This window comes from Neisseria sp. WLZKY-1, from assembly GCF_046546535.1.
Classification (GTDB): domain Bacteria; phylum Pseudomonadota; class Gammaproteobacteria; order Burkholderiales; family Neisseriaceae; genus Neisseria.
Map to the genome: position 1 here is coordinate 1 of NZ_JBKGTW010000003.1, position 55,903 is coordinate 55,903.

The following is a 55,903-nucleotide window of genomic DNA, read 5'->3' on the forward strand; positions in this document are numbered from 1 at the left end:
CCAGCGCCACCCTGCTATCCATGCTGCCCGAGTTGGGCACCGTACCACACAAACGCATCGCCATGCTGGCAGGTGTCGTTCCGCCGCCGAACCAAAGCGGCGATACGGACAAGAAAGCAGGCTGCATCGGCGGCAGAATGGCGGTGCGCAATATGCTGTATATGGCAGCACTAACGGCGAGTCGCTTTGAGCCGAAGATTAAAGCGTTTTACGAGAGGCTGCGCGCCAAAGGCAAACCATTCAAAGTCGCCATCAACGCGTGTATGCACAAACTTCTGCGTATTCTGAACGCAAGGATGCGGGATTATCTGGTCTCTTTGCAGACGAAATCAGAACAGCAAAGCGAACAACAACCCGCACCGCAGTGCGCGTAATCACCGAGTTTGGTTACCCTGCCCGACGGGGTGGGGGAACACAGTTGCTACCTGTGAATTGCACGGAACTTCAAAATCAACGTGTAGGGTGTGTGCGGTACGCACGCACGCGGTTGGTTGATTGACCGTTCGCCGTTTCAACTTTTAACTTCGTTGAAGCTAGCGCTTTCAGACGGCCTCCAATGTCGTCTGAAAGCGTCAACTTTAACAAAGTTAAACCCTTAAAAAACAAACCATTCCTTCTCCAACACTCAAACCACAAACAAAAATCCTATGGCGCGTTATCGCAGAAACTTCATTGCCGGCGGCACATTCTTTTTCACCGTCAAACTCGCCGACCCAAAATCACGCCTGCTTGTCGAACATATCGGCTTCGCGTGCGGCTTATATGGATGTGCAAAAACAATATCTCTTTGAAACCGTCGCCGTATGCGTGCTGCCGAACCATATTCACACCATTTGGACGCTGCCGCCCGATGATGCGGATTATTCCCTGCGCTGGCGGCTGATTAAAACCAAATTCTCCGCACATTTCCCTCGTGCCGAAAACCTGTCTGCCAGCAAACAGCGGCGGAACGAACGCGGTATTTGGCAACGGCGTTTTTACGAACACACCGTTCGCAACGAAGCCGATTTACAGCGTTGTGCCGACTATATCCATTACAATCCCGTCAAACACCGCTGCGCCGCAAGCGTGCACGACTGGCCGTTTTCCAGCTTCCACCGCTACGTCCGCCACGGCCTGCTCCCGCCCGACTGGGGCGGCACACCCGAAACCGCCGATATGGATTTTGGCGAATAACCGCGTGTTCAAAACCAACCCTTTCAGACGGCCTCAAACGTCGTCTGAAACCGCCTGCGTAGGGTGTGTGGCTCTGCCACGCACGCGGTCGCCAAACACTCCGTGTATGCCGGCTTTTTCAGCCCACCGTTCAATCCGCCAAACAAAACAGCCTGCGCAACAAAGCGAAGTTGCGAAGCTAAAAAACGATACGGAACACTGAACCCTCTAACCGCGTGCGCGCCTACGGCACACACCCTACAAAGCAGCCTGCCCCCACCTTCAGGCTGCCTTTCCATCCCCCCCCCCAAACAAAGGACACCCATGCCCGCCATCCTTACCGACCCCGCCCAACTCGCCACCGCCCAAGCGCGTTTCACCCAAGCCCTGCAAGCTGCCCTCAGCCAAAAAATCTCCTGCACCATCGCTGCCGTCAACGGCGGTTTTGACACCGAAGCCGCCTACTCGCCCGAGTTGGATTTGTGGTACGCGCAAACGCAAGACGGCAAAAAATGCTGGAACGGCTTCGGCTTGGGCGCACCCGTTGCCGGTAAAAAAGTCTCGCTTGCCGCCGAAATCAACTTCCCGTCCGACGGCATCAACCGCGCCTTATCCGGCGCATTCGCCGCAGACGAAAACGGCGACATTCTCGTTTTGCACCGCGGCAAAATCCGCGGCGGCAAAGCCCTGTTTTTCCAATACTACCAAGGCGAAACCCTCACCGCCGACGACGGCGGCAAACCCGACACCTTCGCCCTAATCGGCAGCCTGAACGATGCCGGTTTCCCCACTAAACTCGCCGCCTTCGTGTGCCAAATCCTAGACATCAAAGCCGCCGCCAAACGCGATGCGGGTTGAAACCCGGTCGCAGCTCACAATCAAACCGAATCATATGAACCGACATAAAACGGTTTGCTATAATTTTGCCGCCCGAACTCCTGAGGCCGTCTGAAAACCCTTTCAGACGGCCTCAGCAAAATGCAGTCCCTCCGTATCCGTTTCCAAACACCTTTTTCAGACGGCCTCCATAGGCCGCCTGAAAACCCACCCCAAAGGAGAAATCCCATGAAAGGCATCATCCTTGCCGGCGGCTCCGGCACCCGTCTTTACCCCATCACCCGCGGCGTTTCCAAACAGCTGCTGCCCGTGTACGACAAACCCATGATCTACTACCCCCTGTCCGTGCTCATGCTCGCCGGCATCCGCGACATCCTCGTCATCACCACCCCCGAAGACAACCCCGCCTTCCGCCGCCTGCTCGGCGACGGCAGCCGCTTCGGCATCCATATCGCATACGCCGAACAGCCCAGTCCCGACGGCCTCGCCCAAGCCTTTATCATCGGCGAAGAATTTATCGGCAGCGACAGCGTCTGCCTGGTACTCGGCGACAACATCTTCTACGGCCAGTCCTTCACCCAAACCCTGCGCCAAGCCGCCGCCAAAAGCCACGGCGCCACCGTCTTCGCCTACCAAGTGCGCGATCCCGAACGCTTCGGCGTCGTCGAATTCGACCAAAACTTCAAAGCCCTTTCCATCGAAGAAAAACCGAGCGAACCCAAATCCGACTGGGCGGTAACCGGCCTTTATTTCTACGACAACCGCGTGATCGACTTCGCCAAACAGGTCAAACCCTCCGCACGCGGCGAACTCGAAATCACCGCCGTCAACCAAATGTATCTCGAAGACGGCAGCCTTTCCGTGCAGCTGCTCGGCCGCGGCTTCGCCTGGCTCGACACCGGCACCCACGAAAGCCTGCACGAAGCCGCCGCCTTTGTGCAGACCGTGCAAAACCTGCAAAACCTGCAAGTCGCCTGCCTCGAAGAAATCGCCTGGCGGCAAGGCTGGCTGGATGCCGACCGGCTCGAAGAACTCGCCCGCCCCATGGCCAAAAACGAATACGGCCAATACCTGATGCGGCTGCTGGACGGCAGGCAATAAAACGCCTTTGAGGCCGTCTGAAAAGTTTGTTTACTGCATTGCAGTACGCTTTCAGACGGCCTTAAAAGTTAAATGTCGGGCATCAATACCCGGCCTTCCCCCCCCCAGACCAAGGAAAAGCCATGCAGAAATACAGCAAAATCAACCATGAATACAAATCTGTCCTCGTCCACTTCGAGGAAATGGACGACCTGCTGGATGCCAAAAAAGCCCGATAAACCGTAGAGGTTCTGTTGACATCCAACTTTCAGGCTGCCTCCTACCCCCAACCCGAAAGGACAAACCTATGAACATCCTGATTACCGGCGCCGACGGCCAAGTCGGCCGCGAACTGGTTTTGCAGCTTCAAAACCGCGCCACCGTCCTTGCCGCCAACCGCGCCGCACTCGACATCACCGATTCCGCCGCCGTTGAACGCACCGTTGCCGGTTTCCGTCCCGACGTCATTATCAACGCCGCTGCCTACACCGCCGTCGATAAAGCCGAAAGCGATGCCGACACCGCCTACGCCGTCAACCGCGACGCCGTGCGCCATCTCGCCCAAGCCGCCGCCGCACATAAGGCCGTCCTACTGCACATTTCCACCGATTATGTGTTCGACGGCACGGCCGAGGCACCCTACCGCGAAACCGATCCCGTCAACCCGCAAAGCGTGTACGGCAAAAGCAAGCTGGCAGGCGAACAGGCCGCCGCAGCCTGTCCGCGCCACATCATCCTGCGCACCGCCTGGGTGTTCGGCGCGCACGGCGGCAACTTCGTCAAAACCATGCTCCGCCTCGGCCGCGAGCGCGACAGCCTCGGCATCGTTGCCGACCAACACGGTGCGCCCACCCCCGCCGCCGACATCGCCGCCGCCCTGATTGCCATCGCCGAACGCAGCCAAGCTCCCGGTTTCGCCGACTGGGGCGTCTATCATTTTTCAGGCTGCCCCTACACCAGCTGGCACGGCTTTGCCGAGCAAATCTTTCAGGCTGCCGCCGCGCAAAACCTGATGCCGAAAATCCCCGAGATCAAAGCCATCGCCACCGCCGACTACCCCACCCCCGCCCGCCGCCCAGCTAACTCGCGGCTGGACTGCACCAAAATCCAAAACACCTTCGGCATCGAAGCGGCAAACTGGCAGGCCGCGCTGGCTGATTTGCAGCCTTACTGCCGATAAACCGCATACTGGCCAACCCTGCCGCCCGTTAAAACGTTTAGGCCGTCTGAAAATACAAAACAGGCATCCGAACCATTGTTCCGAATGCCTGTTTTGTATTTTCAGACGGCCTCAGTCGAGCAATCCGAGCCGCCGCGCCGAATCAAATCAGCGTTTTTCCTTCTTTTGGCAGTTGCCGCACACGCCGTACATATAAAGCGCGTGATCGACAATGCGGTAGCCGTGTTCTTCGGCCATTCTATCCTGCAACTCTTCGATTTCCTCGCTGTGGAACTCGGCCACGGAGCCACATTTGACACAGACGATGTGGTCGTGGTGGCCGCCGGTGTTGAGCTCGTACACCGCCTTGCCCGTTTCGAAATGGTGGCGCAGCAAAATGCCGGCCTGCTCGAATTGGGTCAGCACACGGTAAATCGTGGCAACGCCGATTTCAATGCCGTTTTCCAGCAAAACGCGGTACACGTCTTCCGCGCTCATATGGTCGTCGGGGTGTTTCTCGAACAAATCGAGGATTTTCAAGCGGGGGCCGGTGACTTTCAGGCCGTTGTCTCTGAGTTGGGCTACATTGCTGTCTATAGACTTTTCCATACCGTTCATACCTTAGTGACGTAATTGCCGCTATAATACGCACTTTTAACGGCTTTGCCCACTAGCAGAATGATAAAAATTTTCAAATGAGAATTTGTTGTATCATACTGCCCCTCCTACCTATTCGAAAAGGTTTAACCCGTGAACAAATTCACAGCTTTGCTTGCCGCAACGGCCCTACTCTCCCTTACCGCCTGCTCGTCCGAGCGGGTTTCCCATTTTCCCTCCTACAAACTGAAAGTCATCCAGGGCAACCAGCTCGACGCACGCGCCGTCGCCTCCCTGCGCCCCGGCATGAGCCGCGACCAAGTGCAGCTTCTGTTGGGCACGCCGCTCTTGCGCTCCGCCTTCCACCAAAACCGCTGGGACTACACCTACGAAATCAGCCGCAACGGCATCATCAACCAAGCCGAAACGCGCAACCTCACCGTCTGGTTTGAAAACGACCGCCTCGTCAAAGCCGAAGGCAACGCCGTCGACTACGCCCGCGAGCAGCTCCAAGCCGCCGCACAACAGCCGCAACAATAAGGAGCGAACGGCATGAATCCCCTGAAAATCGCCATCGCCGGCGCAGACGGCCGCATGGGGCGCGTCTTAATCGAAGCCGTGAGCAAACACCCCGACACCGTATTGAGCGGCGCACTCGAACATGCTGCCTCAAGCGCGCTCGGCCGCGACGCGGGCTACGCACTCGGCCTCAACACCGGTATCGCCATCACCGACGATGCCGAAGCCGTGATTGCCCGAAGCGACGTCCTCATCGACTTCACCCGCCCAGAGTCTACCCTCGCCCACCTGCAAAAATGCGCCGCCCACAACACCAACATCGTTATCGGCACCACCGGTTTTGACGACGCGGGCAAAGCCGCCATTCAGACGGCCTCCGAGAAAATCGGCATCGTCTTTGCCGCCAATTTCAGCGTGGGCGTGAATCTCACATTCCACATTCTCGACACCGTCGCCCGCGTATTAAACGAAGGCTACGACATCGAAATCATCGAAGCGCACCACCGCCACAAAGTCGATGCCCCCAGCGGCACCGCCCTGCGTATGGGCGAAGTGATTGCCCACGCGCTCGGCCGCGACCTGAAAGAATGCGCCGTTTACGGCCGCGAAGGCCACACCGGCGAGCGCGACGCGCAAACCATCGGCTTTGCCACCGTGCGCGGCGGCGATATTGTCGGCGACCACACCGCTCTCTTCGCCGCCGACGGCGAGCGCGTCGAAATCACCCACAAAGCCTCCAGCCGCATGACCTTCGCCTCCGGCGCAGTGCGCGCCGCCGTCTGGGCAAACGGCCAAACCGGCCTGTTTGACATGCAGGACGTATTGGGCTTGAAAAACCCGTCCCACTAAACAAATACCGCACAGAGGCCGTCTGAAACCCCGTTTTCAGACGGCCTCAAACACACCCAAAACCCTTTTCAGACGGCCTTTGCCATGACCCCCAAAATCCCCACCGACCGCAACACCGCCTGCGAATGGCGCAGCGAAAGCACGCAGAAACCGCCGAAAAACGCCGTTTTCCGGCGCGAAACCAACGCCGCCACCGTCCTGCAAAACGCCCGCGCCGACACTGCCACCATCTTCACCGGCGATTTCCACAACGCCAAACAAATCCTCGCCGCCCTGAAAAAACGCCTGCGCGGCGGCAGGCCGTCTGAAAAACGCAAACCAAAGGCCGGCGGGCAAACCGCCGACCCCGCCGCCGCCTTCCACCGCCACCGCCTGCGACAAGCGCAGCAAAGCCGCCTCACCAATATGCTCGCCGTCGAAATCGGCGCGGATTTCACCCTCGGCCTGCCCCGCGCCCCCGACATCCGCGCCGCCCTCGCAGACGTCTATGACAACGCCAACAACGCCCCCTTCCTGCTGCCCCTAAATCTCCTGCTCGGCTTTATCGGCGCGCACGAATGGCACAAAAAAGGCGTCGACATCCCCGCCCTCGGCGGCCGCATCCACGTTCCCTTCGGCGTTTTCTCCCCCCTGCGCGGCGAATATCTCGACCTCGTCATGCAGGCCGAACTCCCCCCGCACTTTCAGACGGCCTTCGACATCGGCACAGGCTCGGGCGTACTCGCCGCCCTGCTCGCCAAACGCGGCATCACCCGCATCACCGCCACCGACAACAACCCCCGCGCCCTCGCCTGCGCCGCCGCCAACACCGCCCGCCTCGGCCTCGCGCAGCAAATCGCCGTCGAAGCCGCCGACCTCTTCCCCGCCGGACGCGCCGACCTTATCGTCTGCAATCCGCCCTGGCTGCCCGCCAAACCCACCTCCGCCGTCGAAACCGCCCTCTACGACCCCGGCCACGCCATGCTGCGCGGCTTTCTCAGCGGCGCACAGCAGCACCTGAACGACGGCGGCGAAATCTGGCTTGTCATGTCCGACCTCGCCGAACACCTCGGCCTGCGCACGGCGGATTTCCTGCCCACCCTCTTTCAGACGGCCTCCCTCGCCCTTATCGAAACCCTGCACACCCTCCCCGTCCACGCCAAGGCAGCCGACCCGTCCGACCCGCTCGCCTTTGCCCGCAGCCGCGAAACCACCACCCTCTACCGCCTGCGCCCGCTGTAAAGCACCGCCGCAAAAAGGCCGTCTGAAAACGAATGTCTGCATCCTTAACCAATGTATGCTTTCGTTTTCAGACGGCATCTCTTCTTACATCATTCTTTTCCATCAAGAAAATCCGTCTCCTTCCGTCTGCCTGATGGCTGCCATCACCATTTTGGATTACACGCAATTACACAAATTAACTATACTGCTTTTCAGACGGCCTCCATGCAAACACGGCAGGCCGTCTGAAACAGACCAACGGAGAAGAAAAATATGAGTGAGACCATCGAAAAAAGCTATTCGCAATTACACAAACCCGCCTCCGACTTCGCCACCCGCGAAGCCTATCTCGACCACGAACTGGAAATCCTGCAACCGAAGCGCTGGCGCGCCAACCTGCCGCTGCGCGACTTCCGTTTCGAATGGGAAGACCTGATTCCCGCATTCGCCGGCACCATCGGCAAAGTGGTGATGGTGGGCGCGGTGGCCGCCGCCTTCGCCGGCCCCTTAGGGCTGCCCGAAGGCTTTATTTTGGAAAACGTGCGCTACGAGCTGCTCATCGCCTCGCTGTTCATCCTGCTCTTGTCGGGCTTTTTCCTGCCCACCGCCAACCTGCCCGGCACGCACGGCCCGCTGATTCCGCTGATTCCCGTCGTAGTCGCCGCAGGCGGACACCCGCTGGCCTTCGGCATCCTGATAGCCCTGTTCGGCTTCATCCTCGGCATCACCAAAGGCGGCAGCCTGATGGCGAAGCTGACGGGTAACGGCGTCTGCGGCGGCCTGCTGCTCTATCTGGGCTTTATCGGCACGACGGGGCAGGTGAAAAAACTGTTCGACTGGGCAGGCGGCTTCGGCATGCCGCACATCGCCTTCGTCGTGATACTGGGCACCATCGTGCTCTACGCCCTGCTCGAACACTGGCAGAAACGCTGGCTGGCCGTGCCGCTGGGCTGCCTTTTGGCAGGCGTCACCGCCTTCGTCCTCGGCGCACCTTTTTCGTTTAAAACCGCACCCGGCCTGCCGCCGATGAGCCCGTCCTACTGGTGGGGCGAAAACACGGGCTGGATGCTCGGCTGGCCGACGGCCGACAGTTTCCTCGTCGTTTTCCCCTTCGCCGTGCTCGCCGTCGCCATGTGGTCGCCCGATTTCCTCGGCCACCAGGTCTTCCAAAAACTGAGCTATCCCGAAAAAGCGGAAAAAGCGCACATGAACATCGACGACACCATGGTCAGCTGCGCCGTGCGCCAGGCCGCAGGCTCGTTCCTCGGCGGCGCGAACTTCACTTCATCGTGGGGCACATACATCGTTCCCGCCTCCATCGCCAAGCGCCCGATTCCAGCCGGCGCCATTCTCACCGCCCTCTTCTGCATCACGGCAGGCATTTGGGGCTACCCGATGGACTTGGCCGTGTGGCAGCCCGTATTGAGCGTGGCGCTTGTGGTCGGCGTGTATATTCCCCTGCTTGAAGCGGGCATGGAAATGACGCGCAAAGGCAAAACCACTCAGTCCGCCGCCATCGTCGTTTTCTCCTCGGCGCTGGTCAACCCCGTGTTCGGCTGGTCGCTCACCATGCTGCTCGACAACCTCGGCCTCATCGGCTGCAAAGAACGCAGCGCCGGACTGGGCTTCGTCGGCCGCGTTATCGTGCCCGCCGCAGGCTTCGTCATTCTCTGCGCCGCCATGGGTGCGGTCGGCATGCTGCCCGGCATTCCCGCCTTCCTGCCGCACTTCCGACAGCTGTAAACCCGCAAAGCAAAAGGCCGTCTGAAACTTTTCAGACGGCCTTCATACGGCACAAAAGCGCTTCTAACGCCGCCAATAATAAGCGCGCGGCGGCGGCGCGGGACGGTAGCGGCGCGGCGGCGGATAAGCGTCTTCATAATAACCGTAGCCGCCAACACTGCGGCTCTCGACAGTATCCGGCGGGCTGTTGCTGAAACGGATGGTGTTTTGACCGAACTTGATCGACTGCCCGCTGCCGCTGTCGTCGCGGAAATACGGACGCGGCGGCGGAGGCGGCGGATAAGGCATATAGCGCCCGCGCCCGTAAGGCTCGTGAATGATGATAACGGGCGGCTCGTCCTTCCCGCTACTGATCAGATAATCGACCGCACCCGCCCCCGAAGACACACACAGCACGGCGGCCAAAAACAACATTTTTTTCATCGCTTTTCTCCTGCATAAAACGGCAAACGAGTGCCGCATTATGCACCCGCCCCGCGTTAAATGCCGATATTCCCAAAGCACGGCAAGCCTGCTATCCTTACACACCCAAACAATTCTTAACCCTTAAACGGAGAACAAACCATGAGCAACATCCCCGCTGAACTGAAATACGTCGACAGCCACGAATGGCTACGCCGCGAAGACGACGGCACCATCACCGTCGGCATCACCTTCCACGCGCAGGAACTTCTGGGCGACATCGTTTTTGTCGAACTGCCCGAAACCGGTGCCAAACTGGCCGCGGGCGAGCAGGCAGGCGTCGTCGAATCCGTCAAAGCCGCCTCCGACGTCTACGCCCCGATTGCCGGCGAAGTGCTCGAAGTAAACGAAGCCCTTGCCTCCGCCCCCGAAACCGCCAACAGCGACCCCTACGGCGCGGGCTGGTTCTTCAAAATCCAACCCGACAACCCCGCCGACTACGACGCCCTGCTTAACGCGGAACAATACGCCCAACTGGCAGGCTGACCCGCCCTTTTCAGACGGCCTGCACCCTGTTGCAGGCCGTCTGAAAACATTTCCGCCCCCTACGGACAGGCCTTCCGAAGCCCGCGCGCCATACGGAAAAACAAACGCCGCCAAACCCGCCGTTTCCCAACATTTCGCTGGACTTTCCGCCGCATTTTGGTAAAAATGCGCGCCTATTGCCGCCTTGCCGGGCGCATTTTGCCGCCCCGCCCGCGCCACAAAACACCCCTCTGCAACCGCACTTTGCGGTGGCACAATATTTTCCAAGGAAACCCGAATGGACTTACGCAAACTCAAAAAGCTGATTGATCTGGTGGAAGAATCCGGCATCGCCGAAATCGAAGTCACCGAAGGAGAAGAAAAAGTACGCATCACCCGTTCCACCGTGGCGCAAACCGTTTACGCACCCGCCCCCGTCCAAGCAGCGCCCGCCGCACCGGCTCCCGCCGCAGCCCCAACCCCTGCCGCACCCGCAGCACCCGCCGCCCGCGACCTCTCCGCCGCGCAGAAATCGCCCATGGTCGGCACCTTCTACCGCGCCGCCAGCCCCACCAGCGCCCCCTTCGTCGAAGTCGGCCAAAGCGTCAAAGCGGGCGACACCTTGTGCATCATCGAAGCCATGAAGCTGATGAACGAAATCGAAGCCGAAAAATCCGGCACCGTCAAAGAAATCCTCGTCGAAAACGGCACACCCGTAGAATACGGCGAACCGCTCTTCATCATCGAATAAGCCGTTTTCAGACGGCCTCTGCATATACAGAGGCCGTCTGAAAACCTTTCTCCCCCGCACATCACCGCAAGGAAACACCATGCGCCTGCTTCTCGCCATCTTCCTGCCCTGGCTGCAATTTTTCACCATTGGCCGCCCCTTCGCCGGCATCATCTGCCTGCTCCTGCAAATCACCCTGATCGGCTGGATACCCGCCGCCCTGTGGTCGGTATACGCCCTGAGCCAGTACAAAACCGACCAAAAAATCCGCAACGCACTGGGCAATTGACACCGCAGAGGCCGTCTGAAAGCGAAGCTCCAGCGAAGTTAGAAACCGCCGCGCCGCCGCGCCAAACAGGAAACCCATCATGCTGAAAAAAGTCTTAATCGCCAACCGAGGCGAAATCGCCCTGCGCGTTTTGCGTGCCTGCCGCGAAATGGGCATCGCCACCGTCGCCGTCCATTCCGAAGCCGACAAAGACAGCCTGCACGTCAAGCTGGCCGACGAATCCGTCTGCATCGGCCCGGCGCCCTCGCCGCAGAGCTACCTGCACATCCCCGCCATCATCGCCGCCGCCGAAGTCACCGGCGCCGACGCCGTCCACCCCGGTTACGGCTTTCTCGCCGAAAACGCTAGCTTCGCCCAACAGGTCGAAGAATCCGGCTTCGTCTTCATCGGCCCACGCCCCGACACCATCCGTCTGATGGGCGACAAAGTATCCGCCAAACAGGCCATGCTCGAAGCAGGCGTGCCCTGCGTGCCCGGTTCCGACGGCGCTCTGCCCGACGATCCCGACGAAATCATCCGCATCGCCGACAAAGTCGGCTACCCCGTCATCATCAAAGCCTCCGGCGGCGGCGGCGGACGCGGCATGCGCGTGGTCGAGAAAAAAGAAGACCTCATTAAATCCGTGGAAATGACCAAAGCCGAAGCAGGCGCCGCCTTCGGCAACCCCATGGTCTACATGGAACGCTACCTGCAACGCCCGCGTCACGTCGAAATCCAAGTATTGGCCGACGAACACAGCAACGCCATCTATCTGGGCGAGCGCGACTGCTCCATGCAGCGCCGCCACCAGAAAGTCATCGAAGAAGCCCCCGCCCCCGGCATCACCGCCAAAGAGCGCGAAAAAATCGGCAAAGCCTGCGTCGAAGCCTGCAAACGCATCGGCTACCGCGGCGCGGGCACGTTTGAATTTCTTTACGAAGACGGCGAATTCTTCTTCATCGAAATGAACACCCGCGTCCAAGTCGAACACCCCGTTACCGAACTGATTTCCGGCGTGGACATTGTGCAGGAACAGCTGCGCGTCGCCGCAGGCGAAAAACTGCAATACAAGCAGAAAGACATCGTCCTCGACGGCCACGCCTTCGAGTGCCGCATCAACGCCGAAGACCCCTACAACTTCATCCCCAGCCCCGGTCTGATCGAAAGCTGCCACCTGCCCGGCGGCTTCGGCATCCGCGTCGACAGCCACATCTACCAGGGCTACCGCATCCCGCCCAACTACGACAGCCTGATCGGCAAAATCTGCGTCCACGGCAAAACCCGCGAACAGGCGATGGCGAAAATGCGCGTCGCCCTGGCCGAGCTGGCCGTCACCGGCATCAAAACCAACGCCCCGCTGCACCGCGACCTCTTCACCGACCCCGGCTTCTCCGAAGGCGGCGTCAGCATCCACTATCTGGAACACTGGCTGGAAGAGCGCAAAGAGCGTCTGGCGCAGGAAAAATAGGATAAGGCCGTCTGAAAAACCGTTTTCAGACGGCCTTTATTGTTTTCAAACGGCCGCAAACCCGCGTCCGCGCCGCGAAGGCCGTCTGAAACGCCCCACAAACGGAAACGCCGTAGATTTTCCATTTTGGTTCACTATACAATGCCCGCCGCGCCTGAGCGCAGGCCGTTTTAACAACCCCGCACTTCAAAGGAGATGCCATGTTTTCACGAAAACTTACCATCGAGAAATTCGACCCCGAACTCGCCGCCGCCATCGCCGCCGAAAACCAACGCCAGCAAGACCATGTCGAGCTGATTGCCTCGGAAAACTACGTCAGCCCCGCCGTAATGGAAGCGCAGGGCAGCCAGCTTACCAACAAATACGCCGAAGGCTATCCCGGCAAACGCTATTACGGCGGCTGCGAGCATGTGGACGTAGCCGAACAGCTGGCTATCGACCGCGTAAAAAAACTCTTCGGCGCAGCCTATGCCAACGTGCAGCCGCATTCCGGTTCGCAGGCCAACCAGGCCGTTTACACTTCCGTGCTCAAGCCGGGCGACACCATCTTGGGCATGAGCCTGGCGCACGGCGGCCACCTGACCCACGGCGCAAGCGTCAATATTTCCGGCAAACTGTATAACGTGGTTGCCTACGGTTTGAACGAAGACGAAATTTTGGATTACGACGAAGTCGAACGCCTCGCGCTCGAACACAAGCCGAAAATGATTGTAGCCGGCGCATCGGCCTACGCGCTGGAAATCGACTGGGCGCGTTTCCGCCAAATTGCCGACAAAGTGGGCGCGTATTTGTTCGTCGATATGGCGCACTACGCCGGCCTGATTGCGGCGGGCGAGTATCCCAGCCCCGTGCCGCACGCCGATTTTGTCACCACCACCACCCACAAAACCCTGCGCGGCCCGCGCGGCGGCGTGATTCTCTGCCGCGACACCACGCATGAAAAAGCCCTCAACTCGGCTATTTTCCCCAGCCTGCAAGGCGGCCCGCTGATGCACGTGATTGCCGCCAAAGCCGTGGCCTTTAAAGAAGCGCTGCAACCTGAGTTCAAAACCTACGCCAAGCAGGTGAAAGCCAACGCCCAGGCGATGGCCGAAGAGCTGGTCAAACGCGGCCTGCGCATCGTAACCGGCCGCACCGAAAGCCATTTGTTCCTCGTTGATCTGCGCCCGAAAAACATCACCGGCAAAGCCGCCGAAGAAGCCCTGGGCAAGGCGCATATCACAATTAACAAAAACGCCATCCCCAACGACCCGGAAAAACCGTTTGTCACCAGCGGCATCCGCGTCGGCACATCAGCAATTACCACGCGCGGCTTCGATGAAGCCGATGCCCGCAAACTCGCCAATCTGGTGGCCGACGTGCTGGACAATCCCAACGACGAAGCCAATCTCGCGCACGTGGCCGAACAGGTCAAAGCGCTGTGCGATAAAAATCCGGTGTACGGCGCGTAAACCGCCGCGCATCTGCGGATTGTTATTCGGCTAAGGAAACAACAATGAGTTACGACTTGATGGTATTCGACCCCGCCGCCGCCCCGCGCGAACGCGAGGAGTTTATGCAATGGTATGACGCGCAAACAGAATGGGCGGAAGATCACGAGTACGACGATCCCGCCGTTACCACGCCCGCCTTGCGCGCTTGGTTTTTGGAAATGATCGAAACCTTCCCCGCCATGAACGGCCCTTATGGCGGCGACGAAGACGATGACGACTATTTCGACAATCCCCACGTCAGCGACTACTGTATCGGAAAATCGGTGATTTATACCGCCTTTGCCTGGTCGGTGGCCGACGAAGCCTATGAAACCGTGTGTACATTGGCCGCCAAACACGGCGTGGGCTTTTTCGATGTCAGCAGCGACGATGCAGAAATCCGTTTTCCCAACTAAACCTACCGCAGCGGATAAGCGCGAAAGGCCGTCTGAAACCCTTTTTCAGACGGCCTCAAACCTTGTCCCGCATCCTACTGAAGACAACCCATGGCCAAACCGCAAGACGCCTTTTCCCGCCTGATAAACGCCCTGAAAGTGCTGCCCAACGTCGGCCCCAAATCCGCCCAGCGCATCGCCTACCACCTCTTGCAACACGACCGCACAGGCGCGGCGGAACTCGCCCGCACCCTCGACAACGCCCTGCTGCAAGTCCGCCACTGCGCCCGCTGCAACACATTTTGCGAAGGCGAAACCTGCGATATCTGCGCCGATCCCGAGCGCGACGGACGGCGGCTGATGATCGTCCACATGCCCGCCGACGTCTCCGGTATGGAAGCCGCCCGCTGCCACGACGGCCTCTATTTCGTGTTGATGGGACAGGTCAGCCCGGCGCAGGGTATGGATTTGAACCATATCGCCATCGACAAACTGGTGACGCGCCTGCAAGAAAGCGAGGTGGAGGAAATCATCATCGCCACCAACTTCACCGCCGAAGGCGACGCTACCGCCTATGTTCTGGCCGAGCTGCTGAAAAACCTGCCCTACAAAATCAGCCGCCTCTCGCGCGGCATGCCGCTGGGCGCGGAGCTGGAATACATCGACGCGGGCACGCTGGCGCAGGCCGTGTACGAGCGCAAACTGTTGAAAGAGTAAGCGACCCGCCCTGCTGCAGCACAAAGGCCGTCTGAAAACCCGCAACGGGTTTTTCAGACGGCCTTTCGGTTTGAACTAAACAAGCGCTTTACAGCACGGCCAGCGCGGCGTCGTAATCGGGTTCGTCGCCGATTTCGCCGACCAGTTGGACGTGCAGCACTTTGTCGGCTTCGTCGAGCACCACGACGGCGCGGGCGGTGAGGCCGCGCAACGGGCTGTCAGCAAGGACGACGCCGTAATCTTGCGCGAAGCTGCTGCGGAAGCTTGAGAGCGTCACGACTTTGTCCAAGCCTTCCGCACCGCAGAAGCGGGCTTGGGCAAAGGGCAAATCGGCGGAGATGCACAGTACGACGGCATTATCCAGCGAGGAAGCGCGTTGGTTGAACTGGCGCACCGATTGGGCGCACACGCCGGTGTCGACGCTGGGGAAAATGTTCAGCACTTTGCGCTTGCCGGCAAAATCGGCTGACGTTTTGTCGGACAAATCGGCAGCGGCCAGCGAGAATGCGGGCGCGGTTTGGCCGACGGCGGGCAGCGTGCCGTTGACTTGTACGGGGTTGCCGTGGAAGGTGACTTGGGACATGGTAAATCCTTTCTTTCGGTTGCGTACAAAACGGGCGGCAGCAGCCGCCCGCGTGAAGGATAGGACGTTTGACCCGCCCTGCCAAGAGGCCATCTGAAAAGTACGCGGCGCTTTCAGACGGCCTCTTGGCCTTAGCGGATGATGCCGCGCGTGGAGGCGGCAAAGAAGCCTTTGAATACGGCCAGCTCGGGCCGGGTTTCGGCGCGCGCGAGGATGTCAGCTTTGGCTTCTTCAAACGGGATGCCGCGGTGGTAGACGGTTTTATACGCATCTTTGACGGCGGCAATCTGTTCGGCGCTAAAACCGTTGCGGCGCATGCCTTCGCTGTTGATGCCTGCCGGTTCGGCGCGGTAGCCTGCGGCCATGAAGTAGGGCGGTACGTCTTTGTGCACGCCTGCGGCGAAAGCGGTCATGGCGTAGTCGCCGATGCGGCAGAACTGGAAAACCAGCGTATAACCGCCGAGAATGACGTAGTCGCCGATGGTAACGTGTCCGGCCAGGCTGGCGTTGTTGGCGAAGATGGTGTGGTTGCCGATGACGCAGTCGTGGGCGAGGTGGCAGTAGGCCATAATCCAGTTGTCGTCGCCGACGCGGGTTTCGCCGATGCCGGTAACCGTGCCGAGGTTGAAGGTGGTGAATTCGCGGATGGTGTTGCCGTTGCCGATAATCAGGCGGGTCGGCTCGCCGGCGTATTTTTTGTCCTGCGGGATTTCGCCGAGGCTGGCAAATTGGAAGATGCGGTTGTTTTCGCCGATGGTGGTGTGGCCGTTGATGACGGCGTGCGGGCCGATTTCGGTGTTCGCGCCGATTTGCACGTCGGGGCCGATGATGGTGTATGCGCCGACTTTGACGCTGGAATCGAGTTCTGCTTTGGGGTCGATGACGGCGGTGGGGTGGATGAGGGTCATGGTTTTCCTTTCGTGCCCGTTTGTTCGCTGGCGGCCTGTCCGACGGTTTTCAGACGGCTTCCTAGGGGCTGTTGGCAATCAGCCCCAGGCCGTCTGAAAACGCCGCATCAACCTTTTTCGACGACGCGCTGGGCGCACATGATGGTGGCCTCGCAGGCCAGTTCGCCGTTTACTTTGGCGGTGGCGTTGAATTTGCCGATGCCGCGGCGGTGGGCGAGCAGTTCGACTTCGAAGTCGAGGCGGTCGCCCGGGATGACCTGGCGTTTGAAACGCACATTGTCGAGTCCGGCAAACAGGGTGATTTCGTTTTCGCGGCGCTTGGTGCTGCCCTGGCTCAACACGGCCAGCACGCCGCAGGCCTGCGCCATGGCTTCGACGATCAGCACGCCCGGCATTACGGGCGATTCGGGGAAGTGGCCTTGGAAAAACTGCTCGTTGAAGGTGACGTTTTTAAACGCACTCAGGGTTTTGCCGGGCTCGGCGGCGGTAACGCGGTCGAGCAGCATGAAGGGGAAGCGGTGCGGTAGGATTTCCTGGATTTCGCGGGCTTCGATGGGGAATTTGATGTCCATTGCGTGATTGTCCTTGTGGTTGGGTCATGCCGTCTGAAAACGGTTTTTCACTTCCTTGAAACTTCGTTTTCAGACGGCCTTTTGTTATCTGCTTATCTGCCGTTTTTCAGTTCGGCCAGTTCTTTTTCAAGCTGCCTGATCCGTTTGTCTGTTTCGCTCAAACGGCGCACGTGCACGGCGTTGCGCGCCCATTCTTTATAAGAAGACATGGGGAAGATGCCCGCAACGTGGGTGCCGCTTTCGCTGATGCTGTGGGTGACGGACGTGCCGCCGCCGATGGTGGTTTTGTCGGCGATTTCGATGTGGCCGACCGTGCCGACGCCGCCGCCGATGATGCAGAAATCGCCGATGGTGACGCTGCCGGAAATACCGGTTTTGGCGGCGATAACGGTGTGGCTGCCGATGCGGCAGTTGTGGCCGATTTGCACTTGGTTGTCGATTTTGCTACCGCGTCCGACGGTGGTGTCGCTCATTGCACCGCGGTCGATATTGGTGTTGGAGCCGATTTCGACGTCGTCGCCGAGCGTTACCGCGCCGGTTTGCGGGATTTTAAACCACGAATCGCCTGCAAAGGCGAGGCCGAAGCCGTCTGCGCCAATGACTGCGCCGCTGTGGATTTCCACGCGCTTGCCTAACGTGCAGCCGTGGTAAACCACGGCGTTGGGGTGGATAACGGTTTCATCGCCGAGCGTACAGTCGTGTTCGACCACTGTACCTGCGAGAATGCGGCAGCCTTCGCCGAGTACTGTGTTTGCGCCGATGTAGGCGTGCGCGCCGATTTCGCAGCTTGCGGGTACTGTGGCGGTCGGCTCAATCACGGCGGTGGGGTGTACGCTGCCCTGTGCTTTGACGATCGGCGAAAACAGCCGTGCCACTTTGGCGAAATAGAGATAGGGGTCGGCGGCGACAATCAGGCTGCGGCCGGCAAATTCGTCGGCAGCTTTGGCCGATACGATGACCGCGCCCGCGCCGCTGGCGTGTACGTCGGCCTTGTATTTGGGGTTGGCGAGAAAGCTGATGTGCGCTGCGCCTGCTTCGGCGAGCGGGCGCACGGCGGACACGGCGATGTCGCTGCCGCGCACTTCGCCGCCGAGTTCGGCTGCGATTTGGGAAAGGGTATAGGTTTTTTCTGTCATGGCCTTATCGGAACAGGTTGCACGGCAGGCCGTCTGAAACGGGAAACCGCAAGCAATCGGATGCGTTTTCACTTCGTCGGGGTTTCGTTTTCAGACGGCCTTTTCGTGGAATTTACCAAAACGGCGCGGGGCGTTTGGGTGTGCAGAAATGCACGTCTTGCGCGCGGAAACAGGTGTAACGGGCGCGGCGGCCGTCCTGCTTCAAGGGGTTGAAGGCGCGGCTGCGGTAATACACTTCGAGGCTGCCGCCTTCGTATGCGCTCTGCCGGCGCTCGTTTTCCGCATCATAATCGGCGGTGAAGGTGTATTGCCTGCCGCCGATTTCGTAGCTGACGGAACGTGTGTCGGACAGGTTCGGACGCGGCGCGGATGTGACCGCTTGTGCGCGGCAGGGCTGCGCTTTACCGATTTTGCCCGCGGCGCCGACGGGGAAGCAGCGCGTGTCGGCCGTTTGCGGAATATCGGCCTGCGCGGCAAAGGAAAAAAGCAGGCCAATGCTGCCGATACTTTTTTCATCATATTTGAATCCGGTTCGGGCGCGGCGGGAAAACGTTTCAGACGGCCTCGATACGGCAGGCCGTCTGAAAAACCCGCGGCGCAGGTTGGACTGTTTAACGGTTCATCTCGTGGATGACTTTGTCGGTGATGTCGAATTTGGCGTCGATGAAGATAACGTTGTGCAGTATCAGGTCGTAACCTTCTTTTTTTGCCAAATCAATCATCACGCGGTCGGCGTTGCGCTGCAATGCGGCGAACTCTTCGTTGCGGCGCAGGTCGTAGTCTTCGGCCAGCTGCTGCTGCGCGGTGCGCAGGGCGCGGCTGCGGCGCTCGCTTTCGGCGTTTTTGCCGGAGGCGGCGTTTTTGCGCAGCCATTCTGCGGTTTCCTGCTGCATTTTTTCCAGCTGCTGCTGGCGCGGCGCAAATTCGGCTTCCAGTTTCTGCTGGATGTTTTGCGCCTGCTTCGACTCGCGGTAGACGCGCTCGACGTCGATGAAACCGAGTTTCTGCGCGCCGCCTGCCGCCGCGGGTGCGGCCAAAGCCGCCGCAGCGGCAAAGGCTGCTGCCCACATGCTGATCCGTGTTTTTCCACTGGTCATGCTGTTTCCTGTGCCAAGCTTAGAAGGTGGTACCCAGCTGGAATTGGAAGCGCTGGATTTCGTCGGTCGGTTTTTTCTTGATCGGATAGGCATAGCTGAACTTCATCGGGCCCAGCGGCGAGATCCACGTTACCGCCGCACCCGCGGAGTAGCGCAGCTCTTCCTTGAAGCTGGATTTGTGGCTGGTGCCCACGCCGTAAACGTTTTGCAGTTTCCTTCCTCCCAAGAGGTCGCTGCTCGAATCGGTATAGGTTTTGTTGTCCCACACGCTGCCGGCGTCGGCAAACAGGCTCAGGCGGACGCTGCGGCTGTCTTTGATGCCGGGGAAGGGGAACAGCAGCTCGGCCGTGCCCGAGAGCATTTTGTTGCCGCCGTAGCTGATTTTGTCGCCGTCTTCGTCGTAGACTTTCGGGCCGAGCGTACCGCTTTCGTAGCCGCGCACCGAACCCAAGCCGCCGCCGTAGAAGTTTTGGAAGAACGGCAGTTCTTTGGTTTTGCCGTAGCCGTCGGCCGCACCCAGCGATCCGCCCAGCATCAGGGTAAAGTTTTTGCTCAACGGGAAGAACCATTTTTGGTTGTGCGTCAGGCTGTAATACTGCAAATCGCCACCGGGCAGGCCGCCTTCCAAATTGGCGTCGATCATGTAACCGCGTGTCGGCCACAGGGCGCTGTCGGTTTTGTTGCGCCCCCAACCGACGCTGCCTTTAACTGTCCAGCCTTTGTATTTGCCGATGCCGCCGGTTTGGCTTTTGGCGTATTTTTCGATGAATTCGCGGTAGCGTTTGGGTGCGCCTTCGAAGGTCTGAACCTGCATATGCTCGGCGCCGAGGCCGAAATTGACGCGGTCGTATTCGGTGACTGGCACGCCCATGCGGATGCCCGCACCGACGGTGGAGGTTTTGTAGCGGCCGTTGCTGGTGGTGCCAGAAGAGGATTTGCGCGGATCGTAGGTTTTGCCGTACAAGTCATAACCTAGGCTCACGCCGTCGGGGGTGAAATAGGGGTCTGTAAACGACAGGGAGGCGTTGTTGGTGGTTTTGCTGCGCGAAACGCGGGCAGAAACGGATTTGCCTGTGCCGAACAGGTTGTCCTGCGCCACGCCGAAAGCCATCACAAGGCCGGTGTCCTGCACCCAGCCCGCGCTCAAATCGAGCGAACCGGTGGCGCGTTCGTTGACGCTCATGTCCACATCCACCTGGTCGGGCGTGCCTTCCACGGGTTTGGCTTCGAATTTCACATCGTCGAAGTAGCCCAAAAGCTCGACGCGTTCTTTCGAGCGTTGCAGTTTGGAAACGTCATACGGAGCGGCTTCCATCTGGCGCAGTTCGCGGCGCACGACTTCGTCACGGGTTTTGTTGTTACCCGAAATGTTGATTTTGTTCACATAAACTTTACGGTTCGGTTCGACCTGCAAGACGAAATCGACGACGCCCGTTTCGCGGTTCGGCTGCGGAATGACGTTGACTTCGCTGAACGCATAACCAGCCGTTCCCATCGACTGCTGGATTTTTTCCAGACTTTCCAGCATCTGCGCGCGCTCGTACCAACGGCCTTCCTTCATTTTCAGATGGCCGTACAGCTCTTCTTTCGGCACTTCGCGGGTGTCGCCTTCGATAGTCACTTTGCCCCAGCGGTAGCGCTGTCCTTCGGACACGGTGATTTTCATCGTTTGGTGTTTTTGGTCGGGCGACATCTGTACATCGGTATCGACAATGCGGAAATCGAAATAGCCGTTGTTTTGATAAAAATCGGTAACGCGCTCCATGTCCTGCGAGAATTTGTCGGAATTGAAGCGGTTGCTTTTGGTCAGCCAGGTAAACAGGCCGCCTTCGCTCAGGGACATCTGGCGGCGCAGGCGGCGGTCGGAATAGCGCTCGTTGCCTTCAAATTCGATGTCTTTGATGGTGGTGGTTTTGCCCTCGTCGATTTTCAGCTCCACCGCCACGCGGTTGCGCGCCAGACGGGTAACTGTGGGGGTGATTTCCACCGAATATTTGCCCTGTTTCTTATACTCATCCTTCAAACCGGCCACGGCTTCGTTCAGACGGCCTTGGTTGAACGGTTTGGACTGCCCCAAGCCGAAGGCGTCGAGGTTTTTCTTGATGGCGTCGTTTTGAATCAGTTTGCCGCCGCTGACTTCGAAACTGCCGATCACAGGGCGTTCGACCACGGTCAGCAGCAGCTGGTTGCCCATGCTTTCCACGCGCACGTCGTCAAACAGTCCGGTGGCATAGAGGCTGCTGATAATCTGCTCGCCCTGCCCGTCGCGGAAGGTGTCGCCCACTTTGACCGGTAGGTAGGTGAACACGGTGGACGGCTCGGCGTGCTGCAAGCCCTCCACGCGGATGTCCTGAATGGTAAAGTCGGCTAGGGCGAGCGGGGAAAGTCCCAGCATCATCAGGGTCAGGGTCAGTTTTTTCAGTTTCATACGTTATCCAAATAAACGGGTAATATCATTAAAAAAAGCCAAAATCATCAGCATCATCATCAGTGCCAGGCCGACGCGCAGCCCGGCCGTCTGAATGCTTTCGGAAAGCGGTTTGCCGCGCAGCCATTCGATACTGTAAAACACCAGATGCCCGCCGTCCAACACGGGAACGGGCAGAAGATTCATCACGCCGAGGCTGACGCTCACCAAGGCGAGAAATTCGACATAGGGCTGCCAGCCCATCGAGGCGGACTTGCCCGCCACATCGGCGATGGTCAGCGGACCGGAAACGTGTTGCAGCGAAGCCTGCCCACCCAAAAGGCGGCCGAAGAACTTCAAAGTCAGCGTAACGTAGTCCGTAGTTTTGCGCCAGGCCATGCCGAAGGCTTCGGCAACGGACGGATAATAGCGGAAGCGGACTGCTTTGTCCCACACTTTATCGGTGGCCGCACCTAATCCGACCCTGCCGGACAAGACGCCGCCCTGCATTTCCGAGTCGGGGCGGATGAAGGTTTCCAGTGTTTTTCCGTCGCGCAGATAGGTCAGTTGCAGCTTTTGCCCTGCGCTGCGGCGCACCAAATCGACCCATTCCTGCCAGCTGTCCAGCGCTTTGCCCTCGGCCGCCAGCAGCGTGTCGCCCGCCTTCAAACCGGCCTTCTCCGCCGCGCTGCCGGGCACGACCACGCCGACGGTTTTCGTCAGCCTGTAAGGCATCAGACCGATATAGCCACCGCGCTTGGCCACATCGGCCGCCTCCTGCGTGCCTGCGGCATTGATGGTGCGTACGACGTTTTGTCCCTGCTCTGTCGTCACGGCCACATCGACTTTTCCCGCCTCCAAATCTAAAATAATGCCGGTTTGCGCGTCGCCCCAGTTGGCAACGGGCACGCCGTTGACGGCGGTGATTTTATCGCCTGCGGCAAAACCCGCTTTGGCGGCGATGCTGTACGGCTCGACCGTGCCGACAAAGGGTTTCAAATCACTGATACCGAAGGAAAAACTCAATCCGTAAAGCAGCACGGCCAGGGCCAGATTGGTAAGCGGGCCTGCGGCGACGACGGCGATTTTCTTGGCGGGATGCTGTTTGTCGAAGGCATAGGGCAGATCGGCCTCGGCCACGTTGCCCTCGCGGGTGTCGACCATTTTGACATAGCCGCCCAACGGTATCGGTGCGAAACACCATTCGATATTGCGCCAACGTTTGGTGAAAAACGGTTTGCCGAAGCCGACAGAGAAGCGCAGCACTTTGATGCCGCACCAGCGCGCCACCAGCAGATGGCCGAGTTCGTGCAGGCTGACCAATATCAAAATGGCAACGATAAATGAAACCAGGGTGAGCAATCTTTTTTCCTTTTAATGTATCGGTTTTGCCGCTGTGTTCTTGTTTTTCAGACAGCCATTGCGGTTTTGACGCCGCAGAGGCCGTCTGAAAAAGCTTGGGCGCGGCGGCGGGTTTCGCTATCGAGCGCGAGCAGGTCTTCCAAACTGGAAAGGCCGTCTGAAAAACCTTTGTCCAAGCAATGGGCGACGGTGCGGGCGATGTCGGTGAAACGGATTTTGCCGTCCAAAAAGGCGGCGACGGCGGCTTCGTTGGCGGCGTTGAGCACGCACGGTGCGCTGCCGCCCGCGTGCATCGCTTCGTAGGCGAGCTTCAGGCAGGGAAAGCGTTGGAAGTCAGGCCGTCTGAACGTGAGTGCGGACAGGCTGTCGAAATCGAGCGCGCCCACGCCCGATTCGATGCGTTCGGGCAGGCCAAGGCAGTAGGCAATCGGCGTGCGCATATCGGGCTTGCCCAATTGCGCCAGCACCGAGCCGTCGCGGTAGCGCACCATGCTGTGAATCACCGATTGCGGGTGGATGACGACTTCGAGTTTTTCGGGCGGGCAGGCAAACAGCCAGTGCGCCTCAATCAGCTCCAGGCCTTTGTTCATCATGGTGGCCGAATCGACGGAAATTTTGCGTCCCATGCTCCAATTGGGATGCTTCACGGCCTCTGCGGGCGTGATGCGTTCGAGCGCAGCCAAATCGGTATCGAGAAAGGGACCGCCCGAAGCGGTGAGCACGATGGAGGCGATGCCGTGTTCGTTCAGACGGCCTGTGTAGTCGCGCGGCAAAACTTGGAACACGGCGTTGTGTTCGCTGTCGACGGGCAGCACGGTTGCGCCGCCTGCTTTGGCGGTGTCTATAAACAATGCGCCGGCTACGACCAGCGTTTCTTTGTTGGCCAGATAAATGGTTTTACCCGCGCGGGCAGCGGCCAGGGCGGAAGGCAGGCCGGCCGCGCCGACGATGGCACACATCACGCCGTGCACTTGGTCGGTGGATGCAATGTCAATCAGGGCTTGCGCGCCGTGTAGCACTTGGGTTTTGACATCCGCGTCGCGCAACAGGTTTGCCAGACGCGCAGCGTGTTCCGCATCGGCGGCAACGGCGTATTCGGGTTGGAAGCGGCGGCATTGCGCGGCCAGCTTTTCCACCTGCGTATGTCCGGCCAGCGCAAAAACGGAAAAACGATCGGGATGGCGCGCAACCACATCGAGTGTGCTCTCGCCGATGCTGCCGGTGCTGCCGAGAATGGTGAGATTTTGGATGGACATGGGTTGGTGTGTTTCCAATTAGGCCGCGCGAAGCGGCATTGTCGTTTTATTGTTGCTGCGGAAATTTTCAGACGGCCTTTGCGGATAAAGGCCGTCTGAAAGGGTTGCCGTCAGTCGATGGCGTATTCGATGGTAACAACAAGGCGGACTTGTTTGCCGACGGTGGATTTGTCGTAAGTGCCGCCATAGTCGTCGTCGCTGCTGCTGCCGCTGTCGGAATAGATGTTGAACGAACCCTGCGAAGCCGAGCGCATGGCACCGACTTTGCCGCCGCCGGTTTTGGCAAACTCTGCGGCACGTTTTTGCGCGTCTTCAGTGGCTTGGGTAATCAGGTCGCGTTTGATGGTTTCGAGATTGCCGAGCAGGTATTGCGGATTGTCGAACTCGACAAAGTCGTTTTTCGCCCTCAGGTTGCGGATGGCGGTTTGCGCGGCTTGGATTTTGTCGAGTTTTTTAGTGTTGACAGTAATGTGGAGGCTGCCGTCGTAGCCGTTGGGTTTACGTTCGACCACTTCGCCGTCGCTGTTGCGGATTTCCTGATAGACGCGCTCGACCGACGGCAGGCCGATTTGCATTTCGGATTCTTCAAAACCCTGTTTTCTCAAAAAACCTTCCAGCTTTTTGCGCTCCGATGCCAGAGCGTCCAACACGTCCTGATAGCTGTCGCCGTGCAGCGCAACGCCGCTGCGCCAGGTTGCGCTGTCGGATTGGAAGTTTTTTTCGGCCAAGCCTTTAACGGTAATCGTGCCGGGCTGGCGGAAGTTTTTAAACTGGATGCCGAGTATGAAGGCAGCGGCCATCAGGCCGGCGGCAAGCAGTGCGCCCAACAGGGGTAGCGAAGATTGGCGGTGGGTATCGGTCATAAAACACTCCTTTCAGACGGCCTTGTTCAGACGGCCTCAATACAGCGAAACAAAGGCGGCATATACGCTCAATACGGCAATCAGGCTGTCGGTGCGATCGAATACGCCGCCGTGGCCGGGCAGCAGATTGCTGCTGTCTTTAATGCCCGCCGCGCGTTTGAGCAGGCTTTCGAGCAGGTCGCCGCACACGCTGACGGCGGTCAGCACCGCACCTGCCGCCATGGTGGCAGGCCACGAGGCCTCAAAGCCGAGCCAGCCCGCCGCGCGGACGGCGCTCAGGTAAAGCAGCACCGCTAGCAGACCGCCAGCCACACCTTCCCAGCTTTTTCCAGGGCTGATGGCGGGCGCGAGCTTGCGTCTGCCGAAAGCTTTGCCGGAAAAATAAGCGCCGATGTCGGCCAACCACACCAAACCCATTACCGACAAAAGCGGCAGCACGTTTGCGCCGTCAGGGCGCAGGGTCACGAGGGCGAACCAAAACGGCATCATCAGCATCCAGCCTGCCGCATAGGCACGCCAGCCGCCCGCGAGTTTCCATTTGTGTTTCAGCCACAGCGGCATCACGGCCAGCCAGAACACCAGCACGGCAAACCAGCCCACGGCGGGCAGCGCCCAGCCGCCCGCAACCGCCAGCAGCATAAACACCGCGCTTGCCAGCAGATAGGGCGCGCGGTCTTTGCTGTCGATACCGGCCATGCGGGCGTATTCCCACAGGGCAAGCAGGGCGATCAGCGCGGAAAACGCCGCCCACAGGATATCCGAAGCCCAAAACAGCATGCCCAACATGATGGGCAGCAGAATCAGGGCGGTAATGATGCGTTGTTTCAACATATCGGGTTAATTTCTCTGCTGATCCTGCGGCAGCTGCTCGGACGTGCGTCCGAAGCGGCGCTCGCGGCTTTGGAAGGAGGCTATGGCCGTCTGAAAAGCCTGTTTGTCAAAATCAGGCCACAGCGTGTCGGTGAAATAAAGTTCGGCATAGGCCATCTGCCACAAAAGGAAATTGCTGATGCGCATTTCACCGCCGGTGCGGATGAACAGATCGGGCTCGGGCGCATCGCCCAGCATCAGCTCGGCATTGAGGTCGGCCTCCGCAATTTCCTGTTTGCCTGCGGCCAGCAGGCGGTTGGCGGCTTGGAGGATGTCCCAGCGGCCGCCGTAGTCGGCGGCGATGGTGAGCGTAAGGCCGGTATTGTCCTTTGTGAGGTTTTCGGCGGCCTCGATGCCGACGATGATTTCGGCATTAAAGCGGCTGCGGTCGCCGATCACTTTGAGGCGCATATTGTGTTCGTGCATACGCCGAACCTGTTTTTGCAGCGCCTGTAAAAACAGCCCCATCAGAAAGCCGACTTCCTCTTGCGGACGGCGCCAGTTTTCGGTGGAAAAGGCGAAAACGGTCAGATATTCCACACCCGCCGCCGAGCATTCGGCACACAGATTTTCCAGGGCGTCCAAACCTTTTTTGTGCCCCATCACGCGGGGCAGGAAACGTTTCTTCGCCCAGCGGCCGTTGCCGTCCATAATCACGGCGATGTGGCGGGGAACGTTGCGGTGTTCCGGTATGGCCTGTGTGCTGCTTTTCACGGAAAATCCTTGTCGTACGCGGGATGGGCGGCTTTCAGACGGCCTTTACACGGCCATCAGGTCTTCTTCTTTGGCGGCAAGGATTTTGTCGGCCTCGGCGATGTATTTGTCGGTGAGCTTTTGCACCGCCTCTTCGCCGCGACGTGCCTCGTCTTCAGAAATTTCTTTGTCTTTCAGTAGCTTTTTGATGTGGTCGTTGGCATCGCGGCGCACGTTGCGGATGGAAACGCGGCCTTCTTCGGCTTCGCCGCGCACGACTTTAATCAAATCCTTGCGGCGCTCTTCGGTGAGCATGGGCATGGGCACGCGGATAAGGTCGCCGACAGAGGCGGGATTCAAGCCCAGATTGGAATCGCGGATGGCCTTTTCGATTTTGGCGGCCATATTGCTTTCAAAAGGTTTCACGCCGATGGTGCGCGCATCCAGAAGGGTGACGTTGCCGACCTGGCTCACGGGCACCATGCTGCCCCAGTATTCCACTTCCACTTGGTCGAGCAGGCCGGTATGGGCGCGGCCGGTACGCACTTTGGCGAGGTTTTCCTTCAATACTTCCAGCGAGCGCTGCATTTTGCTTTCGGCTGTCTTCTGAATATCGCTAATCATCTTGTTCTCTTTAACTTTACGGCTGAAAAATGAAAGGCGGGATACTACCTTGCTTTTCCATGTCGGGCAAGTAAAGACAACCCGCTCCCGCCATCACAAAAGGCCGTCTGAAAACGGCGTTTCAGACGGCCTTTGCGGCTTTCAATGCGGATGTTTAGTGGGCATGGCCGTGGTCATGGCCGCCGTGTGCGCCGGGGCTACCCGCATTGGCGCGCACTTCAACCTGCACGGTCTGCTCTTGCGCACCTTTGAATTTCAGCGTCAGCGGGAATTTGTCACCCGGTTTCAGCGGTTTTTTCAAATCCATCAGCATAACGTGGTAGCCGCCCGGTTTCAGCGACATGATTTCGCCTTTTGCCACTTTGATGCCGCCTTTCACTTCCTGCATGCGCATACCCATGGCTTTCTGGCCGGTTTTCGGATCGGTGAGCATGGCATGGACATGCTCATGGATTTCCACCCGTTTGGACACGGGACTGCTACCGCCGATCAGGGCGATTTCTTTGGGCGTGTCGTTTTCCATATCCATGAAAACGCCGCCGTTTTTCATGCCGCCCACGGTTTCGCGCGCCCAAGAATTTTGGATAACCACGCCTTCTGCAAAGGCGGCTTGGCAGAACAGAGTTGCCACTGCGGCTATAAGTAATTTTTTCATACTGCTTTCCTTTCAAAAAACGGTTGTCAAAAGAAGTCGCCAAAACCGAAAGCTCGTGCGGACGACAGGCAGACTATAAGTCTGTTATATGGTATCAATCAAGGGAAAAGTTTGACCCGCCTCAAAAAACATTGAAACCGTATTCGCGCCACAACGCAATAAACCACAGCAGCGCCAAAAGTAGCAGTGCGAGAAACTGCGCCGCCGAGCAGACGTCTTTCGCCCGCTTGGCCAGCGGGTGTTTTTCCAGCGAAGTATGGTCTACCGCCGCTTCCACACCCGTATTGAACAATTCGACAATCAGGCACAAAAAAGAAGCCGCCAGCAGCACCATCTGCGTCGTCGGCCCGAAGCGCAGCACGAAGGCCAGCACCACCAACGGCACATTGAGCCACAAAAGCTGGCGGAAGCCCTGCTCTTCGCAGGCGGCTTTGAAACCGTCGAGCGAATAGCCCCAGGCGTTAATGATGCGGCGCAGGCCGGTTTTGCCTTTGATTTGTGCGGCGTAGCTGTCGTGGTTGTTTTTTTCCATGGTTTTTCCCTTTTATTAAAAAACGGGTTTGGGAAACGGACGCAGGCCGTCTGAAACCGTTTTTTGCTTTTCAGACGGTCTATTCGTCCTCTTCATCATCCCGGTCTTCTTCCTCTATATATTCTCTGATGATGCCGTCGAGCGTGTCCGCTCCGCCGTATTCTTGCGCAAGGGGCAGGATTTCGCCGCTGTCGTGGGCAAAGAGGAACAATTCGTTGCTGTCCGCACCCAGCAGGATTTTGTCGCCGCTGCCGTTGTCGGCGATGGCGAGGAAGTGTTCATAATCGGTCAAACCCGCGTCTTGCGCGGCTTGGCGGAACCATTGGCTTTGGGGGATGAGGCCGCCGTCCGGATTGCGGCGGTCGTAAAATTCCAAACCGAGATAGCACGAACCGAACTCGGAAATAAGGGCTTGATACAAGGGGTTGAGACGCAGGTTCAGTGTTTGTTCGATTTCGGCGATGTCCTGCGGCGTGTTCGGCGTGCCTGCGGTTTCGCCCATATCGTTTTCGGCGAAAAAGCGGCGGATAAGTTCGATCAGCTCCATTTTGCTTCCTTAAATTAAATGAAAATAACAGGCCGTCTGAAAAACGGGAAACGAGATTCGGCTGTATCCAAACTGTGCTTTCAGACGGCCTCCGTTTAACGGAAAAGCTGAAAATACAAAAATATGCCTATGATTACCGCGCCGTGGGCGAAGTTGAGGTACAGCAGAAATACCGCCAGCCTGCACACCGCACGGTAATCGCCGTCGGAGCAGGCAAGCTGCGACGGTCTGGCGGGATGTTTTTTTAAAAAGAAAGCGTAGCGGTAACACAACCGATAAATATCGAAGACAAAATACATATCCGACGGTCTGCCCGCCGCTGCGTAAAGGGCGCCATCGGCGCGCAAAGCATCCCAAACGGTTTGCGAGCGGCTGTTAACCCACAGGGAAAACACCGTCAGGACAATCAGATAAGCCGTTATCAGATAAGAAGCGTCGGGCACGGCGTACCTCCGTTGGGCGGTTTCGGTTAATCATACGAAGGCCGTCTGAAAGGTTTCAGACGGCCTTAAAGCCTTTTTCAGACGGCCTCTTCCACCGCGTCGACAAAGCGGGCGGGCACGTCGTAGCCTTTTTGCTGCGTGATTTCCTGAAAGCCCGTCGGGCTGGTGACGTTCACTTCGGTGAGGTTTTCGCCGATGATGTCCAAACCGGCCAGGAGGATGCCGCGCCGTTTGAGCTCGGGGGCGAGGGTTTCGGCGATTTCGCGGTCGCGCGCCGACAAGTCCTGCGCCACGCCGCGCCCGCCCGCCGCCAGATTGCCGCGCGTTTCGCCCTGCTGCGGGATGCGCGCCAGCGCGTAGGGGACGACTTCGCCGCCGATTACCAGCACGCGTTTGTCGCCTTTTACGATATCGGGCAGGTAACGCTGTGCCATGATGGTGCGCGTTTCAAGCTGCATCAGGGTTTCCAGAATGCTGCCGATGTTGGGGTCTTGTTTGGTGAGGCGGAAAATGCCCATGCCGCCCATGCCGTCGAGCGGTTTGACGATGATGTCGCCGTGTTCGGCGAGAAAGGCGCGCACGTCGGCGGCGCGGGTGGTAACGATGGTGATCGGGGCGAACTGCGGGAAGTTGAGCACTGCCAGTTTTTCGTTGAAATCGCGCATCGCCTGGCCGCTGTTGAACACTTTCGCGCCCTGCCCTTCGGCCAGCGTCAGAAGCTTGGTGGCATAAAGATACTGCATATCGAAGGGCGGGTCGGTGCGCATAATCACGGCGTCAAATTCGTTTAAGGCCGTCTGAACGGGGCTTTCGGCGCGAAACCAGGCATGGTCGTCGTCGTTTTTCGCGCCGAGAAATTCAAAGGGTGCGGCCTGCGCCAGCACGCGGCCGCCCTGCACGGAAAGTTCGCCCGCAAGCGTGTGAAACAGTGCATGGCCGCGCCGTGCCGCTTCGCGCATCATTGAATAAGTGGTGTCTTTATAAGTTTTGAAACCCGCCATCGGGTCGGCAATAAACAGGATTTTCATCGGCATTCCTCCGGTTGCAAACGGCCGCCATGATAGCAAGAAACGCCAGCATCCGTCAGCGCGGCTGCTATACTGCGGCCGTCTGAAACAAGGCCGTCTGAAAACATGGAAAAACAAACCTGCCCCTGCTGCTCCGCCCTGCCCTACCGCGACTGCTGCCTGCCGCCGCACCTCGGCCGACCGGCCGCCGACGCGCTTGCCCTGATGCGTTCGCGCTACGCCGCCTATGTTTTGCAGCAGACCGATTACATCGTCGCCACCACCGTGCCCGCGCAGCAGCGGCTGCTCGATGCCGCCGCCATCGCCGCATGGAGCCGCGAATCGCAGTGGCTCGGCCTCGAAGTTTTCGATTTCCAAACCCTGCCGGGCGGGCGGCACGCGCTGGTGGATTTCGCCGCCCGTTTCGCCGACGCCGGCGGAGAAGAGCAGACGCACCGCGAGCTGTCCGCCTTCGTACGCAGCGGCGGCCGCTGGTATTTCATCGATCCCACCGTTTCCCTGCCCGCGCCGCAAACGCCCTGTTTCTGCGGCTCGGGCAGGAAATTCAAAAGCTGCTGCGGACGGTTTTTCCGCTGACAGATATTTGCCGCATTATGGCACAGTCGAAAGGCAACGATATTCATTGTAATCCAATACATTAGGAGATAAAACATGACTGACGCACACAAAATCTACACCGCATGGACGCAGATGTGGAACGGCCATCTTGATATTGCCGACGAACTGTTGTCGCCCCATTTCAAAGCGCACCTGACCGCCGACTCCACCCCACCGCCCGCGCCCGTTACCGACATTGCCAGCGCGAAGGCTTGGATTGCCACCATCCGCGCCAAAGCCGATTTGCATTACGAACTCGTGCTCGGCCCGTTTTGCGACGGCGACATGATTTCCGCCTATTGGCGCGTTACCGCCACGCTCGGCGGCAAAACCGCCGTCAAAGTCGGTACGGATTTCCTGAAAGTCAAAGACGGCAAAATCACCGACTGCTGGACGATGAATAACAACGCCGCATAAAGCGAAGCCCGATGGGTTTCAGGCAGCCTGCATTTGGGTTTTGATAAAGTGCAGGCTGCTTTTTGCAAGTTCGGTGTGTGATTGGGTTACACCAGCCCTGCCTTCTCCAATCCCATCAGGCCGTCCATGCTACCCGCCGGGGTGGCAAAAGACACATTCAGGCGGTTCCAGACGTTGATGGTGTTGATGACGTGGGTCAACGCCACCAGTTCTTCTTCATCGAAATGGGCGCGTACCGCCGCATAGTCTGCATCGCGGACACCCTGCTCGGAGATGCGGGTCAAATTTTCTGCCCATTGCAGCATAGAGGCCGTCTGAAAAACGTTTTTTCCTTTTCCGTTTTCAGACGGCCTCCGAACAATCCATACCTAATATAAGGAGCAACAGACATGAGCATCAAAGACTGGCCGGAAGGCGAGCGGCCGCGCGAGAAGCTGTCCGCCCTCGGCGCGGGCGCGTTGAGCGACGCGGAATTGCTGGCCGTGCTGCTGCGCACCGGCATCAAAGGCATGAGCGCGGTGGATTTGGCGCGTTACCTGTTAAACGAGTTCGGCAGCCTCGGCCGCCTGATGAGCGCGCCCGAGCGCGAGCTGGTGCGGCACAAGGGCATGGGGCAGGCCAGCTTCACCCAGTTTGCCGTCGTGCGCGAAATCGGCCGCCGCGTGCTGGCCGAAGAGCTGCGCGAAGGCGACCTGATCGCCGACCCGCAGGCCGCCGCCGACTTCCTGCGCCTGCAACTGGGACACGAGCGCGTCGAAGTCAGCCTCGCCCTGTTGCTCAACAGCCGCAACCGCCTGATCGACTGCGCGGAACTCGCGCGCGGCACGCTGGCGGAAAACGCGGTATACGTGCGCGAAGTGGTCAAACTCGCCCTCGACCGCCACGCCGCCGCCGTCATCCTCGCCCACAACCACCCCGGCGGCTCGCCCGAACCCTCCGCCGCCGACATCGCCTTCACAGGCCGTCTGAAACAGGCTTTGGAACTGGTGGACGTGCGCCTGCTCGACCATTTCGTCATCACCGCAAAACAGGCCGTGTCCTTTGCCGCGCGCGGGCTGGTATAGCCGCCCGCCGCTTTCAGACGGCCTGTCTTCCCTGCGGCGAAAGGGGTACAATGCCGCCGTTTTGCCACCGCACAAGGAATCATCATGCAAACCTCGCTTCTGCCCTTTTTCGGCGTTATCCGCGTCACAGGCGACGACCGCGCCGCCTTCCTCCACGGCCAGCTCTCCAACCACATCGAAGACCTCGCCGAAGGCCAAGCCTGCTACGCCACCTACAACACGCCCAAAGGCCGCGTCATCGCCAATATGATTGTTGCCAACTGCGGCGGCGACATCCTGCTGGTGCTGGCAAAAGACCTTGCCGAAGCCGTCGCCAAACGCCTGCGTATGTTTGTGCTGCGTGCCAAAGCCACGTTTGAAATTCTGAAAACCCACGGCGCGGCCTGCCACCTCGCCGACGGCCTCGCGCCGCAACCTGCCGCCGAACCGCATCTGGCATTCGGTTTCACCGTTTCAGACGGCCTTATCGAGATTCCCCTGCCGCACGGCGGCGTGTTCCTCATCGGCGAAACCGCCGCCCTGCCCGCCTATGACGCAGCCGCCGAAAACACCTGGAAGCTGCACGAAATCCGCAGCGGCTATCCGTGGATCAGCGCCGCCACCAAAGAAAGCTGCGTCGCGCAGATGCTCAACCAACACACCATCGGCGGCGTGCATTTCCGCAAAGGCTGCTACCCCGGCCAGGAAATCATCGCCCGCGCCCAATACCGCGGCCAAGTCAAACGCGGCCTCGCCGTACTCGCCTCGCCCGCGCCGCAGGCCGAAGGCGCGGCCGTGTTGCAGGACGCGGCGGAAGCGGGCATCGTCATCAACAGCGCTGCCGATGCCGAGGGCAGTCTCAGCCTCGCCGTTATCAAACACAGCGCGGCCGCCGCCCCGCTGGCCGATGCCGCAGGCAACCCCTTCGCGCAGCAGGCAATCTTCTTCGCCAGCGAAACGGCGGAATAACACCCCGAACGCATCCCCGCCCCACGGCGCACAGCACAGCCCTCCTGTCTGTGCGCCGCCACTTTTGTGCCGCCCCGCGTTTCGCGCTTTTTGCTTTTTCCGTTATAGTGAAACAAAATAGAAAAGATACAAGGCAGCAAGCCGCAGACGGTACAAGTAGTATGGGGCAGGTTTTCTTGGCATTTTTAATGCCGTAGAAAACCGCCCTCTTTGAGCTAAGGCGCAACAACGCCGTAGATTTTTTATTTTGTTTCACTATACAATCAAACGTCGTTTTACCGACGGACACCCTTTTCAGACGGCCTCAAAGGCCGTCTGAAAACGCCCAATCCGCCCGCAGAACCTCCCACATCAGAATAAAACACAAGGAACACTATGCCGACCAAAATCCTGCTTCCCACCCTCTTCTTCGCTCCTGCCGCCGCCCTCGCCGCCACACCCGACGGCACGCAACTGGGTCTCGCCTGGGGCATCCCCTTCGCCCTTATCCTCCTCTCCATCGCCACCGGCCCGCTCTTCTTTGCCCACACCTGGCACCATCATTTCGGCAAAATCACCGCCCTGCTGACGCTGCTCTTTCTCATTCCCTTCGCCTTTGTTTACGGCATCGGCGCGGGCGTCGGCACAGTTGTCCACGCCCTGGTCGAAGAATACATCCCCTTCATCCTCCTGCTGCTCGCCCTCTACACCGTTTCCGGCGGCATTCTCGTTTGGGGCAACCTGCACGGCTCGCCGAAAACTAACACCGCCATCCTCGCCATCGGCACGCTGCTGGCTTCCGTGATGGGCACAACGGGCGCGGCCATGCTGATGATCCGTCCGCTGCTCAAAGCCAACGACGAGCGCAAACACCGCGTCCACAGCGTTATCTTCTTCATCTTCCTTGTTGCCAACATCGGCGGCGGCCTCACCCCGCTGGGCGACCCGCCACTCTTCCTCGGCTTCTTGAAAGGTGTCGATTTTATGTGGACGGTCAAACACATGCTGCCGCCCGTCCTCATCAGCAGCGCGGTTCTGCTCACCCTCTATTACTTCCTCGACCGCCACTACTACGCCCGCGAAGACGAAATCGTCCCCTGCAACCACGGCTTCGACGACAAACTGAAAATCCACGGCAAACGCAACTTCTTCCTGCTTGCCGGCATCGTCGGCGCGGTATTGCTCTCCGGCATCTGGAAACCCGGCGTTTCCCTCGACATCCTCGGCAGCCACTATGAGCTGCAAAACCTCGTCCGCGACGGCCTGCTGCTCGCCTTCACCGTCATCTCCCTCGCCATCACCCCCAAACAGGTGCGCGCCGGTAACGAATTCAACTGGGAACCCATCGCCGAAGTCGGCAAACTCTTCCTCGGCATCTTCATCACCATCGCCCCCGTCCTCGCCATCCTCAAAGCGGGCGGACAAGGCGCGCTTGCGGGCGTCATTTCCCTCGTTCACGACAGTGCGGGCAACCCCATCAACACCATGTATTTCTGGATGTCCGGCCTCTTGTCCGCCTTCCTCGACAACGCCCCCACCTACCTCGTCTTCTTCAACCTGGCAGGCGGCGACCCGCACACCCTGATGAACGGACACCTCTTCCACACCCTGCTCGCCGTTTCCATGGGCTCGGTCTTCATGGGCGCGCTCAGCTACATCGGCAACGCCCCCAACTTCATGGTCAAATCCATCGCCGAACAGCGCAAAGTCCCCATGCCCGCCTTCTTCGGCTACATGGCCTGGTCGTTCGGCATCCTGGTTCCCCTCTTCATCCTGCACACCCTCATCTTCTTCGTGTGGCAGATTTTTTAGGACGGGAAAGCCGCCAAAATATTGATTGCCAACACACCCTAATACGAAAGGCCGTTCGGTTGGCAAAAGGCCGTCTGAAAAATACTTTTCAGACGGCCTTTTGCCAACCGAACGGCGGCGCTCAACCGTTTTTCCGCACAAACTCCGCCATAAACTCCGCCAGCGCCGCCACGCCCGCCAAGGGCATGGCGTTGTAAATACTGGCGCGCATACCGCCCAGCGTTTTATAGCCTTTGAGCTGGCGCAGGCCGCACAGCGCGGCTTCGCGCACGAAGCGTTCGTCCAAACCGGCATCGCCGGTGGTAAAGACCACATTCATTTTCGAGCGTGCTTCGGGAGCGACATGGTTGCGGTAGAAACCACCGCTGCCGTCGATGGCGCGGTAAAGCAGTTCGGCCTTGACGCGGTTGGCCTCCTCGATTGCGCCGACACCGCCCTGCGTTTGCAGCCAGCGCAGCACCAGCCCTGCGATATAAATGGGATAAGTGGCGGGCGTGTTGTACATTCCCTGCCTGTCCGCGTGCGCCTTGTAATTCCACACGGCGGGAATGCTGTCGGGACAGCGCGCCAGCAAATCCTCGCGGACCATGACGATGGTTACGCCCGCTGGCCCCAGGTTTTTCTGCGCCCCTGCATAAATCAGGCCGAAATCGGCTACATTGATGCGCCGCGACAGGATTTCGCTCGACATATCGCACACCAGAGGCGGCAGGCCGTCTGAAAGGTGCGGCATTTCGCCGTATTGCAGGCCGTCTACCGTTTCGTTGGCGGCAAAATGAACGAACGCCGATTCGGTGCAAATGTCCCAATCGCCGACGGACGGCAGCGTTTTCAGGCCGTCGCGCTCCCCGCCCTGCGCGGCAAGGCGGATTTTCGCCGCAGTGAGTTTGCCCATCTGCTCGTGCGCAATCCGCGACCAGTTGCCCGTCACCACTGAATCGATGCTGGCAAAACCGTGTGCCAGATTCATCGCCACCTGGCTGAACTGCGCGCTCGCGCCGCCTTGCAGGAACAAAACGGCATAGTTCGACGGCACACCGAGCAGTTGGCGCAAATCCTGTTCGGCATGATGGAGGATGCTTTGGAATTCGGGCGAACGGTGGCTCATCGCCATCACGGAAACGCCCGTGCCGTTGTAGTCGAGCATCTCGTGTTGCGCAGTACGCAGCACGGCTTCAGGTAGCACGGCCGGGCCGGCGGAAAAATTGTAAACGGTGCTCATGGTTCGGTTCTCCTGTTCTTCATATTGTTGCGCGGCGGACGCGGCAAATGCTTTTCAGACGGCCTTTTTGCGGTTTTCAGACGGCCTCACGGAGCGTGTCCGCACGCGGGAGGCGCATTCTATGCCGCAGAAAACGTTTCATCAACGCCGCGCGGATTTGCAGGCCGTCTGAAACCGCTGAAAGCTATGGTTTTCTTTTCCGTGCAAACCCGCTATAATCCGCGAAATTTTTCAAGTCACACTGAGAAATGGCCGCCCGGCCATTTTTTTATTTTCTACGGAAACAAAATGGACATTCAAAACCTGTTGGACAAAACCCTGCCCGGCCTGGGCTACGAGCCGGTCGATTTCGAAATGACGCCGCAGGGCACGCTGCGCGTCTTCATCGACAAAGAAGGCGGCATCACCGTGGAAGACTGCGTCACCGTCAGCAACCACCTCAGCCGCCTGTTTATCGTCGAAGACGTGGACTACAAAAACCTCGAAATTTCCAGCCCCGGCCTCGACCGCCCGCTGAAAAAAGCCACCGACTTCGTGCGCTTTGCCGGACAGGAAGCCAAAATCAAAACCCGCCTACCCATCGAAGGACAAAAAAACTTCATCGGCCGCATCGAAAGCTGCGACGGCGAAACCGTCACCCTGTCGTTCGACGGCAAAACCGCTGCCATCGCGCTCGACAACATCGACAAAGCCCGTCTGAAACCCGAATTCAAATTTTAACCATCCGCCATTCCCCAATTCATATTTAGGAGACCGATTATGAGCCGCGAAATGCTCCAGCTGGCCGAAGCCCTCGCCAGCGAGAAAAACGTAGACACAGAAGTCGTTTTCGACGCCCTCGAATTCGCCCTGTCCACCGCCGCCAAGAAAAAGGCCGGCCGCGAACACATGGATGTGCGCGTCGAAATCGACCGCGACACCGGCGAATACCGCACCTTCCGCCGCTGGCTGATTGTCGCCGACGAAGACTACACCTACCCCGACGTGGAAAAAACCATCGAGGAAATCCAAGAGGAAATCCCCGGCACCACCATCCAAATCGGCGAATACTACGAAGAACAGATTGAAAACGAAGGCTTCGGCCGCCAGGCGGCCATGACCGCCAAGCAGATCATCCTGCAACGCATCCGCGACGCCGAGCGCGAAAAAGTCTTGGGCGACTTTCTCGCCAACCGCGAAGACATCGTTATCGGCACGGTCAAACGCGTCGAACGCCACGGCATCATCGTCGAACTCATCCCCGGCAAACTCGACGCCCTGATTCCGCGCGACCAGTGCATCCCGCGCGAAAACTTCCGCAGCGGCGACCGCATCCGCGCCCTCTTCGTGCGCGTCGAAGAAATCGGCCAGTCCGGCCGCAAACAGGTCATCCTCAGCCGCTCCTCGCGCGAATTCCTCGCCAAACTCTTCGAGCAGGAAGTGCCCGAAATCGCCGACGGCCTGCTGGAAATCCGCGAAGCCGCCCGCGATCCCGGCCACCGTGCCAAAATCGCCGTCAAAGCCAACGACCAGCGCATCGACCCGCAGGGCACCTGCATCGGCGTGCGCGGCAGCCGTGTCAACGCCGTCACCAACGAAATCGGCGGTGAGCGCATCGATGTGGTGCTGTGGTCGCCCGACACCGCCCAATTCGTCATCAACGCCCTCTCGCCCGCCGAAGTGAGCCGTATCGTGATTGACGAAGACAACCACGCCGTCGACGTCATCGTTGCCGAAGACCAGCTTGCGCCTGCCATCGGCCGCGGCGGCCAAAACGTGCGCCTGGCTGCCGACCTCACCGGCTGGCAGCTCAACATCATGACTGTGGAAGAAGCCGAAGAGCGTCACGCCGCCGAAGACGCCGCCATCCGCAGCCTGTTCACCGAACACCTCAACGTCGACGAAGAAACCGCCGACGTGCTGGTACAGGAAGGCTTCGCCACGCTGGAAGAAATCGCCTATGTGCCGTCTGAAGAGCTGGTGGAAATCGGCTTCGACGACGCTACCGTCGACACCCTGCGCGGCCGCGCCCGCGACGCCATCCTGTCGCTGGCGATGGCTCAGGAAGAAAAACTGGAAGGAATCGACGAAAACCTGCGCACCCTCGAAGGCATGGACGACGACATGCTGCGCGATCTGGCGCAGGCAGGCGTCACCACCCGCGACGACTTGGCCGAACTGGCCGTCGACGAACTGATAGAAATCACTGGAGTGGAAACCGGCGAAGCCGAGAAAATCATTCTCGCCGCCCGCGCCCACTGGTTTGAAAACAACGAACAATAAGGAGGCACCCGCATGAGCAACAGCACAGTAGAACAATTTGCCGCCGAATCGAAAATATCCGTCGAGCGCATGCTCGAACACCTGAAAAAACACGGCATCGCCAAAAGCAGCGGCAGCGACACCCTGAGCGAAGCCGACAAAGCACACCTGCGCGCCCAAACCGTGGGCAGCACCATCAGCATCAACCGCACCAAAGTGGAAAAAAGCACCGTGGCGGGCGTGGCCGTAGAACGCCGCCGCAGCCGCAAAGTGGTGATTCCGTCGGCAGCCGAAGCAGCCGCCGTTCAGACGGCCTCAGAGCCCGCAGCCACAGAACCCGCACCGCAGCCTGCCGTTCAGACGGCCTCAGAGCCTGAAAACGCACCCGCCGCCGCACAAGACGACACCCGCGCCGCCGCACGCGCCGCAGCCGAGGCGGAAGCGGCCAAAGTGCGTGCCGCCGCCCAGCAAAAAGCGCAGAGCGCCAAAGCCGAACCGGCCAAACAGGCAGAAGCCGAAGCCGCAGCGGAAACATCCACCGTTCAGACGGCCTCCGAGCCTGCGGCCGCAGAACCCGCAGCAAAAGAAACCGCCAAAACCGAAGCCGCCGCCAAAGACGGCAAAACGGCGAAAAAAGGCCGCGAGAAAAAAGCCAAAGAACCCAAGCCGCTGCCGACGCCTGTGGAAGTCGTCAACTCCGCCGAAGCCGAACGCCGCGCCGAAGAAGAGCGCCGTGCCCAAGCCTTCCGCGAACACCAGGAAAAGCTGCTGCGCGAAAAACAAGAACGCGCCGAACGGCAGGAGCGCCGCGAAGCCGCGAAAAAACAGGCTCAGGAAGAAGCCCGCGCCGCCAAAGCGGGCGGCCAGCGCAGCGCCAAACCCAGCGAGCAGAAACCCCTGTCCGCCGCGTCCGCCCAGCCTGCCAAACCCGCCGCCGCACCTGCCGACTCCGGCAGCGGCCGTAAGAAAGACGAACGCCGCAACAGCCGCGACGACGAAGGCCAAAGCCGCAATGCCAAAGGCAAAGGCGGCAAGGGCGGGCGCGACCGCAACGCCGGGCGCGACGACGAGCGCGTGCGCGGCGGCAAAAAAGGCAAGAAACTCAAACTCGAGCCCAACCAGCACAGCTTCCAGGCACCCACCGAACCCGTCGTGCACGAAGTCCTTGTGCCTGAAACCATCACCGTAGCCGATTTGGCGCACAAAATGGCGGTGAAAGGCGTGGAAGTGGTCAAGGCCCTGATGAAGATGGGCATGATGGTAACCATCAACCAATCGCTCGACCAAGATACCGCGCTGATTGTGGTGGAAGAACTCGGCCACATCGGCAAACCGGCCGCCGCCGACGACCCCGAAGCCTTCTTGGAAGACGGTGCCGCGCAGAGCGATGCCGAAGCCCTGCCGCGTCCGCCCGTTGTTACCGTGATGGGTCACGTCGACCACGGTAAAACCTCGCTGCTCGACTACATCCGCCGCGCCAAAGTGGTGCAGGGCGAAGCGGGCGGCATTACCCAGCACATCGGTGCCTACCATGTGCAAACCCCGGGCGGCGTCATTACCTTCCTCGACACCCCCGGCCACGAAGCCTTTACCGCCATGCGTGCGCGCGGCGCGAAGGCCACCGACATCGTGATTCTGGTGGTGGCCGCCGACGACGGCGTGATGCCGCAGACCATCGAAGCCATCGCCCACGCCAAAGCGGCGGGCGTGCCGATTGTCGTTGCCGTCAATAAAATCGACAAAGAGGCCGCCAATCCCGAGCGCATCCGCCAAGAGCTGACCGCGCACGAAGTGATCGACCAGGCTTGGGGCGGCGACGTGCAGTTTATCGACGTGTCCGCCAAAAAAGGCACCAATATCGACGCCCTGCTCGAAGCCGTGCTGCTCGAAGCCGAAGTGCTGGAACTGAAAGCCCCCGTCGCCGCGCCCGCCAAAGGCATCATCGTCGAAGCCCGTCTGGACAAAGGACGCGGCGCCGTCGCCACCCTTTTGGTACAAAGCGGCACGCTGAAAAAAGGCGACATGCTCTTGGCCGGTACGGCGTTTGGCAAAATCCGCGCCATGACCGACGAAAACGGCAAAGCCATCAGCGAAGCCGGTCCGTCGATTCCCGTGGAAATCCTCGGTTTGTCTGACGTGCCCAACGCAGGCGAAGATGCCATGGTGTTGGCCGACGAGAAAAAAGCCCGCGAAATCGCCCTGTTCCGCCAAGGCAAATACCGCGACGTGCGTCTGGCCAAACAGCAGGCCGCCAAGCTGGAAAACATGTTCAACAACATGGGCGAGAGCCAGGCGCAATCGCTGTCGGTCATCATCAAAGCCGACGTACAGGGTTCTTACGAAGCGCTTTCGGGCAGCCTGAAAAAACTGTCCACCGACGAAGTGAAAGTCAACGTGCTGCACAGCGGCGTCGGCGGCATCACCGAATCCGACGTCAACCTCGCCATCGCCTCCGGCGCGTTTATCATCGGCTTCAACGTGCGCGCCGACTCCTCCGCCCGCAAGCTGGCCGAAAACGAAGACGTGGAAATCCGCTACTACAACATCATCTACGACGCCATCGACGACGTAAAAGCCGCCATGAGCGGCATGCTGGCGCCGGAAGAGAAAGAGCAGATTACCGGCACGGTGGAAATCCGCCAGGTCATCAGCGTGTCCAAAGTCGGCAACATCGCCGGCTGTATGGTTACCGATGGCGTGGTCAAACGCGATTCGCACATCCGCCTGATCCGCAACAACGTCGTTATCCACACCGGCGAACTCTCCTCGCTCAAACGCTTCAAAGACGACGTCAAAGAAGTGCGCATGGGCTTCGAGTGCGGCCTGATGATCAAAGGCTTCAACGAAATCATGGAAGGCGACCAGCTCGAATGCTTCGACATCGTTGAAGTGGCGCGTTCGCTGTAACAGCCGCCCTGTTGTATCAAGGCCGTCTGAAAGCCCGAAAAGGGATTTTCAGACGGCCTTTTTTTCAGACGGCCTCCGAACAAAACACGGGCAAGAAACCGCAACCAAACAAGGCGGCAGATTGGCGTATCGGCAGGAATATTCCGAACACGGTTCAGGCCGTCTGAAAACCGTTTCAGACGGCCTGACGGAATCAAAGAGCAAAAATGCCGCCGTCCGAACAAACAAAACCGCCCTGTCCGCAAAAAGGCCGTCTGAAAACAAAGCAGCGTTGCGGTGTAACGCAGCCAAGGCTTTCAGACGGCCTCTTACAAGAAATGATTGCCGGTTTACTGTTTCGTCAGCGCGGCTTCGGCCTCTTTGACATCGGCTTCCAGTTTAGCGATGCGTTCGAGATATTTGGCATAGTTGCGCTCGTTGCCGTAACGGACTTTTTTGCCCTCTTCCAACGCTTTTTTTGCCGCCGCGACACGCTGGCGGGCTTCTGCCTGCCCGTTGTCTCCAGGCCGGCTGTCGGTGGCGGGAGCATTGTTTTGTGTTGCAGCCGCAGAAGATACGGAAAAGGCGGGCGCAGGCAGCGCCGAGTAGACGGATGGGCTGCCGAGATCGCTCTTATGGCAGTTGCTGCCGCGCGGATCCTGCGTATAAACGGTGTGCCCTGAGGCGTCTTTGCAGGTATAGACGGCGGAATGGGCGGATACGGACGCCGCCAGCAACACGGAGGCCAACAAGATGTTTTTCATAAAAGTTCCTTTTTTGATGCTGATTAAAACCAGAGATACCAAACCGTCAAAAGAACGGCACACAAGACGGCATTCACGGCCAGCGCCCAATACCACTGCCGCCTGGTCGGAGGACGGACGGTCAGCGCGGTACGGCTTCGGCGGACATAGAAAAAGGGCGAAAGCAAAATGGAAACGGCAGAAAGCAGGATCACTGCTGCATAGTAGATTTTTTCTGTCGGCACTTCCCGACTCCGTCTGTTCGGCATGACGGGATTATATAGCGGCAGCGGCGTATTTCCCACCCGCAGGCGGCATCGGCAGACAAGACGGGAAGGTAATAAAAAACTGCCGGGCAATGCCGGCAGTTTCGCAGAATGAGCTTTACAGCAGATGGGCAACACCCGCTTTTTCGTCTTCCAACTCTTTCAGTGTGATATTGATGCGCTCGCGGCTGAAGTCGTCGATGTCCAAGTCGCGTACCAGTTTGTATTCGCCGTTTTCGCAGGTCACGGGGAAGCCGAAAACAGTACCTTCGGGGATGCCGTAGGAGCCGTCGGAGGGGATGCCCATGGTTACCCATTTGCCGTTGGTGCCCAGCACCCAGTCGCGGATGTGGTCGATGGCGGCATTGGCGGCGGAAGCGGCGGAAGACAGGCCGCGCGCTTCGATGATGGCAGCACCGCGCTTGCCGACGGTGGGCAGGAAGACATCAGCGTTCCAAGCCTGATCGTTAATCATGTCTTTCACGCTCTCGCCGTTGATGGTGGCAAAGCGGTAGTCGGCATACATGGTGGGCGAGTGGTTGCCCCATACGCACAGTTTTTCGATGTCGGCGACGGCTTTGCTGGTTTTTTCGGCAATCTGGCTCAAGGCGCGGTTATGATCGAGGCGCAGCATGGCGGTGAAGTTTTTCGCAGGCAGATCGGGAGCGGACTTCATGGCGATGTAGGCGTTGGTGTTGGCGGGGTTGCCGACAACCAGCACTTTCACGTTGCGATCGGCCACTTTGTTCAGAGCAGCACCCTGCACAGTAAAGATTTCGGCATTGGCCTGCAAAAGATCGGCGCGTTCCATGCCTTTGCTGCGCGGACGCGAGCCGACAAGAATGGCAATTTGCGCGTCTTTGAACGCCACTTCGGGATCGTCGGTAGTAAACATGCCTGCCAACAGCGGGAAGGCGCAGTCCTGCAATTCCATCATCACGCCTTTAACGGCGTTTTGCGCCTGCGGCAGATCCAAAAGCTGGAGGATAACGGGTTGGTCTTTGCCCAGCATTTCGCCGCTGGCAATACGGAACAGCAGGGCGTAACCGATTTGGCCGGCGGCACCGGTTACTGCGACACGGACAGGTGATTTCATACTCGAAGACTCCTATTGCATAAAATAAATTAACGGTTGGATACGGAAAGCCGCGTCGGCACATTGTTTTGCAGTCTGCCCCGACCAAGCTTTCATTGAGTTTACTTGATGGGACAATATTTAATCAAGATGTGTAAAGAAGAAAAGCACGGCTTGTAGTCTGATGTAGCAACATCCACCCAAACGGAGAAAACACAGAGAAACGAAAATATCTGCACAATGCAAGCGAAAATAAAAACAACTCTCTGAAATATTGGAATAACAAGATTATTTTCAAATACGGCTGCAAACTGCCGTGATATTTTCAAGCGTATTGAATATGGAAGAAAATGATACATCATACAAAGACAACGCCTTGCTTTTAATAAAAATTTTAATTGATTAACTGAAAGTTGTTTTTATTTGTAATAAAATTGTAAAAACAGATTAAAAAAAACACACGAAAGACTATTCAACCCTCAACAAACAGGGTAAATTACGGGCTGAAGTAGCCCAATGTAACCAACTTTCAAACCTTTTGAGCAGCTTGGTTTTTTAGAGTTCGAGAAAAATTATCGTTTAAAAGAGGAATCATAAGATGCAGACGAAAAAACGGCCTGTATTTTTGGAGATGCCGGTTCTTATCCGTGCCCTGCCCGTTCCCGGGATAGTCTCCATTCTCCATCGCGCCAGCGGTGTGATTTTGTTCATTATGCTCCCCGTATTGCTGATGCTGCTTAAAGGATCGCTCGGCAGCGGGGAGACTTTCGAATCATATAAAGCGGTTGTAGGCAACCCGCTAGTCAAACTGATTTTGATCGGCGTCCTTTGGGCATTGCTCCATCACTTGTGCGCAGGCATCCGTTTCCTGTTTTTGGACGCTCATAAAGGTTTGGAACTGCAAACCTGCCGCAAAACAGCCAAATTGGTTCTGGCTGTTTCACTGACTCTGACTTTGGTATTGGGAGTGGCATTATGGTAGACCGCAAACTGGCCGGCGCCCATTACGGCCTGCGAGACTGGGCGGCACAGCGCGTTACCGCCGTTCTGATGATTATCTATCTGACCGTATTTTTCCTGTTCCTGCTCGGCATGTCCGGAGCGGAAGATTATTCGCAGTGGCAGGCGTTTTTTGATAAATCCTGGGTCAAAGTATTTACCCAGACAACCTTTATCGCTTTGCTTCTTCACGCATGGGTCGGCATCCGTGATCTTTGGATGGACTATATCAAACCTTTCGGTTTGAGGCTGACCCTGCACTGCGCCACCATCGTTTGGTTGGTCATGTGCGCCGTGTATTCGTTTAAAGTAATTTGGTAAAGGAACATACAAATGAGTTTTCCCATCCGAAAATTTGATGCCGTTATCGTCGGCGGCGGCGGCGCCGGTCTGCGTGCCGCACTACAACTTTCCAAAGCAGGACTGAACACTGCCGTATTATCCAAAGTTTTCCCCACACGTTCGCATACCGTTGCTGCGCAAGGCGGCATTTCCGCCTCGCTGGGCAACGTGCAGGAAGACCGATGGGACTGGCATATGTATGACACCGTAAAAGGCTCGGACTGGCTGGGCGACCAAGATGCCATCGAATTTATGTGCCGTGCCGCACCTGAAGCGGTTATCGAACTCGAACATATGGGCATGCCCTTCGACCGCGTCGAAAGCGGCAAAATCTACCAGCGCCCTTTCGGCGGTCACACCGCAGAACGCGGCAAACGCGCAGTCGAACGGGCTTGCGCCGTTGCCGACCGCACAGGCCATGCCATGCTGCATACCCTGTATCAGCAGAATGTCCGCGCCAACACCCAATTTTTCGTCGAATGGACGGCATTGGATCTGATTCGTGACGAAAATGGCGACGTCGTCGGCGTGACCGTTATGGAGATGGAAACTGGCGACGTTTATATCTTCCATGCGAAAGCCATCCTGTTTGCCACCGGCGGAGCAGGCCGTATTTACGCCTCCTCGACCAATGCGTTTATGAATACCGGCGATGGTTTGGGTATCTGTGCGCGTGCAGGCATTCCGTTGGAAGATATGGAATTTTGGCAATTCCATCCGACAGGCGTGGCGGGTGCCGGGGTGTTAATTACAGAGGGCGTCCGCGGTGAAGGCGGCATTCTGCTGAACGCAGACGGCGAGCGTTTTATGGAACGCTATGCGCCGACTGTAAAAGACTTAGCCTCGCGAGACGTTGTTTCACGCGCCATGGCAATGGAAATTTACGAAGGACGCGGCTGCGGTAAAAACAAAGATCACGTTTTATTGAAAATCGACCACATCGGTGCAGAAAAAATTATGGAGAAACTGCCCGGTATCCGCGAAATTTCCATCCAATTTGCCGGCATCGACCCAATTAAAGACCCGATTCCCGTCGTTCCGACCACGCACTATATGATGGGCGGCATCCCCACCAACTATTTGGGTGAAGTGATTATTCCTCAGGGAGACAATCCGGAAGTACCGGTAAAAGGACTGTACGCAGCCGGCGAATGTGCCTGTGCCTCCGTACACGGTGCTAACCGCTTGGGCACCAACTCCCTATTAGACTTGGTTGTATTCGGCAAATCCGCCGGCGACAGCATGATCGCTTTTGTTAAAGAACAGACCGACTGGAAACCCCTTCCTGCTGATGCAGGAGAACTGACAAAACAGCGCCTAGATCGACTGAACAACCAGACAGGCGGCGAAAAAGTAGATGTCCTACGCAACGAATTACAGCGTACCGTCCAGCTCCACGCAGGCGTATTCCGTACCGACGCCATCCTAAAAGACGGCGTGGAAAAAGTCCTGAAACTGTACGAGCGCGCCAAGAATACCGAAATCGGTGACAAAAGTATGGTTTGGAATACCGCACGCATCGAAGCATTGGAGTTGGACAATCTGATGGAAGTAGCCAAAGCTACCCTGATTGCAGCCGAAGCACGCAAAGAATCCCGCGGCGCACATGCTTCAGACGACCATCCTGACCGTGACGACGAAAACTGGATGAAACACTCCTTGTTCTACTCCGCCGACAACCGTTTGGCCTACAAACCGGTTCACACCAAACCTCTGACCGTCGACTACATCGAACCAGCCAAACGTGTTTACTGAGGAATACACCACCATGGAAAAAATTCAATTGAAAGTGTACCGCTACAATCCCGATGTGGATGCCAAGCCGTACATGAAAGACTACGAACTGGAAATCGAACCGACAGACGTCAAACTGCTTGACGCAATCATGAAGCTCAAGGCGCAGGACGATACATTATCGTTCCGCCGTTCCTGCCGCGAAGGCATCTGCGGATCGGACGGCATGAATATCAACGGCAAAAACGGTCTTGCCTGCCTGACCGACATCCGCAGCCTGAAACAACCTATCGTATTGCGCCCCCTACCCGGCTTGCCTGTGGTACGCGATCTGATCGTCGACATGACCCAGTTCTTCAAACAATACCACTCCATCAAACCCTACGTTGTCAACGACACCCCGGTCGATCCCGACAAAGAACGCCTGCAAACCCAAGAAGAGCGCAAAGAACTCGACGGCCTCTACGAATGCATTCTCTGCGCATGCTGCTCAACCTCATGTCCTTCTTTCTGGTGGAATCCGGACAAATTCGTCGGCCCTTCTGGCCTGCTCAACGCCTACCGCTTTATTGCAGACAGCCGCGACACTATCACCAACGAACGGTTGGACAACCTGAACGATCCTTACCGTCTGTTCCGCTGCCACACCATCATGAACTGCGTAGATGCTTGTCCGAAACACCTGAACCCGACTCGTGCCATCGGGAAAATTAAAGAAATCATGTTGAAACGAGCCGTTTAAATATGATAACTTTCGACGAAGCAGCGAAGCGGCGAATCCGTTTCCTGACACGCCGTGGGCTGCTTGAGCTCGATATTGTGCTCAAGCGGTTTATGGAAAAAGAATTCCCGCATTTGAGTGATGAAGAATTGGCGGTATTTGTCAATATTCTGGATCTGCCCGACCAAGAATTTTTGGCTTTGGTAAACCGGAAAGAAACAACCGAAAATCCCGAATTCGCAAATTTGCTGGATAAAATCAGGCAGAGCTGAGAGGTTGGAGGCCGTCTGAAAACACCCCTTGGTAAATCTTAGAAGAATAAAGGAGTAAGAGATGTCTCAGTCAATTAAAGTGGAAATCGCAGGCAAAGAGCCCATGGAGCTGCCGGTATTGAAAGGCACACTGGGTAACGACGTTGTCGACATCCGCACCTTCACCAAAGGCAGCGGTATGTTCACATTCGATCCCGGCTTTGTTTCAACCGCCAGCTGCGAATCGAAGATTACCTTCATCGACGGCGACAAAGGCTATCTGTACTACCGCGGCTACCCGATCGAACAGCTTGCCGAACACGGCGACTACTTGGAAACCTGTTACCTGCTGATCTATGGCGAACTGCCCAACGCCGAACAGAAAAAACAGTTCGTCGATACCGTGATGCACCACACCATGGTTCACGAACAGTTGACATGGTTCTTCCGCGGCTTCCGTCGCGACGCGCACCCAATGGCCATGATGGTCGGCGTGGTCGGTGCACTATCCGCCTTTTATCAGGACAGTTTGGAAATCGCCGATCCCGAGCATCGCAAAGTTGCCATTTACCGTTTGGTTTCCAAAATCCCGACGATTGCCGCGATGTGCTACCGCTATTCAAACGGCCTCCCGTTCAACTATCCGAAGAACAACCTCTCTTACGCCGAAAACTTCATGCACATGATGTTTGCCACACCGTGCGAAGAGTATAAACCGAACCCTGTTTTGGCGCGCGCACTTGACCGCATCTTCATCCTGCACGCGGATCACGAGCAAAACGCCTCTACTTCCACCGTACGCCTGGCAGGCTCTTCCGGCGCAAACCCCTTCGCCTGTATCGCAGCGGGCATTGCCAGCCTGTGGGGCCCCTCGCACGGCGGTGCCAACGAAGCCGTGCTGAACATGCTGGACGAAATCGGTGATGTATCCAATGTTGCCGCATTCATGGAAGGCGTTAAAGCGAAGAAATACCGCCTGATGGGCTTCGGCCACCGCGTATACAAAAACATGGATCCCCGCGCCGCCATTATGAAGCGCACCTGCGACGAAGTCTTGCGCGAACTGGGTTTGGAAAACGACCCCAAATTCAAGCTGGCGATGGAATTGGAAAAAATCGCACTGAACGATCCGTATTTCATCGAGAAAAAACTGTACCCGAACGTAGACTTCTATTCCGGTATCGTTTTATCCGCTTTGGGTATTCCCGTTTCCATGTTCACCGTCATCTTCGCCTTGGCACGTACCGTAGGCTGGATTTCCCACTGGCACGAAATGATCTCCGACCCGGGGCAAAAAATCGGCCGCCCGCGCCAACTGTATACCGGTGCTCCACGCCGCGACTACACTCCGCTGGACAAACGCTGACATGAAAATGCCGGTGTAATCCGGAATCGAAAAAGAAAGCAGGATTTTCCTGCTTTCTTTTTTGCCGCACGGTAGTAATGAAAAATTATAAAGAGTAAAATAAGGCTCAATATTTGAGCGGGCAGCTGCCCGACAGTTTGCCGGCTCGTTTGTGTTTGTTCCCAAGTAAAGAGGCTAATGCCATGATGGATGAAAAACAGAACTTTTCCTACCTCTTCGGCTCCAATGCTCCCTATATCGAGGAGCTGTACGAAGAGTTTTTAAACGACCCGAATTCCGTAGAGGAATATTGGCAGAAATATTTTTCCGAACTGGCCGTCCAACCCGGCGCAGCCGAACGCGACGTAGCACACCGCCCCATTCAGGAATCTTTTGTCAAACTGGCAAAATCCCGTCCTATCGCCGCTGGTTCGGTTGACGAAACCATGTTGAAAAAACAAGTCGGCGTATTGCGCCTGATTTCCGCCTACCGCATACAAGGTGTCGGCGCTGCACAACTTGATCCCCTGAAACGCAAACCGCCCATCCACATTGAAGGCCTGGATCCCAAGTTCCACGGCCTTTCCGATTCGGATATGGCGGTTAAATTCAATGTCGGTAGCGGTGACTTCGGTGGCGGATATGAAAAACTGACCTTGTCCGAAATTCTCGGCAAGCTGAAACAAACCTACTGCGGCACTATCGGTATCGAATACATGCACATCACCAACCGTGCAGAACGCCGCTGGATACGTGAGTATTTTGAAAAAACATCCTCCACACCGAAATTCAATGTCGATGAAAAACTGTACATCCTGAAGCAGCTTACTGCGGCGGAAACGCTGGAGCGCTACCTGCAGAACAAATACGTCGGCCAAAAACGCTTCGGCGTGGAAGGCGGCGAAAGCTCCATCCTGGCTCTGAACTATTTGGTACAAAACGCCGGTAAAGACGGAGTGGAAGAAGTTATCGTCGGTATGGCGCACCGAGGCCGTCTGAACGTCTTGGTCAACACCTTGGGCAAACAGCCGAGCGACTTGTTCGCCGAATTTGAAGGCCGTGCCGAAATCAAACTGCCCAGCGGCGACGTGAAATACCACACCGGTTTCAGCTCCGACATCGCCACCCCCACCGGCCCCATGCACGTCACACTGGCGTTCAACCCCTCTCATTTGGAAATCGTCAATCCCGTAGTCGAAGGTTCCAGCCGCGCCAAACAAGACAGACGCGGTTCAGACGGCCAAAAACAGGTTCTCCCCGTTTTGATTCACGGCGACTCCGCCTTCATCGGCTTGGGCGTTAACCAGGCCGTATTCAATATGTCGCTGACCCGCGGTTACACCACCGGCGGTTCCATCCACATCGTCGTCAACAACCAAATCGGTTTCACCACATCCGATACCCGTGACACCCGCTCCACCGTCTACTGCACCGACATCGCCAAAATGGTTGACGCGCCGATTTTCCATGTCAACGGCGACGATCCCGAAGCCGTGTGTCTGGTGATGCAGGCAGCGATGGACTACCGCAAAACCTTCCACAAAGATGTCGTTATCGATGTGGTCTGCTACCGCAAAAACGGCCACAACGAAAGCGACGATCCGACACTGACCCAGCCGATGATGTACAAAGCTGTTGCCAAACATCCGGGCACACGCGCCATTTACGCCGACAAGCTCGCGCAGGAAGGCATCGTCAGCAAAGAGCAGGCCGATTCCTATGTTCAGGCCTACCGCGACGCTTTGGATCGCGGCGAACACGTGGAGCAAACCCGCTTAACCAACTACACCAGTAAACACAGCGTCGATTGGACGAAATATCAAGGCCAAGACTGGCGCGAAGCCGTGGAAAGCGGCCTGTCTGCCGAAGACATCAAACGTCTGGCCGACAAATTCACCGCCGTTCCCGAAGGATTCGGCCTGCACAACACCTCCAAACGCCTGATTGCCAACCGCAAAGCCATGGCAGCCGGTGAGCAGAACGTCGACTGGGGTATGGCCGAGACCATCGCCTACGCCAGCCTGGTCAGCCACGGCACGGGCGTTCGCATTTCCGGCGAAGACTCCGGACGCGGCACTTTCTCACACCGCCAAGCCGTTTTGCACGACCAAAACCGTGAAAAATGGGATTCGGGAACCTACATTTCCCTGCAACACATCAGCGACAACCAGGCTCCGTTTACCGTTATCGATTCCATCCTAAACGAAGAAGCCGTGATGGCTTACGAATACGGCTATGCCTGCTCCGCGCCCGATATGCTGACCATTTGGGAAGCACAGTTCGGCGATTTTGCCAACGGCGCGCAGGTTGCCATCGACCAGTTCATCTCTTCCGGCGAAACCAAATGGGGACGCCTGTGCGGCCTGACCGTCATCCTGCCGCACGGCTACGACGGCCAAGGCCCGGAACACTCCTCAGGCCGCTTGGAGCGCTGGCTGCAACTGTGTGCCGAGCACAATATGCAGATCGTCATACCGTCTGAAGCCTCGCAGATGTTCCACATCCTGCGCCGCCAGGCTCTGCGCTCCGTGCGCAAACCGCTGGTTATCTTTATGTCCAAACGCCTGCTGCGCTTCAAAGACGCCACCAGCCCGCTGGAAAACTTCCTCGAAGGCACGACTTTCCGCCCCGTTATCGGCGATACCGTCGAACGCGCCGACAACGGCAAAGTCAAACGCGTCATCCTGTGCTCCGGCCAAGTGTATTACGACGTCGCCGCAGGCCGTGCCGAGCGCGGCTTGGAAGAAGAAGTCGCCATTGTCCGCGTCGAACAGCTCTACCCCTTCCCCTACGCCGAAGCCGAAGCTGAACTGGCGAAATACCCCAACGCTGCCGACATCATGTGGGTGCAGGAAGAGCCGAAAAACCAAGGCGCGTGGTATCAGACCCGCCACCGCTTGGAATATCTGGCGCAAAACGGCCAAAAAGTCGTATACGCAGGCCGCCCCGCCAGCGCCTCCCCGGCCGTCGGCTACGCCAGCAAACACACCGCCCAGCTCAAACAGCTGGTGGAAGACGCATTCACCTTCAACTAAACCTTTACTACGGAAGCGGCCTGCCCTCTTGCAGGCCGCACAAAACCACACCTAGGAGCAAAAAATGATTGTAGAAGTAAACGTTCCCGTATTTGCCGAAAGCATCACCGAAGGCACCCTGCTGGCATGGCATAAAAAAGCCGGCGAAGCAGTCGCCCGCGACGAAGTTCTGGTCGACATTGAAACCGATAAGGTTGTACTCGAAGTGCCCGCGCCGCAGGCAGGCGTATTGGTGGAAATCATCGTCACCGAAGGCGACACCGTCGAATCGCAACAGGTTCTGGCAAGAATAGACACCGAAGCGGCCGTAACTGCCGCCGCCCCTGCCTCACAGGCACCCGCCGCCGAAGCCGCTCCCGCCGCGCCCGCATCCAATGCCCAAGCAGGCGTAGCCATGCCCGCCGCTGCCAAACTGGCCGCCGAAAAAGGCGTGGATGTCGCTTCCGTGCAAGGTTCGGGTCGCGACGGCCGCGTGCTGAAAGAAGATGTGCAAAACGCACCCGCTGCCGCCAGAGCCGCCGCGCCTGCCGCCCCGATTCCCGCCGGCGCCCGCCCCGAAGAGCGCGTACCGATGAGCCGCCTGCGCGCCCGCGTTGCCGAACGCCTTTTGGCTTCGCAACAGGAAAACGCCATCCTCACCACCTTCAACGAAGTCAACATGAAACCGGTGATGGATCTGCGCGCAAAATACAAAGAAAAATTCGAAAAAGAACACGGCGTCAAACTTGGCTTCATGTCCTTCTTCGTCAAAGCCGCCGTTGCCGCGCTGAAAAAATTCCCCGTTGTGAATGCCTCGGTTGACGGCAAAGACATCGTCTACCACGGCTACTTCGACATCGGCATCGCCATCGGCAGCCCGCGCGGCCTTGTCGTGCCGATTCTGCGCGATGCCGACCAGATGAGCATCGCCGAAATCGAAAAAGCCATCGTCGATTACGCCGTGAAAGCCAAAAACGGCAAAATCGCCATCGAAGACCTGACCGGCGGCACATTCAGCATCACCAACGGCGGCACCTTCGGCTCGATGATGTCCACCCCCATCATCAACCCGCCGCAATCAGCCATTCTCGGCATGCACGCCACCAAAGAGCGCGCCGTAGTGGAAAACGGCCAGGTTGTCGTGCGCCCGATGATGTATCTGGCACTCTCTTACGACCACCGCATCATCGACGGCCGCGAAGCCGTACTGACACTGGTCACCATCAAAGACCTGCTGGAAGACCCGGCACGCCTGCTGCTGGATCTATAAGCCCCCTTTCAGACGGCCTGTTCGCACAACAGGCCGTCTGAAAATCATATTTCCGTCCATATTTTCAGACGGCCTCATCCAAAGCACAGGCCGTCTGAAACCGATATAAAAGGATAGCAAAATGTCCCAACAACCATACGACGTTGCCGTTATCGGCGCCGGCCCCGGCGGCTATGTTGCCGCCATCCGCGCCGCCCAACTCGGATTCAACACCGTCTGCATCGACGCAGGCGTCAACAAAGCGGGCGACGCCCCCGCACTGGGCGGCACCTGCCTCAACGTAGGCTGCATCCCCTCCAAAGCCCTGCTGCAATCGAGCGAGCACTTCCATGCCGCGCAACACGATTTCGCCGAACACGGCATCACCGTCGGCGACGTGAAATTCAATGCCGCCAAAATGATCGAACGAAAAGACGCCATTGTCACCAAGCTCACCGGCGGCATCGCCTTCCTGTTCCAAAAAAACAAAGTCGCCAGCCTGCACGGCAAAGGCTCTTTCGTCGGCAAAAACGGCGATCTCTACCAAATCGAAGTGGACAACAAGGGCGAGAAAACCCTTATCGAAGCCAAAAACGTCATTGTCGCCACCGGCTCCGTGCCGCGTCCGCTGCCGCAGATTGCCATCGACAACGTTAATGTTTTGGACAACGAAGGCGCGCTGAACCTGACCGAAGTACCGAAAAAACTCGGCATCATCGGCTCGGGCGTAATCGGCCTTGAAATGGGCTCGGTGTGGAACCGCGTCGGCTCGCAGGTCACCATCCTCGAAGCCATGCCCACCTTCCTCGCCGCCGCCGACCAGCAAATCGCCAAAGAAGCCTTTAAATACTTCACCAAAGAACAAGGCTTGAACATCGAGCTGGGCGTCAAAATCGGCGACATCCAAAACACCGGCGCGGGCGTTTCCGTTGCCTATGAAACCGCCGCAGGCGAAGCCAAAACCGAAGTGTTCGACAAGCTCATCGTTTCCATCGGCCGCATCCCCAACACCAACGGCCTGAACGGTGAGGCTGTCGGCCTGGAAAAAGACGAGCGCGGCTTTATCAAGGTGGACGGCGACTGCCGCACCAACCTGCCCAACGTCTGGGCGATCGGCGACGTGGTGCGCGGCCCGATGCTGGCGCACAAAGCCAGCGACGAAGGCGTGGCCGTGGCCGAGCGCATCGCCGGCCAGAAACCGCATATCGACTTCAACAGCGTGCCCTTCGTGATTTACACCGACCCCGAAATCGCCTGGGTCGGTAAAACCGAAGAGCAGCTTAAAGCCGAAGGCGTCAAATACAAAAAAGGCACGTCCGGCTTTGGTGCCAACGGCCGCGCGCTCGGTTTGGGCAAAGCCAAAGGCACGGTCAAAGTGCTGGCCGATGCCGAAACCGACCGCATCCTCGGCGTGCACATGGTCGGCCCGATGGTGAGCGAACTGATCGCCGAAGGCGTGGTCGGACTCGAGTTCTCCGCCAGCAGCGAAGACCTTGCCCGCATCATCCATGCCCACCCGACCCTGTCGGAAGTGGTGCACGAAGCCTGCCTGGCCGCCGACAAACGCGCCCTGCACGGCTAAGGCCGTCTGAAAAACAAAAACGCCGCCGCGCCCTGCCGCTGCGGCGTTTTTTGTTTTCACAAAGCCCGTACCCATCCCTGCTCCGCGCATCGGCGGCACGGATGGAAGCCCTGCCAAAACATCAGGCCGTCTGAAACGTTCAGACGGCCTTTTTGATTTTTTCTGCCTATTTGCGCGTGCCGAGCTGGTCGAACACACCGCCGTCGGCAAAGTATTTCGGCATGATTTCATCCCACGAGCCGAACACCTCGTTGGGATTGAAGGTTTCCAGCGGCGGCAGCTCGGCGGCATGGGCGGCGAGCACCTGCGGATCGGCGGGGCGCAGATAGAGTTTCGCACCCAACTCCTGCGCCGGTTTGCTCCACAGATAATTCAAATATTCCGTTGCTGCGGCGCGCGTGCCGCGTTTGTCGGCCACGCTGTCCACCACGGCCACCGGGCTGTCCATGCGTATCGAGTATTTCGGATAGACGATTTCCACTTCGCCCCTGCCAAACTGCTTGGCCGACAGATTGGCCTCGTTTTCAAACGTCACCAACACGTCGCCGATATTGCGCTGCATAAACGTGGTGGTGGCCGCGCGGCCGCCGTTTTCAAACACCTCCACATTGGCGAGCATTTTTTTCACATAACCGCGCGCCTTCGCATCGTCGCCGCCGTTGGTTTTCAGGCCGTAGCCGTATGCGCCGAGAAAGGTGTAGCGGCCGTTGCCCGTTACCTTCGG

General features: G+C 58.2%; 59 protein-coding genes (1 of these 59 cut by a window edge). 33 read left to right on the forward strand and 26 right to left on the reverse strand.

The window, feature by feature from the left end; all coding sequences use genetic code 11:
• The 5 genes from ACLD9W_RS01440 to rfbD form a co-directional block, all read left to right on the forward strand.
• A partial coding sequence (locus ACLD9W_RS01440; RefSeq protein WP_410840361.1) for a transposase occupies positions 1-374 on the forward strand: 374 nt, incomplete at its 5' end.
• Between the two features lie 394 nt (positions 375-768).
• Positions 769-1,176 carry an REP-associated tyrosine transposase gene (locus ACLD9W_RS01445; RefSeq protein ID WP_410840362.1) on the forward strand — a complete coding sequence of 136 codons (408 nt, stop codon included), beginning with the start codon at positions 769-771 and terminating at the stop codon, positions 1,174-1,176.
• Positions 1,177-1,479: 303 nt separating this feature from the next.
• A complete protein-coding gene (locus ACLD9W_RS01450; RefSeq protein WP_410840363.1) occupies positions 1,480-2,013 on the forward strand; it encodes a restriction endonuclease in 534 nt (177 codons plus the stop codon).
• 207 nt (positions 2,014-2,220) lie between these two features.
• Entirely contained in the window at positions 2,221-3,093 is an 873-nt protein-coding gene (gene rfbA / locus ACLD9W_RS01455; protein ID WP_410840364.1) for a glucose-1-phosphate thymidylyltransferase RfbA, read from the forward strand.
• A 286-nt stretch (positions 3,094-3,379) separates the two neighbouring features.
• Positions 3,380-4,252, forward strand: a complete 873-nt coding sequence (rfbD, locus tag ACLD9W_RS01460; protein ID WP_410840365.1) for a dTDP-4-dehydrorhamnose reductase — start codon at positions 3,380-3,382, stop codon at positions 4,250-4,252.
• A 147-nt stretch (positions 4,253-4,399) separates the two neighbouring features.
• Here rfbD and fur read toward each other — a convergent pair whose 3' ends face one another.
• Positions 4,400-4,849 (reverse strand): ferric iron uptake transcriptional regulator, encoded by a 450-nt coding sequence (gene fur / locus ACLD9W_RS01465; protein ID WP_410840366.1) that lies wholly within the window; start codon positions 4,847-4,849, stop codon positions 4,400-4,402.
• A 132-nt stretch (positions 4,850-4,981) separates the two neighbouring features.
• Between fur and ACLD9W_RS01470 the strand changes: the two genes are divergently transcribed.
• The 4 genes from ACLD9W_RS01470 to ACLD9W_RS01485 all read left to right on the forward strand — a co-directional run bounded on the left by ACLD9W_RS01470 (position 4,982) and on the right by ACLD9W_RS01485 (position 9,139).
• Positions 4,982-5,368 (forward strand): outer membrane protein assembly factor BamE, encoded by a 387-nt coding sequence (locus ACLD9W_RS01470; protein WP_410840367.1) that lies wholly within the window; start codon positions 4,982-4,984, stop codon positions 5,366-5,368.
• Positions 5,369-5,380: 12 nt separating this feature from the next.
• Complete coding sequence (gene dapB, locus ACLD9W_RS01475) at positions 5,381-6,196, forward strand: 4-hydroxy-tetrahydrodipicolinate reductase (RefSeq protein ID WP_410840368.1); 816 nt, start codon at positions 5,381-5,383, stop codon at positions 6,194-6,196.
• Positions 6,197-6,280: 84 nt separating this feature from the next.
• Positions 6,281-7,417 (forward strand): methyltransferase, encoded by a 1,137-nt coding sequence (locus ACLD9W_RS01480; protein WP_410840369.1) that lies wholly within the window; start codon positions 6,281-6,283, stop codon positions 7,415-7,417.
• 252 nt (positions 7,418-7,669) lie between these two features.
• Positions 7,670-9,139: a DUF3360 family protein gene (locus ACLD9W_RS01485; protein WP_410840370.1), complete on the forward strand. Its 1,470-nt coding sequence runs from the start codon at positions 7,670-7,672 to the stop codon at positions 9,137-9,139.
• A gap of 63 nt (positions 9,140-9,202) precedes the next feature.
• Here the strand turns inward: ACLD9W_RS01485 and ACLD9W_RS01490 are convergent, their stop codons facing one another.
• A complete protein-coding gene (locus ACLD9W_RS01490; protein WP_410840371.1) occupies positions 9,203-9,562 on the reverse strand; it encodes a hypothetical protein in 360 nt (119 codons plus the stop codon).
• 141 nt (positions 9,563-9,703) lie between these two features.
• On the opposite strand from ACLD9W_RS01490, the gene gcvH reads away from it, so the two are divergent.
• The 7 genes from gcvH to recR all read left to right on the forward strand — a co-directional run bounded on the left by gcvH (position 9,704) and on the right by recR (position 15,116).
• Positions 9,704-10,087 carry a glycine cleavage system protein GcvH gene (gcvH, locus tag ACLD9W_RS01495; RefSeq protein ID WP_410840372.1) on the forward strand — a complete coding sequence of 128 codons (384 nt, stop codon included), beginning with the start codon at positions 9,704-9,706 and terminating at the stop codon, positions 10,085-10,087.
• Positions 10,088-10,364: 277 nt separating this feature from the next.
• Positions 10,365-10,817: an acetyl-CoA carboxylase biotin carboxyl carrier protein gene (gene accB, locus ACLD9W_RS01500; protein WP_410840373.1), complete on the forward strand. Its 453-nt coding sequence runs from the start codon at positions 10,365-10,367 to the stop codon at positions 10,815-10,817.
• 79 nt (positions 10,818-10,896) lie between these two features.
• On the forward strand, positions 10,897-11,085 hold the full coding sequence (locus ACLD9W_RS01505) for a YqaE/Pmp3 family membrane protein (RefSeq protein WP_410840374.1): 189 nt from the start codon (positions 10,897-10,899) through the stop codon (positions 11,083-11,085).
• A 79-nt stretch (positions 11,086-11,164) separates the two neighbouring features.
• Positions 11,165-12,532, forward strand: coding sequence for an acetyl-CoA carboxylase biotin carboxylase subunit (gene accC, locus ACLD9W_RS01510; RefSeq protein ID WP_410840375.1), 1,368 nt, complete (start codon positions 11,165-11,167; stop codon positions 12,530-12,532).
• A gap of 200 nt (positions 12,533-12,732) precedes the next feature.
• Complete coding sequence (gene glyA, locus ACLD9W_RS01515) at positions 12,733-13,983, forward strand: serine hydroxymethyltransferase (RefSeq protein WP_410840376.1); 1,251 nt, start codon at positions 12,733-12,735, stop codon at positions 13,981-13,983.
• A gap of 44 nt (positions 13,984-14,027) precedes the next feature.
• Positions 14,028-14,420: a hypothetical protein gene (locus ACLD9W_RS01520; RefSeq protein WP_395428613.1), complete on the forward strand. Its 393-nt coding sequence runs from the start codon at positions 14,028-14,030 to the stop codon at positions 14,418-14,420.
• 90 nt (positions 14,421-14,510) lie between these two features.
• The gene (gene recR / locus ACLD9W_RS01525) at positions 14,511-15,116 is read left to right on the forward strand and encodes a recombination mediator RecR (protein ID WP_410840377.1); all 606 of its coding nucleotides are present in this window, start codon (positions 14,511-14,513) and stop codon (positions 15,114-15,116) included.
• 88 nt (positions 15,117-15,204) lie between these two features.
• Here recR and tpx read toward each other — a convergent pair whose 3' ends face one another.
• The 18 genes from tpx to gshB form a co-directional block, all read right to left on the reverse strand.
• Entirely contained in the window at positions 15,205-15,699 is a 495-nt protein-coding gene (gene tpx, locus ACLD9W_RS01530; protein WP_410840378.1) for a thiol peroxidase, read from the reverse strand.
• Between the two features lie 131 nt (positions 15,700-15,830).
• On the reverse strand, positions 15,831-16,607 hold the full coding sequence (lpxA, locus tag ACLD9W_RS01535; protein ID WP_410840379.1) for an acyl-ACP--UDP-N-acetylglucosamine O-acyltransferase: 777 nt from the start codon (positions 16,605-16,607) through the stop codon (positions 15,831-15,833).
• Positions 16,608-16,714: 107 nt separating this feature from the next.
• Entirely contained in the window at positions 16,715-17,179 is a 465-nt protein-coding gene (gene fabZ, locus ACLD9W_RS01540; protein ID WP_009425629.1) for a 3-hydroxyacyl-ACP dehydratase FabZ, read from the reverse strand.
• Positions 17,180-17,271: 92 nt separating this feature from the next.
• Positions 17,272-18,315, reverse strand: coding sequence for a UDP-3-O-(3-hydroxymyristoyl)glucosamine N-acyltransferase (lpxD, locus tag ACLD9W_RS01545; protein WP_410840380.1), 1,044 nt, complete (start codon positions 18,313-18,315; stop codon positions 17,272-17,274).
• Positions 18,316-18,427: 112 nt separating this feature from the next.
• The gene (locus ACLD9W_RS01550) at positions 18,428-18,550 is read right to left on the reverse strand and encodes a hypothetical protein (RefSeq protein ID WP_410840381.1); all 123 of its coding nucleotides are present in this window, start codon (positions 18,548-18,550) and stop codon (positions 18,428-18,430) included.
• 376 nt (positions 18,551-18,926) lie between these two features.
• Positions 18,927-19,412 (reverse strand): OmpH family outer membrane protein, encoded by a 486-nt coding sequence (locus tag ACLD9W_RS01555; RefSeq protein WP_410840382.1) that lies wholly within the window; start codon positions 19,410-19,412, stop codon positions 18,927-18,929.
• Positions 19,413-19,431: 19 nt separating this feature from the next.
• Positions 19,432-21,840, reverse strand: a complete 2,409-nt coding sequence (bamA, locus tag ACLD9W_RS01560; protein WP_410840383.1) for an outer membrane protein assembly factor BamA — start codon at positions 21,838-21,840, stop codon at positions 19,432-19,434.
• Positions 21,841-21,843: 3 nt separating this feature from the next.
• Positions 21,844-23,181, reverse strand: a complete 1,338-nt coding sequence (gene rseP, locus ACLD9W_RS01565; protein ID WP_410840384.1) for an RIP metalloprotease RseP — start codon at positions 23,179-23,181, stop codon at positions 21,844-21,846.
• A 47-nt stretch (positions 23,182-23,228) separates the two neighbouring features.
• Entirely contained in the window at positions 23,229-24,437 is a 1,209-nt protein-coding gene (gene ispC / locus ACLD9W_RS01570) for a 1-deoxy-D-xylulose-5-phosphate reductoisomerase (RefSeq protein WP_410840385.1), read from the reverse strand.
• Between the two features lie 110 nt (positions 24,438-24,547).
• Complete coding sequence (locus ACLD9W_RS01575) at positions 24,548-25,300, reverse strand: SIMPL domain-containing protein (RefSeq protein ID WP_410840386.1); 753 nt, start codon at positions 25,298-25,300, stop codon at positions 24,548-24,550.
• Between the two features lie 36 nt (positions 25,301-25,336).
• Positions 25,337-26,131: a phosphatidate cytidylyltransferase gene (locus ACLD9W_RS01580; RefSeq protein ID WP_410840387.1), complete on the reverse strand. Its 795-nt coding sequence runs from the start codon at positions 26,129-26,131 to the stop codon at positions 25,337-25,339.
• Positions 26,132-26,137: 6 nt separating this feature from the next.
• On the reverse strand, positions 26,138-26,884 hold the full coding sequence (locus ACLD9W_RS01585; protein WP_410840388.1) for an isoprenyl transferase: 747 nt from the start codon (positions 26,882-26,884) through the stop codon (positions 26,138-26,140).
• A 45-nt stretch (positions 26,885-26,929) separates the two neighbouring features.
• The gene (frr, locus tag ACLD9W_RS01590; protein ID WP_395428622.1) at positions 26,930-27,487 is read right to left on the reverse strand and encodes a ribosome recycling factor; all 558 of its coding nucleotides are present in this window, start codon (positions 27,485-27,487) and stop codon (positions 26,930-26,932) included.
• A 154-nt stretch (positions 27,488-27,641) separates the two neighbouring features.
• Positions 27,642-28,142, reverse strand: a complete 501-nt coding sequence (locus tag ACLD9W_RS01595) for a copper chaperone PCu(A)C (protein WP_410840389.1) — start codon at positions 28,140-28,142, stop codon at positions 27,642-27,644.
• A 121-nt stretch (positions 28,143-28,263) separates the two neighbouring features.
• Positions 28,264-28,674, reverse strand: coding sequence for a diacylglycerol kinase (locus ACLD9W_RS01600; protein WP_094031047.1), 411 nt, complete (start codon positions 28,672-28,674; stop codon positions 28,264-28,266).
• A gap of 79 nt (positions 28,675-28,753) precedes the next feature.
• Positions 28,754-29,221 (reverse strand): SMI1/KNR4 family protein, encoded by a 468-nt coding sequence (locus ACLD9W_RS01605; protein ID WP_410840390.1) that lies wholly within the window; start codon positions 29,219-29,221, stop codon positions 28,754-28,756.
• Between the two features lie 95 nt (positions 29,222-29,316).
• Complete coding sequence (locus ACLD9W_RS01610; RefSeq protein ID WP_410840391.1) at positions 29,317-29,664, reverse strand: hypothetical protein; 348 nt, start codon at positions 29,662-29,664, stop codon at positions 29,317-29,319.
• Between the two features lie 77 nt (positions 29,665-29,741).
• Positions 29,742-30,692: a glutathione synthase gene (gshB, locus tag ACLD9W_RS01615; protein ID WP_410840392.1), complete on the reverse strand. Its 951-nt coding sequence runs from the start codon at positions 30,690-30,692 to the stop codon at positions 29,742-29,744.
• Positions 30,693-30,797: 105 nt separating this feature from the next.
• On the opposite strand from gshB, the gene ACLD9W_RS01620 reads away from it, so the two are divergent.
• The gene (locus tag ACLD9W_RS01620) at positions 30,798-31,268 is read left to right on the forward strand and encodes a YchJ family protein (RefSeq protein WP_410840393.1); all 471 of its coding nucleotides are present in this window, start codon (positions 30,798-30,800) and stop codon (positions 31,266-31,268) included.
• Between the two features lie 75 nt (positions 31,269-31,343).
• Entirely contained in the window at positions 31,344-31,706 is a 363-nt protein-coding gene (locus tag ACLD9W_RS01625; RefSeq protein WP_049256085.1) for an ester cyclase, read from the forward strand.
• A gap of 86 nt (positions 31,707-31,792) precedes the next feature.
• Here ACLD9W_RS01625 and ACLD9W_RS01630 read toward each other — a convergent pair whose 3' ends face one another.
• On the reverse strand, positions 31,793-32,011 hold the full coding sequence (locus ACLD9W_RS01630; RefSeq protein WP_410840394.1) for a carboxymuconolactone decarboxylase family protein: 219 nt from the start codon (positions 32,009-32,011) through the stop codon (positions 31,793-31,795).
• An 84-nt stretch (positions 32,012-32,095) separates the two neighbouring features.
• On the opposite strand from ACLD9W_RS01630, the gene radC reads away from it, so the two are divergent.
• The 3 genes from radC to ACLD9W_RS01645 all read left to right on the forward strand — a co-directional run bounded on the left by radC (position 32,096) and on the right by ACLD9W_RS01645 (position 35,509).
• Complete coding sequence (gene radC / locus ACLD9W_RS01635; RefSeq protein WP_410840395.1) at positions 32,096-32,770, forward strand: RadC family protein; 675 nt, start codon at positions 32,096-32,098, stop codon at positions 32,768-32,770.
• Positions 32,771-32,854: 84 nt separating this feature from the next.
• Positions 32,855-33,718 carry a YgfZ/GcvT domain-containing protein gene (locus tag ACLD9W_RS01640; RefSeq protein ID WP_410840396.1) on the forward strand — a complete coding sequence of 288 codons (864 nt, stop codon included), beginning with the start codon at positions 32,855-32,857 and terminating at the stop codon, positions 33,716-33,718.
• Between the two features lie 375 nt (positions 33,719-34,093).
• Entirely contained in the window at positions 34,094-35,509 is a 1,416-nt protein-coding gene (locus ACLD9W_RS01645) for a sodium:proton antiporter (protein ID WP_410840397.1), read from the forward strand.
• A 121-nt stretch (positions 35,510-35,630) separates the two neighbouring features.
• Here ACLD9W_RS01645 and serC read toward each other — a convergent pair whose 3' ends face one another.
• Positions 35,631-36,731 carry a 3-phosphoserine/phosphohydroxythreonine transaminase gene (serC, locus tag ACLD9W_RS01650; RefSeq protein WP_410840398.1) on the reverse strand — a complete coding sequence of 367 codons (1,101 nt, stop codon included), beginning with the start codon at positions 36,729-36,731 and terminating at the stop codon, positions 35,631-35,633.
• A gap of 288 nt (positions 36,732-37,019) precedes the next feature.
• Between serC and rimP the strand changes: the two genes are divergently transcribed.
• The 3 genes from rimP to infB are packed head-to-tail and all read left to right on the forward strand — an operon-like array spanning position 37,020 to position 41,879.
• Complete coding sequence (gene rimP / locus ACLD9W_RS01655; RefSeq protein ID WP_410840399.1) at positions 37,020-37,451, forward strand: ribosome maturation factor RimP; 432 nt, start codon at positions 37,020-37,022, stop codon at positions 37,449-37,451.
• A 39-nt stretch (positions 37,452-37,490) separates the two neighbouring features.
• Positions 37,491-38,993 (forward strand): transcription termination factor NusA, encoded by a 1,503-nt coding sequence (gene nusA / locus ACLD9W_RS01660; RefSeq protein ID WP_410840400.1) that lies wholly within the window; start codon positions 37,491-37,493, stop codon positions 38,991-38,993.
• A gap of 12 nt (positions 38,994-39,005) precedes the next feature.
• Positions 39,006-41,879, forward strand: a complete 2,874-nt coding sequence (infB, locus tag ACLD9W_RS01665) for a translation initiation factor IF-2 (RefSeq protein ID WP_410840401.1) — start codon at positions 39,006-39,008, stop codon at positions 41,877-41,879.
• A 329-nt stretch (positions 41,880-42,208) separates the two neighbouring features.
• On the opposite strand, the gene ACLD9W_RS01670 is transcribed toward infB, so the two are convergent.
• From ACLD9W_RS01670 to ACLD9W_RS01680, 3 genes are all read right to left on the reverse strand, one after another.
• Complete coding sequence (locus ACLD9W_RS01670) at positions 42,209-42,622, reverse strand: DUF4124 domain-containing protein (RefSeq protein WP_410840402.1); 414 nt, start codon at positions 42,620-42,622, stop codon at positions 42,209-42,211.
• A 23-nt stretch (positions 42,623-42,645) separates the two neighbouring features.
• Entirely contained in the window at positions 42,646-42,846 is a 201-nt protein-coding gene (locus ACLD9W_RS01675; protein WP_410840403.1) for a hypothetical protein, read from the reverse strand.
• Positions 42,847-42,985: 139 nt separating this feature from the next.
• A complete protein-coding gene (locus ACLD9W_RS01680) occupies positions 42,986-43,963 on the reverse strand; it encodes a malate dehydrogenase (protein ID WP_410840404.1) in 978 nt (325 codons plus the stop codon).
• 577 nt (positions 43,964-44,540) lie between these two features.
• Here ACLD9W_RS01680 and sdhC point away from each other — a divergent pair.
• The 9 genes from sdhC to lpdA all read left to right on the forward strand — a co-directional run bounded on the left by sdhC (position 44,541) and on the right by lpdA (position 55,179).
• Positions 44,541-44,924, forward strand: a complete 384-nt coding sequence (sdhC, locus tag ACLD9W_RS01685; protein WP_410840405.1) for a succinate dehydrogenase, cytochrome b556 subunit — start codon at positions 44,541-44,543, stop codon at positions 44,922-44,924.
• Positions 44,918-45,262: a succinate dehydrogenase, hydrophobic membrane anchor protein gene (gene sdhD, locus ACLD9W_RS01690; protein ID WP_410840406.1), complete on the forward strand. Its 345-nt coding sequence runs from the start codon at positions 44,918-44,920 to the stop codon at positions 45,260-45,262. Before sdhC ends, sdhD begins: the two co-directional genes overlap by 7 nt.
• A gap of 12 nt (positions 45,263-45,274) precedes the next feature.
• Entirely contained in the window at positions 45,275-47,038 is a 1,764-nt protein-coding gene (sdhA, locus tag ACLD9W_RS01695; RefSeq protein ID WP_410840407.1) for a succinate dehydrogenase flavoprotein subunit, read from the forward strand.
• 13 nt (positions 47,039-47,051) lie between these two features.
• On the forward strand, positions 47,052-47,759 hold the full coding sequence (locus ACLD9W_RS01700; protein ID WP_036495770.1) for a succinate dehydrogenase iron-sulfur subunit: 708 nt from the start codon (positions 47,052-47,054) through the stop codon (positions 47,757-47,759).
• 2 nt (positions 47,760-47,761) lie between these two features.
• Entirely contained in the window at positions 47,762-48,010 is a 249-nt protein-coding gene (locus ACLD9W_RS01705) for a succinate dehydrogenase assembly factor 2 (protein WP_410840408.1), read from the forward strand.
• A 61-nt stretch (positions 48,011-48,071) separates the two neighbouring features.
• A complete protein-coding gene (gene gltA / locus ACLD9W_RS01710; protein WP_410840409.1) occupies positions 48,072-49,355 on the forward strand; it encodes a citrate synthase in 1,284 nt (427 codons plus the stop codon).
• A gap of 182 nt (positions 49,356-49,537) precedes the next feature.
• Positions 49,538-52,369: a 2-oxoglutarate dehydrogenase E1 component gene (locus tag ACLD9W_RS01715; RefSeq protein WP_410840410.1), complete on the forward strand. Its 2,832-nt coding sequence runs from the start codon at positions 49,538-49,540 to the stop codon at positions 52,367-52,369.
• 64 nt (positions 52,370-52,433) lie between these two features.
• The gene (odhB, locus tag ACLD9W_RS01720; protein ID WP_410840411.1) at positions 52,434-53,618 is read left to right on the forward strand and encodes a 2-oxoglutarate dehydrogenase complex dihydrolipoyllysine-residue succinyltransferase; all 1,185 of its coding nucleotides are present in this window, start codon (positions 52,434-52,436) and stop codon (positions 53,616-53,618) included.
• Positions 53,619-53,739: 121 nt separating this feature from the next.
• Entirely contained in the window at positions 53,740-55,179 is a 1,440-nt protein-coding gene (gene lpdA, locus ACLD9W_RS01725) for a dihydrolipoyl dehydrogenase (protein WP_410840412.1), read from the forward strand.
• Positions 55,180-55,345: 166 nt separating this feature from the next.
• On the opposite strand, the gene ACLD9W_RS01730 is transcribed toward lpdA, so the two are convergent.
• On the reverse strand, positions 55,346-55,903 hold the 3' portion of the coding sequence (locus ACLD9W_RS01730; RefSeq protein ID WP_410840413.1) for a sulfate ABC transporter substrate-binding protein. The gene runs 483 nt beyond the window's last position; 558 of the gene's 1,041 nt are visible here — the last part of the coding sequence; its start codon lies off the right edge, out of view; it ends in the stop codon at positions 55,346-55,348.

Excerpts from the sequence above, each read along its gene's own strand:
- ACLD9W_RS01450 (WP_410840363.1), top strand. The coding sequence starts at position 1,480 with ATGCCCGCCATCCTTACCGACCCCGCCCAACTCGCCACCGCCCAAGCG.
- rfbA (WP_410840364.1), top strand. The coding sequence starts at position 2,221 with ATGAAAGGCATCATCCTTGCCGGCGGCTCCGGCACCCGTCTTTACCCC.
- rfbD (WP_410840365.1), top strand. The coding sequence starts at position 3,380 with ATGAACATCCTGATTACCGGCGCCGACGGCCAAGTCGGCCGCGAACTG.
- fur (WP_410840366.1), bottom strand. The coding sequence starts at position 4,849 with ATGAACGGTATGGAAAAGTCTATAGACAGCAATGTAGCCCAACTCAGA.
- dapB (WP_410840368.1), top strand. The coding sequence starts at position 5,381 with ATGAATCCCCTGAAAATCGCCATCGCCGGCGCAGACGGCCGCATGGGG.
- ACLD9W_RS01480 (WP_410840369.1), top strand. The coding sequence starts at position 6,281 with ATGACCCCCAAAATCCCCACCGACCGCAACACCGCCTGCGAATGGCGC.
- ACLD9W_RS01485 (WP_410840370.1), top strand. The coding sequence starts at position 7,670 with ATGAGTGAGACCATCGAAAAAAGCTATTCGCAATTACACAAACCCGCC.
- ACLD9W_RS01490 (WP_410840371.1), bottom strand. The coding sequence starts at position 9,562 with ATGAAAAAAATGTTGTTTTTGGCCGCCGTGCTGTGTGTGTCTTCGGGG.
- gcvH (WP_410840372.1), top strand. The coding sequence starts at position 9,704 with ATGAGCAACATCCCCGCTGAACTGAAATACGTCGACAGCCACGAATGG.
- accB (WP_410840373.1), top strand. The coding sequence starts at position 10,365 with ATGGACTTACGCAAACTCAAAAAGCTGATTGATCTGGTGGAAGAATCC.
- ACLD9W_RS01505 (WP_410840374.1), top strand. The coding sequence starts at position 10,897 with ATGCGCCTGCTTCTCGCCATCTTCCTGCCCTGGCTGCAATTTTTCACC.
- accC (WP_410840375.1), top strand. The coding sequence starts at position 11,165 with ATGCTGAAAAAAGTCTTAATCGCCAACCGAGGCGAAATCGCCCTGCGC.
- glyA (WP_410840376.1), top strand. The coding sequence starts at position 12,733 with ATGTTTTCACGAAAACTTACCATCGAGAAATTCGACCCCGAACTCGCC.
- ACLD9W_RS01520 (WP_395428613.1), top strand. The coding sequence starts at position 14,028 with ATGAGTTACGACTTGATGGTATTCGACCCCGCCGCCGCCCCGCGCGAA.
- recR (WP_410840377.1), top strand. The coding sequence starts at position 14,511 with ATGGCCAAACCGCAAGACGCCTTTTCCCGCCTGATAAACGCCCTGAAA.
- tpx (WP_410840378.1), bottom strand. The coding sequence starts at position 15,699 with ATGTCCCAAGTCACCTTCCACGGCAACCCCGTACAAGTCAACGGCACG.
- lpxA (WP_410840379.1), bottom strand. The coding sequence starts at position 16,607 with ATGACCCTCATCCACCCCACCGCCGTCATCGACCCCAAAGCAGAACTC.
- fabZ (WP_009425629.1), bottom strand. The coding sequence starts at position 17,179 with ATGGACATCAAATTCCCCATCGAAGCCCGCGAAATCCAGGAAATCCTA.
- lpxD (WP_410840380.1), bottom strand. The coding sequence starts at position 18,315 with ATGACAGAAAAAACCTATACCCTTTCCCAAATCGCAGCCGAACTCGGC.
- ACLD9W_RS01555 (WP_410840382.1), bottom strand. The coding sequence starts at position 19,412 with ATGACCAGTGGAAAAACACGGATCAGCATGTGGGCAGCAGCCTTTGCC.
- bamA (WP_410840383.1), bottom strand. The coding sequence starts at position 21,840 with ATGAAACTGAAAAAACTGACCCTGACCCTGATGATGCTGGGACTTTCC.
- ispC (WP_410840385.1), bottom strand. The coding sequence starts at position 24,437 with ATGTCCATCCAAAATCTCACCATTCTCGGCAGCACCGGCAGCATCGGC.
- ACLD9W_RS01575 (WP_410840386.1), bottom strand. The coding sequence starts at position 25,300 with ATGACCGATACCCACCGCCAATCTTCGCTACCCCTGTTGGGCGCACTG.
- ACLD9W_RS01580 (WP_410840387.1), bottom strand. The coding sequence starts at position 26,131 with ATGTTGAAACAACGCATCATTACCGCCCTGATTCTGCTGCCCATCATG.
- frr (WP_395428622.1), bottom strand. The coding sequence starts at position 27,487 with ATGATTAGCGATATTCAGAAGACAGCCGAAAGCAAAATGCAGCGCTCG.
- ACLD9W_RS01595 (WP_410840389.1), bottom strand. The coding sequence starts at position 28,142 with ATGAAAAAATTACTTATAGCCGCAGTGGCAACTCTGTTCTGCCAAGCC.
- ACLD9W_RS01600 (WP_094031047.1), bottom strand. The coding sequence starts at position 28,674 with ATGGAAAAAAACAACCACGACAGCTACGCCGCACAAATCAAAGGCAAA.
- ACLD9W_RS01605 (WP_410840390.1), bottom strand. The coding sequence starts at position 29,221 with ATGGAGCTGATCGAACTTATCCGCCGCTTTTTCGCCGAAAACGATATG.
- gshB (WP_410840392.1), bottom strand. The coding sequence starts at position 30,692 with ATGAAAATCCTGTTTATTGCCGACCCGATGGCGGGTTTCAAAACTTAT.
- ACLD9W_RS01620 (WP_410840393.1), top strand. The coding sequence starts at position 30,798 with ATGGAAAAACAAACCTGCCCCTGCTGCTCCGCCCTGCCCTACCGCGAC.
- ACLD9W_RS01625 (WP_049256085.1), top strand. The coding sequence starts at position 31,344 with ATGACTGACGCACACAAAATCTACACCGCATGGACGCAGATGTGGAAC.
- ACLD9W_RS01630 (WP_410840394.1), bottom strand. The coding sequence starts at position 32,011 with ATGCTGCAATGGGCAGAAAATTTGACCCGCATCTCCGAGCAGGGTGTC.
- radC (WP_410840395.1), top strand. The coding sequence starts at position 32,096 with ATGAGCATCAAAGACTGGCCGGAAGGCGAGCGGCCGCGCGAGAAGCTG.
- ACLD9W_RS01640 (WP_410840396.1), top strand. The coding sequence starts at position 32,855 with ATGCAAACCTCGCTTCTGCCCTTTTTCGGCGTTATCCGCGTCACAGGC.
- ACLD9W_RS01645 (WP_410840397.1), top strand. The coding sequence starts at position 34,094 with ATGCCGACCAAAATCCTGCTTCCCACCCTCTTCTTCGCTCCTGCCGCC.
- serC (WP_410840398.1), bottom strand. The coding sequence starts at position 36,731 with ATGAGCACCGTTTACAATTTTTCCGCCGGCCCGGCCGTGCTACCTGAA.
- rimP (WP_410840399.1), top strand. The coding sequence starts at position 37,020 with ATGGACATTCAAAACCTGTTGGACAAAACCCTGCCCGGCCTGGGCTAC.
- nusA (WP_410840400.1), top strand. The coding sequence starts at position 37,491 with ATGAGCCGCGAAATGCTCCAGCTGGCCGAAGCCCTCGCCAGCGAGAAA.
- infB (WP_410840401.1), top strand. The coding sequence starts at position 39,006 with ATGAGCAACAGCACAGTAGAACAATTTGCCGCCGAATCGAAAATATCC.
- ACLD9W_RS01670 (WP_410840402.1), bottom strand. The coding sequence starts at position 42,622 with ATGAAAAACATCTTGTTGGCCTCCGTGTTGCTGGCGGCGTCCGTATCC.
- ACLD9W_RS01680 (WP_410840404.1), bottom strand. The coding sequence starts at position 43,963 with ATGAAATCACCTGTCCGTGTCGCAGTAACCGGTGCCGCCGGCCAAATC.
- sdhC (WP_410840405.1), top strand. The coding sequence starts at position 44,541 with ATGCAGACGAAAAAACGGCCTGTATTTTTGGAGATGCCGGTTCTTATC.
- sdhD (WP_410840406.1), top strand. The coding sequence starts at position 44,918 with ATGGTAGACCGCAAACTGGCCGGCGCCCATTACGGCCTGCGAGACTGG.
- sdhA (WP_410840407.1), top strand. The coding sequence starts at position 45,275 with ATGAGTTTTCCCATCCGAAAATTTGATGCCGTTATCGTCGGCGGCGGC.
- ACLD9W_RS01700 (WP_036495770.1), top strand. The coding sequence starts at position 47,052 with ATGGAAAAAATTCAATTGAAAGTGTACCGCTACAATCCCGATGTGGAT.
- ACLD9W_RS01705 (WP_410840408.1), top strand. The coding sequence starts at position 47,762 with ATGATAACTTTCGACGAAGCAGCGAAGCGGCGAATCCGTTTCCTGACA.
- gltA (WP_410840409.1), top strand. The coding sequence starts at position 48,072 with ATGTCTCAGTCAATTAAAGTGGAAATCGCAGGCAAAGAGCCCATGGAG.
- ACLD9W_RS01715 (WP_410840410.1), top strand. The coding sequence starts at position 49,538 with ATGATGGATGAAAAACAGAACTTTTCCTACCTCTTCGGCTCCAATGCT.
- odhB (WP_410840411.1), top strand. The coding sequence starts at position 52,434 with ATGATTGTAGAAGTAAACGTTCCCGTATTTGCCGAAAGCATCACCGAA.
- lpdA (WP_410840412.1), top strand. The coding sequence starts at position 53,740 with ATGTCCCAACAACCATACGACGTTGCCGTTATCGGCGCCGGCCCCGGC.